The sequence below is a fragment of the Pseudomonas sp. CCNWLW23 genome, from assembly GCF_037095675.1.
Lineage (GTDB): Bacteria > Pseudomonadota > Gammaproteobacteria > Pseudomonadales > Pseudomonadaceae > Aquipseudomonas > Aquipseudomonas atacamensis.
This window is the reverse complement of sequence record NZ_JBAWKM010000001.1, coordinates 610940-667040: the sequence shown is the minus strand read 5'-3', so window position 1 is coordinate 667040 and position 56101 is coordinate 610940. Positions and strand designations below refer to the sequence as shown.

Below are 56101 nucleotides of genomic sequence, written 5' to 3'. Positions count from 1 at the left end.
GCACGGTCATGTAACACAGCCGCTCTTGCGGATCGGTATCCATGCCCTGACCACCCCCGAAGACTTCGAAGTCAAAGCGCACGGTGAGCTCATGACTACCGGGCGTCACCTGAAAAAAGCGTCCGTCGCGCAAGCGCTGTTTATCCAGGCGCTCGGCCATCAGCACTTTGCCGCCGGGGGTAGGCATGGCGAAGTCGACCCAGGCTTTGTCTGGATCGGCCGCCGGCAACGGGCTCTGACAACCGGCGAGCACACTGGCGGCCAGCAATGTCGTCAACTTGCGCATGATCGATATCCTTTGACGGGATTTGCAGCATAGCGCCGATCAACTGCTCTGACAGCCCGCCGGTGTGCCCTGGCCGACAACCTTGCGCTGTTCGTCATAAAGCTTGGCCCAAGGCCGGAAGCCGATGCTGCCCGCCTGCAGCTGATAGCGCTGGCCGGCGTTGAAGTCCTTGAATTTCACGCTCAACTGGCAATCGCGCCACAGCGGTTCGGCAGTCGGGCCGATGTTGGTGGCCTCGACCGGGAATTGATAGCGCACCTTCAGCTCATGGCTGCCGGGCTGCACTTCGAAATAACGTTTGTCGACAGCCTGTGTGGCATCGACTTGTACGGCTTGCAGCGCCGTGTCGTGTTGGCGAGCGTCAAGATCGATCCAGGCTTGCGAAGGGTCGGGGTCGGGCATTCCGAATCCGGCACAACCGGCCAGCGTCAGCAGGCCTCCTGTCAGCATCAACATGCGCATAGCGGTGCTCCTTGAGGCGGGATAGTCTTGGGGCAGACTTTCCGGGGAATTTCTTATTTTGATCAGGCCGTTTTCCAGCCTTGGGTTACTTGATCGCGTTTTTCCGATTTTGTTTCCGGGTGTGTTGTTTTTGTTGCTCAACGGTTGCACCAGCGTCAGCTATTACAGCCAGTTGGCCAGCGGCCAACTGCAATTGCTGCGCGCACGGGAGCCGGTCGAAAAAGTCATTGCCGACCCCAGCCGCGATGCCAAATTGCGCGCGCATCTGGCTCAATCACAAAAGGCCCGCATGTTCGCCAGCGAGCACCTGCATCTGCCGGACAACCAAAGCTATCGTCTGTACGCCGACATCGGCCGGCCGTTCGTGGTGTGGAACGTGTTCGCCACCGCAGAGTTTTCCCTGACGCCGCAGAATCACTGCTTCCCGATTGCCGGCTGCGTGGCCTATCGCGGCTACTACAGCCAGAGCGCCGCCCGTGGCGAAGCGGCGCTTCAGCGCTTGCAGGGCATGGACGTGTCGATCGGCGGGGTCGAGGCGTACTCGACGCTCGGCTGGTTCAATGACCCGATCCTCAATTCGATGATGGGCTGGGGCGACGAACGACTGGCCACGCTGATCTTTCATGAACTGGCGCACCAGAAGTTCTATGTGAAGGACGACACTGAATTCAACGAGTCTTTCGCCACCTTCGTCGAGCAGGAAGGCACGCGGCAATGGCGCGCGTTCCGCGGGCTGCCGGCGGAGTCGGATGCCAGGCTCAAGCAGCGTGACCAGTTCATCGGTCTGGTACTCGACACGCGCTCACGGCTGGAGACGCTGTATGCGCAGCCGCTGTCGGTTGAGCAGATGCGTGAGCGCAAAGCAGCTGAATTCGAGCGCTTGCGCCGGGAGTATCGGGTCATGCGCGACAGTCAGTGGGCCGGGGACAAACGCTATGACGCTTGGGTCAATGCGCCACTGAACAACGCGCGGTTGTTGCCGTTCGGGCTGTATGACCAGTGGGTGCCGGCGTTTGCGGCGCTGTTCAGGCAAATGGATGGGGATTGGCTGAGGTTTTATGCCGAGGTTGAGCGGTTGGGACGGTTGCCGGTTGATGAGCGTAAGGCGGCTTTGAGGGCCTTGGCAGTTCCTGAGTCCTCCAGCGGCTGACGGGCCTCATCGCTGGCAAGCCAGCTCCCACAGGGACAGCGGTGAGCCTGAAGAATCGCTAACCTGTGGGAGCTGGCTTGCCAGCGATAGCCATCTGCTCAGCGCTGCAAAAACGCCTGATGCAACTCGTCCAAAGTTTCAAAGTGATAAGCCGGCGCCTCGGCATTCAGTTCTTCAAAACTGCCGAACCCATAGCCCACCGCCGCTGCATCCAGGCCATTGCTGCGCGCGCCGATCAGGTCGTGCTTGCGATCGCCGATCATCAGGGTCTGCGCGGGGTCCAGGCGTTCTTCCTCAAGCAAGTGCGCAATCAGCTCAACCTTGTTGGTCCGCGTGCCGTCCAGTTCGCTGCCGTAGATCACTTTGAAGTGGCGGGCGAAGTCGAAGTGCCGGGCGATCTCGCGGGCGAACACCCACGGTTTGGAGGTGGCGATGTACAACTGCCGCCCCTGCCCGCTCAAGGTTTCCAGCAACGGCGTGACCCCGTCGAACACCCGATTCTCATAGAGGCCGGTGACCTTGAAGCGCTCGCGATAGAAATTCACCGCTTCCCAGGCCCTGGCCTCGTCGAAGTCGTAGAACTGCATGAACGCTTGCAGCAGCGGCGGGCCGATGAAGTGTTCCAGTTTGCTCAGGTCCGGTTCGTCGATGCCGAGATTGGCCAAGGCAAATTGAATTGAGCGGGTGATGCCCTCACGCGGGTCGGTCAGGGTGCCATCGAGGTCGAACAGTACGGTCTGGTAATGCATGGAAATTCCCGAGCAGGTGTAGGCGATTCAGAGCTGGTCGTAGCCTTCGGCCAGATGCAGGTCCTTGAGCTTGACGTAATTCGCCGCGCTGTAGGTGAAGAAGGCGTTTTCCTTGTCGGTCAGCGGGCGCACTTGCTTGACCGGGCTGCCGACATACAGAAAGCCACTCTGCAGGCGCTTGCCCGGCGGCACCAGGCTGCCGGCGCCGATGATCACATCGTCTTCCACCACGGCACCGTCCATGACGATGCTGCCCATGCCGATCAATACGCGGCTGCCCACGGTGCAGCCGTGCAGCATGACCTTGTGGGCGATGGTCACGTCGTCCCCGATCAGCAATGGAAAGCCGTCCGGGTTGAACGGGCCGGCGTGGGTGATGTGCAGCACACAGCCGTCCTGCACGCTGGTGCGCGCACCGATGCGGATGCGGTGCATGTCGCCACGGATCACCGTCAGCGGCCAGACCGAGCTGTCTGCGCCAATTTCGACGTCGCCGATCACCACCGCCGAACCGTCGACGAATGCGCCGTTGCTCAGGCGGGGGGTGTGATTCTGGTATTTGCGAAGGGACACGATTAGTTCTCTCTCTGTCGCCGATAGCTGCGGTGAGTGTCGATTGTAATTAAGATGGGCGCATGTTTCTTCCAGCCAAGGTGCCAACCGTGAGCGTGAACAACCCTCTTTTGCAGTCCTACGACCTGCCGCCGTTCTCCACGATCCGTGCCGAACACGTCCTGCCCGCCATCGAAACCATCCTCGCGGACAACCGCGCCGCCATCGCCGAAATTCTCAAGACCCAGGGCAAGAACCCGACCTGGGCCGGTCTGGTGCTGGCGATGGACGAACTCAATGATCGTCTCGGTGCGGCGTGGAGCCCGGTCAGCCATCTTAACGCCGTGTGCAACAGCGCCGAACTGCGTGAAGCCTACGAGTCGTGCCTGCCGGCCCTGAGCGCCTACTCCACCGAGATGGGCCAGAACCGCGAACTGTTCCAGGCGTATGAAGCGTTGGCCAACAGTCCGGAAGCTGCCAATTTTGACGTCGCGCAAAAAACCATCCTGGAACACGCCCTGCGCGATTTCCGTCTGTCGGGTATCGATCTGCCGGAAGCCGAGCAGAAACGTTACGCCGAAGTGCAGAGCAAACTGTCAGAGCTGGGCAGCCGCTTCTCCAACCAACTACTCGACGCCACCCAGGCGTGGACCAAGCACATCACCGACGAAGCCGCCCTCGCCGGTCTGACCGATTCGGCCAAGGCGCAGATGGCTGCCGCAGCCCAGGCCAAAGGCCTCGACGGCTGGCTGATCACCCTGGAATTCCCCAGCTACTACGCCGTGATGACCTATGCGCAGGACCGCGCACTGCGCGAAGAAGTCTACGCCGCCTACTGCACCCGTGCCTCGGACCAAGGCCCGAATGCTGGCCAGAACGACAACGGTCCGGTGATGGAAGAAATCCTCGAACTGCGTCAGGAAGTGGCCCGATTGCTGGGCTTCGCCAGTTTCGCCGAGCTGAGCCTGGCGACGAAAATGGCCGAATCCAGCGATCAGGTGCTGAGCTTCCTGCGCGATCTGGCCCAACGCAGCAAGCCGTTCGCCGCGCAGGATCTGCAACAGCTGCGCGCTTACGCCGCCGAACAGGGCTGCGCCGACCTGCAAAGCTGGGACAGTGGTTTCTACGGCGAAAAACTCCGCGAGCAGCGTTACAGCGTCGCTCAGGAAACCCTGCGAGCCTACTTCCCGATCGACAAAGTCCTCAGCGGCCTGTTCGCCATCGTCCAGCGTTTGTACGGCATCGAGATCGCCGAGCAGAAAGGCTTCGACACCTGGCATCCGGACGTCCGCCTGTTCGAGATCAAGGAAAACGGCCAGCACGTCGGCCGCTTCTTCTTCGACCTGTATGCCCGCGCCAACAAGCGTGGCGGCGCATGGATGGACGGCGCCCGCGACCGTCGTCGCACCGTCGACGGTGTGCTGCAAAGCCCAGTCGCCAATCTGGTGTGCAACTTCACCCCGGCCGACAGCGGCAAGCCTGCGCTGCTGACCCATGATGAAGTGACCACCCTGTTCCACGAGTTCGGCCACGGCCTGCATCACCTGCTGACCCGCGTCGAACACGCTGGCGTATCCGGCATCAATGGCGTGGCCTGGGACGCAGTCGAGCTGCCGAGCCAGTTCATGGAAAACTGGTGCTGGGAGCCGGAAGGCCTCGCGCTGATCTCCGGCCACTACGAGACCGGCGAGCCACTGCCGCAGGACCTGCTGGAAAAAATGCTCGCGGCGAAGAATTTCCAGTCCGGGCTGATGATGGTGCGTCAGCTGGAATTTTCGCTGTTCGACTTCGAACTGCACGCCACCCACGGCGATGGCCGCAGCGTGGCGCAAGTGCTCGAGGGCGTGCGTGACGAAGTGTCGGTGATGCGTCCACCGGCTTACAACCGCTTCCCCAACAGCTTTGCGCACATTTTCGCCGGCGGTTACGCAGCGGGTTACTACAGCTACAAGTGGGCTGAAGTGCTGTCCGCCGATGCCTTTTCGAAATTCGAGGAAGACGGCGTGCTTAACGCTGAAACCGGTCGGGCGTTCCGCGAGGCGATTCTGGCGCGCGGCGGCTCGCAGGCACCGATGGTGCTGTTCGTCGACTTCCGTGGCCGTGAGCCGTCGATCGACGCGCTGTTGCGCCACAGCGGCCTGAGTGAGGACGCGGCAGCATGAGCGACGGCCCTGTGATCACCAAGAAGCGCTTTATCGCCGGGGCGGTCTGCCCGGCGTGCAGCGAGCCGGACAAGTTGATGATGTGGAACGAAGACGGCGTGCCGCACCGCGAATGCGTGGCTTGCGGCTACTCCGACACCCTCAACGAGCAGGGCCTGTCGGTGCCCAAAGAACTGGGCACGCGGGTCAATACCAGTGCGCTGAAGCCTGCCGCCGACAAAAAGGTCCAGGCCGTGCAGTTCTTCCCCAACCCCAAGTTGAAGAAAAAGCCCGACGAGCAACAGTGACAACTACCGCCACCTGCCGATGATCGTCGTCAGGTGGCGGTAACTATCTACCACCTCGCCCCCGCGCTTCGTGATTAGGCTGGTCAATCCAGCCCTCTCTCACGGAAGACGCCATGCCTGACACCAACCCACTCCTGCAACAATGGCAGTTGCCGCCCTGGTCGGCGATACGCGCCGAACATCTGCTGCCGGCAGTCGAGCGCATCGTTGCCGACAACCTGCTGGTTATTGAAAACGTCATCGCCACTCAAGTCGATCATCCCAACTGGGACGACGTGGTCATTGCCATTGATGAAGCCGATGCACGCCTGAATGAAACCATGGCGATTATCGAATTCCTTTCGGTCAGACATGCCGATGATCCCGAGTGGTTGGCGCAGGAAGCGCTCAGCACCCACGCTGCACAGCATTACAAGGCTGCGAAGGCCGGCAATCGACAGTTGCTCCAGGTTTATCAACGATTGGCACAGAGCTCCATAGCCGCCAGCTTCAGTGATGCACGCAAAGCCTCGCTGGCGAAAATCCTGCGCAGGTTTCACCTGGCCGGCAGCGAATTGTCGAGTGCGCAGCGCACGGATCTGACGCGATTGAACGGCGAAATCGATCTGCTGGAAAAGCGCTTCATGAGCAATCTCAGATCGGTCAACGCTGCATGGAGCAAGGACATCGACGATGCAGCGCTGTTGGCAGGACTGCCGGCCGAAACGCAGGCGCATCTGGCCGCCAATGCCAAGAATGCCGGGCTGTCCGGGTGGCGGCTGACACTCGATCAGAACACTTACGATCAGGTCATGAAGCGGGCGCGGCACCGCGGTTTACGTGAAGAGTGTTTCAAAGCCTGGTGCACCCGCGCTTCGGATCAGGGGCCATACGCCGGCCGCTTCGACAACGGACCGGTGCTGCACAAGCTGCTGGCGGCGCGTCATGCCAAAGCCCGTCTGTTGGGTTTCGACAATTTCGCTCAACTGCGACTGCTCGACCGCATGGCCGTGGATACTGACCAGGTCCGCCGTTTTCTGCAGCAGCAGATCGCCCTCAACGCAGCGGCGCTTGCGCGCGAAACCGATGACCTGCAAGCCTCTGCACGCCAGTACGGTATTGATCAGATAGAAGCGTGGGATCACGACTTCCTCGCCGAGCAATTGCGCTTGAAACAGTTGGGCGGCGAGGAGCAGGACCTGCGCCTGTTTTTTCCGCTGGACGCCATACTGCAGAGCCTGTGCCGCTTCAGTGAGCACATGTTCGGCATCAGGATCAGCGAAAACATTCGCCTGGAGACTTTCAACGAAAACGTGCGCCTGTTCGAAGTCAGCGAGCATGAGCAAGCGGTCGGCTTCATCTACATCGACCCGTTCCACCGCGCCGCTGGCGCCGACTACGCCTGGACAGGTGTACTGCGCAACCGACGGATCAATGCGGAAGGCCGGCCATCACTGCCGATAGCCTCGCTTCAATGCAATTACACGGCCGCCGCCGACGGGCTGAATCTGCTGGCACATCAGGATCTGCGCGTGCTGCTGCACGAATTCGGCCATTGCCTGCATCACGTGCTGACACGTTCGCCGCACTACAACCTGTCCGGCATTTCGCATCTGAGCCGCGACGCTGCCGAGTTTGTCGGGCAGCTGTTCGAGAAATGGGCGCTATCCGGGCAATTCCTGCGCTGGCTGGGTACGCATCATCAGAGCGGTGAGCGCCTGTCGGAAACACAGGCGGACGCCGCGTTTTCCACCACCGACATCCAGCGCAGCCGAGAGACGGCGATGCTGCTGCTGAGCGCGCTGTTCGACTTCGAACTGCATTGCAGTCACGGCGACGGTCGCACTGTTCAACAAGTGATGGCGGATGTGCAAAGCGCATTCCCGGGCCTGCATATTCCAGCCTACTGCCGCTTCGCCAACAGCTGCGATTATCTGGTCACCGGTTACGAGGCTTCGCTTTACGCCTACAAATGGTCGGGTGTGCTGGCGAGCGAGGCATTCAAACGCTTCGAACGTGAAGGTCTGTTCAATGAACAGACGGGCCGGGACCTGCGCAAACACCTGCTGTCGGGAGACAGACAGTCACTCCCCGCCGCGCTGCAAGCGTTCTTGGGTAAACCGATCGACAGCGCGCTGTTTCCTGCGCCAGCCGATTGAGCTGATCAACGCTGGACGTGCGCCGAGTCGAACCAGCTCTTCATCGAACACATGGCGAATGCACTGGTGCTGCATTCGCCATTGATCAGGGCTTCGTGCAACCGATCGACATCAGCCTGCATCACGTAGCGCACGCTGTCGTGGAAATGCTGACTGTCACCAAAACCGCCCTCGGTCATTTCCTTGAGCGCCTGCTCTTTGCTCCAGCCCTGCACCACCACGCGGTACATCGCCGCCATCAGACCGGTGCGGTCAGAACCGTGCTTGCAGTGCATGAGCACCGGGCCGTCGGCTTCGGCGGACTGAATCGCGCGCAGAGCCTTGAGCACATCGCTGTCGTCGACGTGATTGGTGCGATACGGCAGTTGCACTTGCTTGATGCCCGGCGCGGAGAGCCAATCGCTATCAGCATCAGGCAGGAAGTTGATTACGGTGACGACATGCAGATCGTTCAATAGCGGCACCGCGCTGCGGCTGGGCAAGGCGCTGCGATACAGCGTCGGTGACATGCGGAACAGGTTGAACTGCGCCTCAACCGGCTGTGCCCACTCGGCCGGGCGAGATGCCGTGGCGTCGGCCGCCCGGGCGGCAATGCCATGCAACAGGGCAACAAGCGAAAAACATAACGCGGGGAAAAAGCGCACTCGAGACATGCTGGGCTGACCGTTTCGGCAATCTTCATGAGAGGAATTGCAGCTTCGCTATAAAGCGGTCAATACGCCGTGAGCCGGCCGTCAAAGAAACGTGAATCGGCGCCTCACCGGGCTTTTTTCCAGGAAAACGGTTTTTCTTGATGCTTAGCCTGCTACCATTTGTCACATGATGTTGCAGACGTGGCGCCCTTTTTCGGGACAGACCCTCGTCATCGCGACGCGAAATTCCTCGAGCTGCTCGCAGAAGCGGCTGACTTCTATGCCTGATGAGGTGCCCCCCATGTCTGATCAAGATCGAGACAACCCGCGGCGTGAGTTCTTGCGCAAATCCCTGACCCTGATTCCGGTGGTCACGCTTGCCGGTACCGGCCTGGGCAGCAGCGTGCTGCAAGCCGCACCTGAAAGCGCACCGGCGCCGGCCGCAGCAAAACCGGCCGCTGCTGGCGCCGGTGATTATCAGCCGAGCTTTTTCACCGCTGAAGAATGGGCATTCATCAATGCCGCCGTCGCCCAGTTGATCCCCAACGACGCGCAAGGTCCGGGCGCGCTTGAAGCCGGCGTACCGGAATACATCGACCGGCAGATGAACACGCCGTACGCCGCCGGTGCCCTGTGGTACATGCAAGGCCCATTCAATGCCGACGCTGCGCCGGAGATGGGCTGGCAGAGCAAACTGGTACCCAAAGACATCTATCGCCTCGGCATCGCCGCCACGGATCAGTGGGTAAAAGGTCTCAGCGGTAAAACATTTGCCGAGCAAGACAGCGCTACCCGAGACGATTTGCTCAAGCAACTCGAAGCCGGCAAGCCGCAGTTCGATGCGGTGCCGGCGAAGATTTTCTTCAATCTGCTGCTGCAAAACACCAAGGAAGGTTTCTTCTGCGACCCGATCCACGGTGGCAATAAAGGCATGGTCGGCTGGACGATGATCGGTTTCCCCGGCGCCCGCGCCGATTTCATGGATTGGGTGGAACGCAACGAGCAATACCCCTTCCCGGCAGTGTCGATTCGCGGCGAGAGGGCGTAAGCATGGCAACGGTAATGAAGAAGGTTGATGCAGTCATCGTCGGTTTCGGCTGGACGGGGGCGATCATGGCCAAGGAACTCACCGAGGCGGGCCTCAACGTGCTGGCGCTGGAGCGTGGGCCGATGCAGGACACTTACCCCGACGGCAACTATCCGCAGGTGATCGACGAACTCACCTACAGCGTGCGCAAGAAACTCTTTCAGGACATCTCCAAAGAGACGGTGACCATTCGCCACAGCGTCAACGACATCGCCCTGCCCAACCGCCAGTTGGGCGCGTTCCTGCCGGGGAATGGCGTCGGCGGCGCCGGTCTGCACTGGTCGGGCGTGCACTTTCGCGTCGACCCGATCGAGTTGCGCATGCGCAGCCACTATGAAGAACGCTACGGCAAAAGCTTCATCCCCAAGGACATGACCATCCAGGATTTCGGCGTCAGCTATGAAGAGCTGGAACCGTTTTTCGACTTCGCGGAAAAAGTCTTCGGCACCTCCGGCCAGGCCTGGACGGTGAAAGGTCAACTGGTCGGTCAGGGCAAGGGCGGCAACCCCTACGCGCCGGATCGTTCCAACCCGTTCCCGCTTGAAGCGCAGAAGAACACCGTATCCGCACAGCTGTTTGGTAAAGCGGCTACAGAAGTCGGTTACAAACCCTACAACCTGCCTTCGGCAAATACCTCTGGGCCGTACACCAATCCCTACGGCGCACAAATGGGGCCGTGCAATTTCTGCGGTTTCTGCAGCGGCTACGTCTGCTACATGTATTCCAAGGCCTCGCCGAACGTGAATATTCTGCCGGCGCTCAAGCCCTTGCCAAATTTCGAACTGCGGCCCAACTCCCATGTGCTGCGGGTCAATCTCGACAGCAGTAAGTCCAAAGCCACCGGCGTCACCTACATCGACGGCCAGGGCCGCGAGATCGAGCAGCCGGCGGATCTGGTGATCCTCGGCGCGTTCCAGCTGCACAACGTGCGTCTGATGCTGCTCTCCGGGATCGGCAAACCCTACGACCCGATCAGCGGCGAAGGCGTGGTCGGGCGTAACTTCGCCTACCAGAATATGGCGACCATCAAGGCCTTCTTCGACAAGGACACCCACACCAACAACTTCATCGGCGCTGGCGGCAACGGCGTGGCGGTGGACGATTTCAACGCCGATAACTTCGACCACGGCCCGCACGGCTTTGTCGGCGGTTCGCCGATGTGGGTCAACCAGGCTGGCAGTCGACCGATTGCCGGCACCTCGAACCCGCCGGGCACGCCGGCCTGGGGCAGCGCGTGGAAACGCGCAACCGCCGATTACTACACCCACCAGGTGTCGATGGACGCCCACGGCGCGCATCAATCCTACCGTGGCAACTACCTCGATCTCGATCCGGTGTACCGCGATGCCTACGGCCTGCCGCTGCTGCGCATGACCTTCGACTGGCAGGAAAACGACATCAAGATGAACCGCTTCATGGTCGAGAAAATGGGCAAGATCGCCCAAGCCATGGGCCCGAAAGCCATTGCGGTGATCGGCAAGCAGGTCGGCGACCACTTCAACACCGCCTCGTACCAGACCACCCACCTCAACGGTGGCGCAATCATGGGTACCGATCCGAAGACCAGCGCGCTGAACCGCTATTTGCAGAGCTGGGACGTGCACAACGTGTTCGTCCCGGGCGCCTCGGCGTTCCCGCAGGGCCTGGGCTACAACCCGACCGGGCTGGTGGCGGCGCTGACCTACTGGTCGGCAAAAGCGATTCGCGAGCAGTACCTGAAAAACCCCGGCCCGCTGGTGCAGGCTTAAGGAGCGATGACCATGAAAACTTTCGTTATCGCCACCCTCGCCCTGCTCGGCAGCACTGCAATTTATGCGGCCGATGTTGATCAAAATCTGATCAAGCAAGGTGAATACCTCGCCCGCGCCGGTGACTGCGTGGCCTGTCACACCGCCAAGGGCGGCAAGCCGTTCGCCGGCGGGCTGCCGATGGAAACACCGATCGGCACGATCTACTCGACCAACATCACCCCGGATAAAACCGGCTTGGGCGATTACAGCTTCGAGGACTTCGACCAGGCCGTGCGCCACGGTGTGGCCAAAAACGGCAGCACGTTGTACCCGGCGATGCCTTACCCGTCCTACGCGCGGGTCAACCAGGCCGACATGCAAGCGCTGTACGCCTACTTCATGCACGGCGTCGAACCGGTGGCGCAGGAGAACAAGGCCAGCGACATTCCGTGGCCGTTGAGCATGCGCTGGCCGCTGATGGGCTGGCGCTGGCTGTTCGCACCGAAGGTCGAGGATTACCAGGCCACATCGGCCGATCCGGTGATCGATCGTGGCGCATACCTGGTCGAAGGCCTCGGCCACTGCGGCGCCTGTCACACCCCGCGCGCCCTGACCATGCAGGAAAAATCCCTGAGCGCGGCGGACGGCAGCGAATTCCTCGCCGGCAGTGCGCCGCTGGAAGGCTGGATCGCCAAGAGCCTGCGCGGCGATCACAAGGATGGCCTCGGCAGCTGGAGCGAAGAACAACTGGTGCAGTTTCTCAAGACCGGGCGCAGTGATCGCAGCGCAGTATTCGGCGGCATGAGTGATGTGGTCACCCACAGCATGCAATACATGAGCGACGCCGACCTCACCGCGATTGCCCGCTATCTCAAATCACTGCCGGCCAATGACCCGGCGGATCAGCCGCATCAGTACGACCAGAAAGTAGCCAAAGCGCTGTGGAACGGTGACGACAGCCAACGCGGCGCGTCGGTGTACATCGACAACTGCGCGGCCTGCCACCGGACCGATGGCCATGGCTACACCCGGGTCTTCCCGGCGCTGGCGGGTAATCCGGTGCTGCAAACCGACGATCCGACCTCGCTCATCCACATCGTGCTCAAGGGCGGGACTTTGCCGGCAACGCACACCGCGCCATCGACCTTCACCATGCCCGGTTTCGCCTGGCGCCTGTCGGATCAGGAAGTCGCGGATGTGGTGAGCTTCATTCGTGGCAGCTGGGGCAACAAGGGTGCGCCGGTGAAAGCTGCCGATGTTGCCGAGTTGCGTACGGAGGATATGAAGCAGACCTCCGGTGACGATCTGGGCCAAGTGACGCAACACAACTGACCACTCGCCCGACGGCACTAGCCAGATGAGGATCGCCCCGATACTGTGCGCATATACAGTATCGGGGCGTTTTCATGTCTACTCCATTGCCACCTCGCGGTCGCGGCACCGCAACCAACCCGCACAACCGCTTTGCGCCGAGTCGTTCGGTGGCCGAGGACGATGGCTGGTATCAGGAAGTGCCAGAGACGCAAAACACCGAAGTGATTATCGAGAAGGCCAAATCGATCATCAGCCGCAACACCTCGCCGGATCTGCCCTTCGACCGTTCGGTAAATCCCTATCGCGGCTGCGAACACGGCTGCATCTATTGCTATGCACGGCCCAGCCACGCCTACTGGGACATGTCGCCGGGCCTGGATTTCGAAACCCGGCTGATAGCCAAGACCAATGCCGCCCAGGTCCTCGAGGAACAACTGAGCAAACCCGGCTATCAATGTGCGCCGATCAATCTTGGTTCCAACACCGACCCGTATCAGCCCATCGAGCGCGAATACAAAATCACCCGTCAGACCCTGGAAGTGCTGCTGCGCTACCGACATCCGGTGACCATCGTCACCAAAGGTTCGCTGATTCTGCGCGATCTCGATTTGCTCACGGAGCTGGCGCAGCAACGGCTGGTAACGGTGATGATCAGCCTGACCACGCTGGATGATGAACTCAAACGCATCCTCGAACCGCGCGCCGCTGCGCCCAAGGCACGCCTGCGCGCGATCCGGGTCATGCGTGAAGCAGGCATTCCGGTCGGCGTGCTGTGTTCGCCGATGATTCCGATGATCAATGACAGCGAAATCGAAAGCCTGCTCACCGAGGCCCACACCGCCGGTGCGCAAAGCGCCGCCTACATGATGCTGCGCCTGCCGCTGGAAGTCGCGCCGCTGTTTGAGGAGTGGTTGCAGGCGCACTATCCACAACGTGCCGCCCATGTGCTGAGCCTGATCCGCCAGAGTCGCGGCGGCGAACTCTACGACAGCCGTTTCGGTGCGCGGATGCGCGGCGAAGGACCGTTTGCCGACCTGCTCGCACAAAGATTTGCCAAGGCCATCAAAAAGCTTGGCCTGAACAAACGCGAGGGCTATAACCTCGACTGCTCGGCCTTCTGTCCGCCGGGTCGCCAGATGTCGTTGATTTAGCGACAATTGGCTTTGGGTTGACGGGTTGGAATCCTTCCGCCGAAACACTCCAGTCACGTTTTTTGTGACCTGGAACACACGTTCTAGAGCGTTTGATTCAGTTTCAGTTAAGTTTCGGCGGCTACCTTGTTCATCGAGTGACTGACGGGTCGGGATGACCCGGATGGTTTAAACAGCCACTGGCTTCATACCGGAATACCGGGGAAGACTCCCTGAATCCGCACAAGAGGATGAATCATGAGTGACAAGGATAAACAGTCGTTGGCTGCCTCGGCGCAAAGCCCTGAAGCACAATCCGCCGATGCAGCACTGCGACAGATCGTTGATGGCTTTTTACGCTTTCACCATGACGTTTTTCCGCAGCAGGAAGAACTGTTCAAGAAGCTCGCCACCGCTCAGGCGCCCAAGGCGATGTTCATCACCTGCGCCGACTCGCGCATCGTTCCCGAGCTGATCACCCAGAGCTCACCGGGCGATCTGTTCGTTACCCGTAACGTCGGCAACGTAGTGCCGCCCTACGGTCAGATGAACGGCGGCGTCTCCACCGCGATCGAATACGCGGTACTGGCGCTGGGCGTGCAACACATCATCATTTGCGGCCACTCCGATTGCGGCGCCATGCGCGCGGTACTCAACCCCGACAGCCTGGAAAAAATGCCGACGGTCAAAGCCTGGCTGCGCCACGCTGAAGTCGCGAAAACCATGGTGCACGACAACTGCAACTGCACCGACGAAAAAGACAGCATGCCGATCCTCACCGAGGAAAACGTCATCGCCCAACTGCAGCACTTGCGTACCCATCCTTCGGTAGCCTCGCGCATGGCGAACGGTCATCTGTTCATCCATGGCTGGGTCTACAACATCGAAACCAGCGAAATCAAAGCTTACGACGCGGACCAGGGTCGTTTCCTGCCTCTCGACGGCAGCCATCCGATTCCTGTGGCGACGCCCAAAGCGCGCTTCTAAATCTTCCCAACAATCTGTGTGGTATGACGCCGGCCGCTGATTCAGCGGCCCGGCCTCGCCACGCCTGAAGAAAACTTCGGGAGAATCGCCATGCGTGCGGCTCAATTGAAAGCTGTGTTGCCACGGGAGCTGCTCGCCTCCGTGGTTGTGTTTCTGGTCGCCCTGCCGCTGTGCATGGGCATCGCGATTGCCTCAGGGCTGCCGCCGGCCAAGGGTCTGATCACCGGCATCATCGGCGGTCTGGTAGTCGGTTGGCTGGCGGGCTCGCCGTTGCAGGTCAGCGGTCCGGCGGCGGGTCTGGCGGTGCTGGTTTTCGAGCTGGTGCGCCAGCATGGCGTCGAGATGCTCGGGCCGATCCTGCTGCTCGCCGGTTTTCTGCAACTGGTCGCCGGGCGGCTGAAGCTCGGCTGCTGGTTTCGCGTCACGGCGCCAGCGGTGGTCTACGGCATGCTCGCGGGCATTGGCGTGTTGATTGTGCTTTCGCAGATCCATGTGATGCTCGATGCCAAGCCGCAGCCTTCCGGGCTCGACAACCTCACGGCGTTTCCGGCGGCCGTAGCGCAAGCCTTGCCGTCGTTCGGCTGGCAGGCGGGTCTGCTCGGCTTGTCGACGATTGCGGTGATGTGGCTGTGGGAAAAATTCCGCCCGCATTCGCTGCGCTTCATTCCCGGCGCATTGCTCGGTGTGGGTCTGGCGACGGTGGCGAGCCTGATGCTGGCGTTGCAGGTCAAGCGCGTCGAGGTACCGGCGAACCTGGCCGAGGCGATCGATTGGCTCAAGCCAGCCGACCTGATGAATCTGGCTGACCCGACGCTGCTGATCGCCGCGTTCGCCGTGGCGTTTATCGCCAGTGCCGAAACCCTGTTGTCCGCGGCGGCGGTGGATCGCATGCACAGCGGCGTGCGTTCGGACTTCGACCGTGAACTGTCGGCGCAAGGTGTCGGCAACATGCTCTGCGGTCTGGTCGGCGCGCTGCCGATGACCGGGGTGATCGTGCGCAGTTCGGCCAACGTTCAGGCTGGTGCGACCACACGCTACTCGACGATTTTCCATGGCCTGTGGCTGCTGGCATTCGTGCTGTTGCTGTCGAGCGTGCTGCAAAGCATCCCGGTGGCAAGCCTGGCGGGGGTGCTGGTGTATACCGGCTTCAAACTGGTCGACCTGAAAGCTTTCCGTGGTCTGGGTCGGTACGGGCGGATGCCAATGTTCACCTACGCCGCGACGGCGCTGGCGATCATTTTTACTGACCTGCTCACCGGTGTGCTGATCGGTTTCGGCCTGACCATGTTGAAACTGGCATTCAAGGCTTCGCGCCTGAAAATCAGCCTGATCGACCTGCCGCAGGACGGCGAAATGGAATTGCGTCTGGTCGGCGCGGCGACGTTCCTCAAAGTACCCGCGCTGACTCAAGTGCTGGGCAGCATTCCCCACGGCACGACAGTGCATGTGCCGCTGAACAACCTGAGCTACATCGACCATTCGTGTCTCGAGTTGCTTGAGGAATGGGGCCGGGCGAATGCGGCGAAGGGGTCGAAGCTGTTGATCGAGTCGCGTGGGTTGAAGCGCAGGCTGGAAGGCCGGGTGCGGACCAATACCGGGATTGGTGCGGCGGGTTAGAAGTCGACCTCAAAACGCAAACCCTGTGGGAGCGAGCCTGCTCGCGAAAGCGGTGTATCAGCCAACAGAGATGTTGAATGATCGACCGCATTCGCGAGCAGGCTCGCTCCCACACTGGATTTATGACACAAGAAAATCAGGCAGCAGGCTGATCCAGCTCAAGCCCCACACCCAACCGGCGGCTCATGCACGGCCAGCGTTTCCACGCCGCGCCAGTGTCCGGGCTGCTGAGTTTTTCGCGATAGGCTTCTACCGACTCCAAAGCAAAACTCTCTTCGTTGAGCATCTCGTCGATCGCGTGATGCACCGCTTCATCCAGTTGGTTGGCAAATTCCTCACCGATCAATTGGTGAGCAATCAGGTTGGCGACCGTCATGTCCAAGGGGATCAATGGCTGGCCGAAATGCTTGATGTACAGGTCGTTGACCTCTTCGACAAAGCGGTGTGCCAGATAGGCCTCGTCGAGCAGGCTGTCCAGGCCGACGTGTCCGGCCATGATCGCCGGCGGCTGGAGGAAATACTGCTCGGCGATTTTCAGCACCGGTTTGATCTGCGATTCGATTCCCGCTTCCCTGGCGACTTCATTGGCTGCATCCAGCAGGTCCGGTACTTCATCGATGTAGGCGGCGACAAAACGCGTCAGCACGCCCTGGGCGTCGGCTTCCGGCAACTGGATCGCCGGGTGCAGGTGAGGCAGCTTGCTTTCCAGCTGACGGGTCAGCAGGCCGGTGTCTTTTTCGTGCTGTTGGGCTTTTTGGATCTGCTCGCGCAATGCGGCGGTGTTCATGAAAACTCCAGGAAACAAGGCAATGAAATAGGGAAGACATAACTTAGCTGGCTTACGAAAAACGCTAAGACGCATTTGTCATAATTATTTCATCCTTGATGCAGCTGCGTTATATCCATTCGCCACCACTCGTCTGCATCCTTCTCCATTCGGGCACTTGAACGCAAGCGCCGGGTGTTTCAGCTCATTTACGTGCCCGGGTTGCAATTCCCGGGCGCTGTCTATACTCGCCAATGAATGGAGTTAGCTGATGACGCCCGACTGCACCCGCAGCAAGGCCCGGCGATTCAAGTTCGTGGTCTGATGCAGCCGCTCCCTTGCCGCAGGCGATACGCCGGCGGGATAACAAGAACGATAAGGGGAACCCGCAATGATGCGACATCCACATGTCTGGATGGGACTCCTGTTGTGGTCGATTTTCAGCCCGGCCAACGCGGCATGGACTGTGAATATGGCGCCTGGAGCGACTGAAATCAGTCACGCAGTATTCGACCTGCACATGACCATTTTCTGGATCTGTGTGGTGATCGGGATCATCGTCTTCGGCGCCATGTTCTGGTCGATGATGGTGCACCGCCGCTCTACTGGCCAGGTCGCGGCCAAATTCCACGAAAGCACCGGCGTCGAGATCATGTGGACCATCGTGCCGCTGCTGATCCTGGTGGCCATGGCCGTGCCGGCCACCGCGACGCTGATCAAGATGTACGACACCAGCGAGCCGGACATCGATATCCAGATCACCGGTTATCAGTGGAAGTGGCACTACAAATACCTGGGCCAGGACGTCGAGTTCTTCAGCAACCTGGCCACCCCCGCCGAGCAGATCCACAACAAGGAAGCCAAGGGCGAGCATTACTTGCTCGAAGTCGACAAGCCGCTGGTGCTGCCGATCGGCGCCAAGGTGCGCTTTCTGGTGACCTCGGCTGACGTCATTCACTCATGGTGGGTGCCGGCGTTTGCGGTCAAGCGCGATGCGATTCCCGGGTTCGTCAATGAGGCCTGGACGCGCATCGACAAGCCCGGTCTCTACCGTGGCCAGTGCGCCGAATTGTGCGGCAAGGATCACGGCTTCATGCCGATCGTGGTCGAGGTCAAGGAACAGGCCGACTACGAAAAATGGCTCGCCGAGCGCAAGGCCGAGGCCGCGCAGCTCAAAGAACTGACCAGCAAGGAATGGACCCTCGACGAACTCAAGGAGCGCGGCGACAAGGTTTACCACACCACTTGCGTGGCCTGTCACCAGGCTGAAGGCCAGGGCCTGCCGCCGATGTTCCCGGCGCTCAAGGGCTCGAAAATCGCCACCGGGCCGATCAAGGATCACCTGAGCATCGTCTACCACGGCAAACCCGGCACCGCCATGGCGGCGTTCGGCAAACAGCTGTCAGAAGTCGATATCGCAGCGGTCGTGACTTACGAACGTAACGCCTGGGGCAACAACAAGGGCGACATGGTCACGCCAAAAGAAGTGCTGGAGCTGAAACAGGCGGAAAGCAAATGAGCCGGTCAATTGCGTATTCAGTGAACCGGTCGGGGCAGCGCGCTCCGGCCCGCCCCGTCCACTTTCGTGAAGGAGACCGGCCATGAGCGCTGTCATCGATGACCACGGTCACGCCGACCACGCCCACGGCCCCGCCAAAGGCCTGATGCGCTGGGTGCTGACCACCAACCACAAGGACATCGGCACGCTGTACCTGTGGTTTGCCTTCTGCATGTTCCTGCTCGGCGGCTCGTTCGCCATGGTCATTCGCGCCGAGCTGTTCCAGCCCGGCCTGCAGATCGTGCAGCCGGAATTCTTCAACCAGATGACCACCATGCACGGTCTGGTCATGGTGTTCGGCGCGGTGATGCCGGCATTCGTCGGCCTCGCCAACTGGATGATTCCGCTGATGGTCGGCGCGCCGGACATGGCCCTGCCACGGATGAACAACTTCAGCTTCTGGCTGTTGCCGGCGGCGTTTCTGCTGCTGGTCTCGACGCTGTTCACCCCGGGTGGCGGGCCAAATTTCGGCTGGACCTTTTATGCGCCGCTGTCGACGACCTACGCGCCGGAAAGCGTGACGTTCTTCATCTTCGCCATCCACTTGATGGGCATCAGTTCGATCATGGGCGCGATCAACGTAGTCGCGACCATCCTCAACCTGCGCGCGCCCGGCATGACCCTGATGAAAATGCCACTGTTCGTCTGGACCTGGCTGATCACCGCGTTTCTGCTGATCGCAGTGATGCCGGTGCTGGCCGGCTGCGTGACGATGATGCTCATGGATATTCACTTCGGCACCAGTTTCTTCAGTGCTGCCGGCGGCGGTGACCCGGTGCTGTTCCAGCATGTATTCTGGTTCTTCGGCCACCCCGAGGTGTACATCATGATCCTGCCGGCGTTCGGCGCGGTCAGCCAGATCATCCCGACCTTCGCGCGCAAGCCGCTGTTCGGCTACACCTCGATGGTCTATGCCACGGCGAGCATCGCGTTCCTGTCGTTCATCGTCTGGGCGCACCACATGTTCGTGGTCGGCATCCCGCTGGTGGGCGAGCTGTTCTTCATGTACGCGACCATGCTGATCGCCGTGCCTACGGGTGTGAAAGTGTTCAACTGGGCGAGCACCATGTGGCAAGGCTCGATGACCTTCGAGACACCGATGCTGTTTGCCGTGGCGTTCGTCATCCTGTTCTCGATTGGCGGTTTCTCCGGGCTGATGCTGGCGATCGCCCCAGCGGACTTCCAGTATCAGGACACCTACTTTGTCGTCGCGCATTTCCACTATGTGCTGGTACCGGGGGCGATCTTCGGCATCTTCGCCTCGGCTTATTACTGGCTGCCGAAGTGGACCGGGCACATGTACGACGAAACCCTCGGCAAGCTGCACTTCTGGCTGTCGTTCGTCGGCATGAACCTGACCTTCTTCCCGATGCACTTCGTCGGTCTTGCGGGAATGCCGCGACGGATTCCGGACTACAACCTGCAGTTCGCCGATTTCAACATGGTCTCGTCGATCGGCGCATTCATGTTCGGCGCCACGCAGATCTTCTTCCTGTTCATCGTCATCAAGACCATCCGTGGCGGCGCACCGGCCCCGGCGAAACCGTGGGACGGTGCCGAAGGGCTGGAGTGGAGCGTGCCGTCGCCAGCGCCGTATCACACCTTCACCACGCCGCCGGAAGTGAAATGAACACCTGCTGTTTTTTGCAATGTGTGCAGAGGCACAGATCCCCAGTGGATGCTCACAGATCTCCTGTGGATGTACACAGATCCCCTCTCCACAAAAGCTTCACCGGCCACCAGGGAACACGAGGAAACATGAATCATGGCTGACTCGATCTCGCTGAAGAAACTCGTCACCCGCCTGCTGCTGGTGGTGGTGGCGATGTTTGTCTTCGGTTTTGCCTTGGTGCCGATCTACGACGTGATGTGCAAAGCCTTCGGCATCAACGGCAAGACCGGCAGCCAGTACTCAGGCGAGCAAGTGGTCGACACCTCCCGCCAGGTGCGCGTGCAGTTTCTCTCGACCAACACCGCCGACATGCCGTGGGACTTTTACCCGAAACACGACGAGCTGACCGCCAACCCCGGCGCGGTCAACGAAATGGTGTTCATCGCGCGCAATCCCACCGACAAACCGATGAGCGCGCAAGCGGTGCCGAGCATCGCGCCGAGCAACGCGGCGGCGTTTTTCCACAAGACCGAATGCTTTTGTTTTACCCAGCAGGTGCTGCAGCCCGGTGAACAGATCGAAATGCCGGTGCGTTTCATCGTTGACCGCGACATGCCCAAGGAAGTGAAGCACCTGACGCTGTCCTACACGCTGTTCGATATCACCGCCCGACATCCGCCGGTGGCTGTTAACACTGGCGGTTGAGCGTGGCCGATAAGGAGAACAATAAATGGCAACTCATGAGCATTATTACGTCCCGGCCCAGAGCAAATGGCCGATCATCGCCACGCTCGGGATGTTCGTCACCGTGTACGGCCTCGCCACCTGGTTCAACGATCTCAAGGCCGCACGCCCGGATTCCCACGGCCCACTGATCTTTTTCGTCGGTGGCCTGCTGCTGGCGTACATGCTGTTCGGCTGGTTCGGTGCGGTGATCAAGGAAAGTCGCGCGGGGCTGTACAGCCCACAGCTGGACCGCTCGTTCCGCTGGGGCATGAGCTGGTTCATCTTTTCCGAGGTGATGTTCTTCGTCGCCTTCTTCGGCGCACTGTTCTATATCCGCGTCGTGTCGGCACCGGGGCTGGCCGGCGAAGGCAGCAAGGGCCTGTCGGAAATGCTCTGGCCGAACTTCGAATATGTCTGGCCGTTGCTGAACAACCCCGACCCGAAACTGTTCCCACCGCCCAAGGATGTCATCAGCCCTTGGGGCCTGCCGCTGCTCAACACGATCCTGCTGGTCAGCTCCAGCGTGACCATCACCATCGCCCACCATGCGCTGAAGAAAGGCCATCGCGGCGCACTGAAACTGTGGCTGGCGATTACCGTACTGCTGGGCATCGCGTTCCTCGGCTTCCAGGCCGAGGAATACATTCACGCCTACCAAGAGCTGGGGCTGACCCTCGGCTCGGGCATCTACGGCGCGACGTTCTTCATGCTTACCGGCTTCCACGGCGCCCACGTGACCATCGGCACGATCATCCTGTTCGTGATGCTGATGCGCATCATGAAAGGCCATTTCGACAACGAGCACCAGTTCGGTTTCGAAGCGGCGAGCTGGTATTGGCACTTCGTCGACGTGGTCTGGATCGGCTTGTTCTTCTTCGTTTACGTCCTCTGACTGCTGGCGCTACCAAGGCGCATGGGACACCAACTGGCCGCTGTAGAAACCCCAGGCCATCAGGCCGACGGTGACCACGGCCAGTGCCACCCGAACACTCAAGGCGATGACCAGCCGATTGGAGCTGCTGTCGTCCTTGACCAGGAAAAACAGGCCGCTGAACAGGCTGACGACCGTGGCAATCAGCATCAGGACGATCGCTGCTTTGAACATGGCAAGACTCCGGGGGACAGGCGATGCACTTGAGTATAGCGATCGCGATGACTGACTTTATGGCGCGCCCATGAAGCGCTTTCGCCCGGGCGTGATTCCTACTGTCGTGGTGGCGCTGTTGCTGCCGCTGATGGTTGCACTGGGCTTCTGGCAACTGGGCCGGGGGGCGGAGAAAACCGCGCTGCTGGCCAGTTATGCCGAACGTCGCGTGGCCGAACCGCTGGCCAGCAGTGAACTGCTCGCCAGCGCCGACCCGGCTTACCGCCGCGTGCGCCTGCACGGCCAGTTCGACCCCGCCCATACCCTGTTGCTCGACAACCGCCAGCGTGGCGGCAAGGTCGGCGTCGAATTGCTGCAACCGTTTCAGGATCAACGCAGCGGTCTGTGGCTGCTGGTCAATCGCGGCTGGCTGCCATGGCCCGATCGACGCGTGCCACCGCAATTCACGACACCGGCCGAGGCGCTGACGCTCGACGCCTGGGTCTATGTCGCCCCCGGCGCAACGTTCCAGTTGCACGCCGATCCGGTCAGCCATGTCTGGCCGCAAACCATTACCGCCGTCGAGCCGGGCAAATTGTGGCAAACCCTGGAGCGCGACGGCTTCGCCTACGAATTACGCGCCGAACCCGGCCCGGCCAGCTACCAGACCGATTGGCCGGTAGTCGCGATGGGCCCGGAAAAACACCTCGGCTACGCCGTGCAATGGTTCGCCATGGCCACGGCGTTGCTCGGGCTCTACCTCTATTTCGGCTGGCACCACGCAAAGGAGAAACGCCATGGGAAGCGCCATGAATCCACCCAGCATGTCTGAGGCCAAACCCGTTCCGAGCCGCCGGCGCGGGCGCATTCAATTGTTGCTGATCGTGCTTGGCGTGGTCGGGCCGATGCTGCTCGCCACCGGCATGTACAAATTGCAGTTCTGGGTGCCGGAAGGACGCAGCTACCACGGCGAGCTGATCGGCAACGGCCAGACCCGCGCCGACCTCGGCGTGCAGGCCGATGAGCAGCGCTGGCAGATTCTGGTCACGGCGCCGAAGGATTGTGCCGTCGATTGCCAGCAACTGGTTTATCTGGCGCGGCAGATCCAGATCAGCCTCGGCCGCGAAGCCGGGCGCGCCAGCCACGCCCTCGCCGCCGCGCAACCACTGAGCGCTGATTACGCCGCAAAACTCGACCGTGAATATCCGCAGTTGCAGCGCTATCCGCTGGATGCCGGGGTGTTCGCCAGGACCACCGGCGATAAAGCTGTGCCGCAGCTGTGGATCGTCGACCCGCACGGCAATCTGGTGCTGCGTTACGAGCCGAATGTGAAGGGCAAGGATCTGCTTAACGACCTGCGGCATCTGCTGAAACTGTCGAACATCGGATGAGGGCATCGTCATGGCCAAACCTGGATTTCGCCTCGCGCTGTTTGCCACCCTGCTGGCGCTGATTGTCGTGCTGCTCGGCGCCTACACCCGCCTGACCCACGCCGGCCTCGGCTGCCCGGACTGGCCAGGCTGCTACGGCTTTATCAGCGTGCCGAAAAGCGAGGCGCAACTGGCCCATGCCGAACTGCATTTCCCTGACGCGCCAGTGGAGGCGCACAAGGGCTGGAACGAGATGATCCACCGCTACTTCGCCGGCACCCTCGGCTTGCTGATTTCAGTTTTGGCCGGGCGCGCCTGGGTCAACCGGCGCCATCCGGGCCAGCCGGTGAAACTGCCGCTGTTTCTGCTGGCGGTGGTCATCGCCCAAGCGGCGTTCGGTATGTGGACGGTGACGCTCAAGCTTTGGCCGCAAGTGGTCACCGGGCATTTGCTCGGCGGCTTTGCCACGTTGAGTCTGCTGTTCCTGCTGACGCTGAGGTTGTCCGGCGTGCTGCCGGCGCTGACCGTACCCAAGCGCCTGCAATACTGGGCGACGGCGGGCCTGCTGCTGGTGATCGGCCAGATCGCCTTGGGCGGCTGGGTCAGTTCCAACTACGCAGCGGTGGCCTGCATCGACTTCCCCACCTGCCACGGCCAATGGCTGCCGCCGGCGGACTTCGCCAACGGTTTCCACCTGACCCAGCACATCGGCCCGAATTATCTCGGCGGACAACTCGATAGCGATGCGCGCACGGCGATTCATCTGACCCACCGCATCGGCGCTCTGCTGGTGACGGTCGTGCTGCTCGGTCTGGCGTGGCAGTTGAAAGCGGTAGGCATGACCCGATTGGCCGGATTGCTGCTGATCGCCCTTGCCGCGCAGATCACCCTCGGCATCAGCAACGTACTGTTTCATCTACCGCTGCCAGTGGCCGTCGCCCATAACGCTGGCGGTGCGGCGCTGTTGCTGACTCTGGTGCTGGTCAACTATCACGCGCGCACCAGCCTGTTGCGGGTGAACCAACCGGTGCTGGCGCGCTGGCGCTTGAGTGCGCACAAACCTGTCGTCGCGCCCATCGCATTGAAAGGAGAAACGCCATGGCGAGTCTGATCGGCGAGCGTGCAGCGCAAGCGCTGTGGCGCGATTATCTGGAGCTGACCAAACCGAAAGTCGTGGTGCTGATGCTGATCACCTCGCTGGTCGGCATGTTCCTCGCTACCCGCGCCGGCGTGCCGTGGACAGTGCTGGTGTTTGGCAATCTGGGCATTGCCTTGTGCGCCGGCGGTGCGGCGGCGGTCAATCATGTGGTCGATCGGCGCATTGATGCGGTAATGGCGCGCACGCACAAACGGCCGCTGGCCGAAGGCCGGGTTTCACCTGTGGCGGCGCTGACCTTCGCCCTGGTGCTGGCATTGCTCGGCCAGGCGCTGCTGCTGACCTTCACCAATCAGCTGACCGCTTGGCTGACTCTCGCCTCGCTGCTCGGTTACGCGGTGGTCTACACCGGTTTCCTCAAACGCGCGACGCCGCAGAACATCGTCATCGGCGGCCTCGCCGGTGCCGCGCCACCGCTGCTGGGCTGGACTGCCGCCACCGGCCATGTCAGCGCCGAACCGCTGTTGCTGGTGCTGATCATCTTCGCTTGGACCCCGCCGCACTTCTGGGCACTGGCGATTCATCGCAAGGAGGAATACGCCAAGGCCGACATTCCGATGCTGCCGGTGACCCATGGCGAGCACTACACCAAAGTGCACATTCTGCTGTACACCTTTGCGTTGCTGGCAGTGAGCCTCTTGCCCTACGTGATTCACATGAGCGGCGTGCTGTATCTGGTCTGTGCGCTGGCGTTGGGCGCGAGGTTTCTGCAATGGGCCGTGGTGCTGTACCGTGGCACTCGGCCGCACGCGGCGATCAACACCTTCAAGTACTCTATTTATTACTTGTTCCTGTTGTTCATCGCCCTGCTCGTAGACCACTACTTACTGTTGAACCTATGACCCGAACCCAGAAAACCGTCTTCATCCTCGTCGCCGTGATCGCGCTGATCCTCGGGCTTACCGTGAATAAAGTGCTGAACGGCAAAGGCCAGGGCGACCCGACTGCGCTGATCGACGCCGGGATCATCCTGCTGCCGCAGAGCCGCAACCTGCCGGACGTGACCATGACCGATCAGGACGGCAAACCGGTTGCCATCGATGAGCTGAAAGGCAAGTGGAGTCTGTTGTTCTTCGGCTACACCTTCTGCCCGGACATCTGCCCGACCACCCTGGCGCGACTGCGGCAGATCAAGAGTGAATTGCCGAAAGAGGCTGTGGATAAATTGCAGATCGTGCTGGTCAGCGTTGACCCCAACCGCGACACGCCGAAGCAGTTGAAGCAGTACCTGGGCTATTTCGATCCGCAGTTCATAGGCCTGACGCCTTCATCTATCGAGGAACTGCAGAAGGTGGCGAACGCGGTGAGCATTCCGTTCATTCCCGCCGATACCAGCAAGCCGAATTACACCGTGGATCACAGCGGCAATCTCGCCGTGATCGGCCCGGACGGCACGCAGCGCGGGTTTATTCGCGCGCCGTTGAACAATGCCAAGCTGGTGGCGCAGTTGCCGGCGATGCTTGAGCGCAAGTGACAGTTCAAAAGCTAAAAAGCCCCTCACCCTAACCCTCTCCCAGAGGGAGAGGGGACTGACCGAGGTGTTTATTCGAATTGCGCCGACCTGCAATTGTGAGTCGATCTCAGGCTCGAAAAGCTTGAAGGTCGGCCCCCTCTCCCTCGGGAGAGGGCTGGGGTGAGGGGAAGCTTCAAGGCAGGTCGCAAGCCAGGCACCAGACACAAAAAAGGGGACGCCATTGGCGTCCCCTTTTTCATTGCAGCAACCTGAATCAGAACGCCGGCAACACCGCGCCTTTGTACTTCTCGGTAATGAACTGCTTCACTTCCGGGCTGTGCAGCGCAGCCGCCAGTTTCTTCATCGCGTCGCTGTCCTTGTTGTCCGCGCGGGACACGAGGATGTTCACGTACGGCGAGTCGTTGCCTTCGATCACCAGCGCATCCTTGGACGGATCAAGCTTGGCTTCCAGCGCGTAGTTGGTGTTGATCAGCGCCAGATCAACCTGAGTCAGCACGCGCGGGATGGTCGCGGCTTCCAGTTCACGGATCTTCAGGTCTTTCGGATTCTCGGCGATGTCTTTGACGGTCGACAGGATGTTTTTCGAATCCTTGAGCTTGATCACGCCAGCCTTGTCCAGCAGCAACAGCGCACGGCCGCCGTTGGTGGCGTCGTTCGGGATCACCACGTTGGCACCACCGGGCAGGTCCTTCAGATCCTTGAGCTTGCTCGAATAAGCACCCAGCGGCTCCAGGTGCACGCCGGTCACGGCGACGAGGCTGGTGCCCTTGGCCTTGTTGAACTCATCGAGGTACGGCTGGTGCTGGAAGAAGTTGGCGTCCAGACGCTTTTCAGCGACCTGTACGTTCGGCTGAATGTAGTCGGTGAAGACCTTGACCTTCAGATCCACGCCTTCCTTGGCCAGGGCCGGTTTGACGAATTCGAGGATTTCCGCGTGCGGCACCGGGGTGGCGGCAACGGTCAGGGTCTCGGCGTGGGCCGAAAACGCCGCAACAGCGGCGAAAGCAGCGATCAGTTTTTTCATTCAGCTAACTCCTTGTGAGGGCGCCCGCCAGCGAATGGCCCGCGCCTCTTGATTAAAAAACCGCTTATTTGCGCGAGAAATGCACGACCAGACGGTCGCCAACCATTTGCAGCACTTGCACCAGAATCAACAGCAGCACCACGGTGACGATCATCACGTCAGTCTGGAAACGCTGGTAGCCGAAACGGATCGCCAGGTCGCCCAGACCACCGGCGCCGACCACACCGGCCATCGCCGTGTAGGACACCAGTGTAATCGCTGTCACCGTAATCGCTGCGAAGATGCCCGGACGGGCTTCCGGCAGCAAGGCGTTCATGATGATCTGCCGCGTGGTCGCGCCCATCGACTGGGTCGCTTCGATGATGCCGCGATCGACTTCGCGCAGCGCGGTTTCCACCAGACGCGCGAAGAACGGCGTGGCGCCCACCACCAGCGGCGGGATCGCCCCGGCCACACCCAGCGAGGTGCCGGTGATCAGCACGGTGAACGGGATCATCACGATCAGCAGAATGATGAACGGCAGCGAACGCAAGATGTTCACCACCAGCGACAGCACGGCGTAGAGGCCACGGTTCTCCAGCAACTGACGCGGGCTGCAGAGAAACAGCAGCACGCCCAGCGGCAGACCGAGCAGCACCGTGAACAACAGCGAACCGCCGAGCATCAGCATGGTGTCGCCAGTCGCCAGCCAGATTTCATACCAGTCGATATTGGCGAAGAAACTCATTAGGTCGGCCATTAGCGCAACACCTCCATGTGAACGTCAGCGGCGGTGAAGCGGGCAAACGCCGCTTCCATGTCGCCACCGGTGACAGCGAGGGTCAGTTGCCCGTACGGAATGTCTTTGATGCGGTCGATGCGACCGGCAAGGATGCTGTAGTCGACGCCGGTTTCCCGCGCGACGGTGCCGAGCAACGGCGCGTAGGTCGCCTCGCCCTGAAAGGTCAGACGCACGATGCGCCCGGGCACATGGGCGAAGTCGTCACGCTGCTCGCTCTCGTCGATCTGCTCGCTTTCCTGGACGAAACGCTTGGTGGTCGGGTGCTGCGGATGCAGGAACACATCGGCCACCGGACCCTGCTCGACGATCACGCCAGCGTCCATCACCGCGACCTGATCGCAGACGCGACGGATCACGTCCATCTCGTGGGTGATCAGGACGATGGTCAGTTTCAGTTCGCGGTTGATTTCGGCCAGCAGTTGCAGGACCGATGCCGTGGTCTGCGGGTCGAGGGCGCTGGTGGCCTCGTCGCACAGCAGAATTTTCGGCTTGGTCGCCAGCGCACGGGCAATGCCGACGCGTTGCTTCTGACCGCCGGACAATTGCGCCGGGTACTTTTTCGCGTGGTCGGACAGACCGACCCGCGCCAGCAGCTCGGCCACGCGATGGTTGATTTCGCTGCTCGACAACTCACCGGCCAGGGTCAGCGGCAGGGCCACGTTGTCGGCGACGGTCTTGGAGGCGAGCAGGTTGAAGTGCTGGAAGATCATCCCGACCTGCTGGCGGAAACGGCGCAGGCCGTTGGCGTCCAGTGCGGTGACTTCTTCGCCGTCGACGATGATCTTGCCGCCACTGGAATCTTCCAGACGATTGATCAGACGCAGCAGGGTACTTTTGCCCGCACCGGAATGGCCAATCAGGCCGAACACCTGGCCGTTCTCGATGGCGAGACTGGTCGGGTGCAGCGCGGGAATATCCTTACCGGCAACGCGGTAAGTCTTGTGGACGTTTTGAAACTCGATCACGTAGCGAACCTTGTGGGGCGCGTTGGAAAAGGATCAGCGGTTAGCCGGGCGCGCATTTTAGCCTGTCCGTATAGAGGTTCTTAGCATTTATTTCGCAATTAACCTTCAATTTGGCAATAACGCGATCAAAGGTCAGATAAACGGAACGGCTGAAACGCTCATCAGTCACTAAGTAAGCGACTTGAAACCCTGGGTGCCGTGCCCGGGAATCACTCAAGGGTCTGCGGAAGGCATCCGGGGCCAAACGAGGAGTTTACGTCTGATGAGCATCAAAAAGCCTGCACCCGATAAAAGCGAGATGGCCGGAACCGACACCCCGGATCGCGCCAACACCAACGCCAAGCTCGACAGCCTGGAAGAATTCCGTTCGGACGCCACCGGTCAGGCACTGCGCACCAATCAGGGCGTGAAGATCGCCGACAACCAGAACACCCTCAAAGCCGGGCCGCGCGGGCCTTCGCTGCTGGAAGATTTCATCATGCGTGAAAAAATCACGCACTTTGACCATGAGCGGATTCCGGAGCGCATCGTCCATGCTCGCGGCACTGGCGCGCACGGTTTCTTTCAGACCTACGAGAACCATGCAGCGCTGACCAAGGCCGGCTTCCTGCAGGATCCGGGCAAGAAAACCCCAGTGTTCGTGCGCTTTTCCACGGTGCAGGGGCCACGGGGTTCCGGCGATACCGTGCGTGACGTGCGCGGCTTTGCGGTGAAATTCTTTACCGATGAAGGCAACTTCGACCTGGTCGGCAACAACATGCCGGTGTTCTTCATTCAGGACGCGATCAAGTTCCCGGACTTCGTCCACGCGGTGAAACCCGAGCCGCACAACGAAATTCCCACCGGCGGCTCGGCTCACGATACGTTCTGGGACTTCGTCTCGCTGGTGCCGGAATCGGCGCACATGGTCATCTGGGCGATGTCCGACCGGGCCATCCCGAAAAGCCTGCGCAGCATGCAGGGCTTCGGTGTGCACACCTTCCGCCTGATCAACGCTGAGGGCAAATCACGCTTCGTCAAATTCCACTGGCGCCCTACCGCCGGCACCTGCTCGCTGGTGTGGGACGAGGCGCAGAAGCTCGCCGGTAAAGACACCGACTACCATCGTCGCGACCTGTGGGAAGCGATCGAAATGGGCGACTACCCGGAATGGGAGCTGGGCGTGCAGATCGTCGAAGAAGAGAACGAACACGACTTCGACTTCGACATCCTCGACCCGACCAAGATCATCCCCGAAGAAATCGTTCCGATTACGCCGCTGGGCAAAATGACCCTGAACCGCAACCCGGACAACTTCTTCGCGGAAACCGAGCAGGTCGCTTTCTGCCCTGGCCACATCGTGCCAGGCATCGACTTCTCCAATGACCCGCTGCTGCAAGGTCGGCTGTTTTCCTACACCGACACGCAGATCAGCCGACTCGGCGGGCCGAACTTCCATGAGCTGCCGATCAACCGTCCGGTGGCGCCGTTCCACAACGGCCAGCGCGATGCACAACACCGCACCACCATCGACAAGGGCCGCGCTTCTTACGAGCCAAACTCGATCGACGGCGGCTGGCCGAAAGAAACCCCGCCGGCGGCACAGGACGGTGGTTTCGAGAGCTACCCGGAGCGCATCGACGCAGCGAAGATCCGTCAGCGCAGCGAATCGTTCAGCGATCACTTCTCCCAGGCCCGCTTGTTCTTCAACAGCATGAGCGAGCACGAGAAAGAGCACATCATCGCTGCCTACAGCTTCGAGCTGGGCAAGGTCGAGCGTGAGTTCATCCGTGCCCGTGAAGTGAACGAAATCCTCGCCAATATCGACCTGACCCTGGCCAAACGCGTGGCGGAAAACCTCGGCTTGCCGGCGCCAGCCAAAGGCACGGTCGAAGTGCGCAAGACCTCGCTGGAGCAATCGCCAGCGCTGAGCCAGGCCAACCTGCTGCCGGGCAATATCAAGACGCGCAAGGTGGCGATTCTCGCGGCCAACGGAGTTGATGCTGCGGCCATCGATGCGATGAAGAAAGCGCTGGAAGCCGAAGGCGCTCACGCAAAACTGCTCGGCCCGACCTCGGCGCCAGTGACAGCCGCTGACGGCAAGGCATTGCCGGTGGATGCGTCGATGGAAGGCATGCCGTCGATCGCTTTCGACGCGGTATTCGTGCCGGGTGGCGCGGCGTCGATTACTGCGTTGAGCGGTGATGGAGTGGCGTTGCATTACCTGCTGGAAGCGTACAAGCACCTGAAGGCGATCGCGCTGCACGGCGAGGCCAAGCAATTGCAGGACTTGCTGAAGCTCGATGCGGATGCGGGGCTGTTGCAGGGCGCGGATGTGGGCGCGTTGACCAAGCCGTTCTTCGCCGCGATCGGCGAGCATCGGGTCTGGGCGCGGGAGCCTAAGGCCAAGGCGATTCCAGCGTAAAAGCAAAAGATCGCAGCCTTCGGCAGCTCCTACAGGATGTACTCAATCCCATGTAGGAGCTGCCGGAGGCTGCGATCTTTTTATGGCTTGCGCGGGCTTAAAACCATCTGCGCCGGCACTGTGCGCAGGATCTGCTTGTCGATCTGCAAATCAAAATCTGGATCGAGCTTCTTGACTCGCTTGCTCAGCAACGTCGCCAGCCAGGGATAATCCGCGGTGCGCGGCGCCTGAATGCTGACGGCGCATTCGTAATTCACCACATCGGCGGCGATCGCATCGAGTTGTCGTTGCAGCTTGTGAATATCGCCGATGTTCAACGCAACGGTGGTGCTTTCGGCGGTCGGGTCGATGACCTTGGCTTTCGGCCTGGCTTCGGCAGCCAGCAGTGCGGCCTCAGCCTTTTCCAGCTCGGCCTTGCGCGCTTCGGTGATCGCGCCGTTGACGCCGCCGGTCAGCGCGGGCGCTTTGGGCATCAGGGCGCGAGCACGGCTCAATGCAGTGGCTGCAGCGTTGACATCGCCTTTTTGCAGGACGATCTGGCTGCGGCGCAGGTACGCCTCGGCCAGCTGCCGCTGGTATTGCTCCAGGGATTGATCATTGGGGGTTGCGGCCTGCAACGCGGCCAACTGGTCTTCGGCGGTGGCCAGTTCGCTGCTGGCGAGGCTTTGCTCCAGCTGTGCGATGGCCGTAGCCCGCGCATCCGGGACTTCAGCCACCGGCGGCGTGCTTTGGCAGGCGCCCAGCAGCACTGAAAATGCGACAAGGAGCAGATAACGGGAGGCGAACGGCTTCATTCCTGCGACTCTCTAATTGCGCAAAAAGCGGCCAAGTCTACACCCCACGACGGGGCAGAACAAAACTCAACAGAAACAGCGCGGCTGCCGTCACCACGATCGACGGCCCCGCCGGGGTGTCCTTGAACCACGACAACGCCAGCCCGCCGCACACCGCGAGCATGCCCAGCAGGCTCGCGCCCAGCGCCATCTGCTCCGGCGAACGGGCGTGACGCTGTGCCGCAGCCGCCGGGATGATCAGCAGCGAAGTGATCAGCAGCACCCCGACGATTTTCATCGCCACGGCGATCACCACTGCGATCAACAGCATCAGCGCCAAGCGCAAACCCGCAACCGGCAAGCCTTCGACCCGCGCCAATTCTTCGTGCACGGTGACCGCCAGCAGCGGTCGCCACAGCGTCACCAGCACCACCAGCACCGCCGCAGTGCCGCCGAGAATCCACGCCAGGTCGCTCGGACTGATCGCCAGCAAATCGCCGAACAGATAGGCCATGAGGTCGATCCGCACTTCATGCATGAAGCTTAGTACCACCAGGCCGAGAGAGAGCGTGCTCGGTGCAAGAATTCCCAACAGCGTGTCGGACGCCAGCGGCTGGCGCTGTTGCAGCGTCACCAAGAGCACCGCCAGCAGCAGGCAACCGACCGTTACCGCCACCGTCGGGCTGACGTCCAGCAGAAAGCCCAGCGCCACGCCCAGCAGTGCGGCGTGGGACAGCGTATCGCCGAAATAGGCCATGCGCCGCCACACCACAAACGAGCCGAGCGGTCCGGCCACCAGCGCCAGGGCCAGACCTGCAAGCAGGGCATACAAAAGAAAATCAGCCATGCTTGCAGCCGTCTCCATGAACATGAGGTTGCCCGCCGAGCGGGCCTTTGACCACCGAACCGTGCAGGTCGTGGGCGTGGTCGTGATGGTGGTGATAGATCGCCAGACTCGGCGCGTTCTTGCCGAACAGTTCGACGAATGCCGGATCGCCGCTGACCTGCTCGGGGTGCCCGGAGCAGCAGACGTGGCGGTTGAGGCAGACCACCTGATCGGTGGTGCTCATCACCAGATGCAAATCGTGGGACACCATCAGCACGCCGCAACCGTGGCGGTCGCGCAGCCGGGTGATCAGGCTGTACAGCTCGGCCTGCCCGGCCACGTCGACGCCCTGCACCGGCTCATCGAGCACCAGCAGCTCAGGCTCACGCAGCAGTGCCCGAGCCAGCAGCACGCGCTGCATTTCGCCGCCGGAAACGCTCTGCACCGGGCTGTCGATCACGTGTTCGGCGCCGACCTCCTTCAGTGCGGCCAGGGCACGCGAACGATCGACGCCAGGCACCAGGCGCAGGAAGCGCAGCACTGACAGCGGCAGGGTCGGGTCGACATGCAGCTTCTGCGGCATGTAGCCGACGCGCAGCTTCGGTTTGCGCCAGACGCTACCACTGTTCGGCTTCAACAGCCCGAGCACGGCGCGTACCAGCGTGGTCTTGCCGGCACCGTTGGGGCCGATCAGGGTGACGATCTGCCCCGGCTCGACGCTCAGCTCGATGTTGTCCAGCACGGTCTGCCCGGCAAACGTGACGGCGACCTGCTCCAGACGGATCAGCGCGTTGCTCATCAGGCCCCCTGGCAACCGGCGCACAGACCAACCACTTCGACCGTCTGCGCTTCGACGATAAAACCGACGTCTTTGGCGCTGCTGATGATCGCGTCGCTGATCACTTTTTGCTCAAGTTCGATGGCGGCGTGGCACTCGCGGCAGATCAGGAACTGGCCCTGATGCGCGTGTTCAGGATGCACGCAGCCAACGAAGGCGTTGAGCGACGAGATGCGATGGACCAGGCCGTTTTCCAGCAGGAAATCCAGTGCGCGGTACACGGTAGGCGGCGCGGCGCGGCGGCCGTCCTGCTCGCTGAGCACCGCGAGGATGTCGTAGGCACCCAGCGGCTTGTGGCTCTGCCAGACCAGTTCCAGCACACGGCGGCGCAGGGCGGTCAGACGCAAACCTTTCTGCGCGCACAAGGTATCGGCCTCGGACAAAGCGCTGTGCACGCAATGGGAGTGGTCGTGGGGACGGCTGGCAATCGGGGTAATAGGCATGAGCGGCGACGAGATTTGCTGGAGACGTTATTATGTTACCCGTTCTCGCTTCCTTGAGTGGTCATCGTGTCCCGACTTTTTTCTGTTTTTGTGGCTTTTGTTGCCAGTTTTCTGCTGATCGGTACGGCTCAGGCCGAGGTCAAAGTGCTCACCAGTATTAAACCGTTGCAGCTGATTGCCGCTGCCGTGCAGGACGGCGTGGCGATTCCCGAGGTGCTGCTGCCGCCGGGTGCCTCCCCACACAATTACGCCCTGCGCCCATCCGACGTACGGAAGGTGCAGTCGGTCGATCTGCTTTACTGGATCGGCCCGGACATGGAAGGTTTCCTGCCGCGCGTACTCGGCGGTCGCAGCCTGCCGAGCGTCGCTGTGCAGGATCTGCCTGGCCTCAACCTGAGGCATTTCGGCGCGGACAACCATTCCCATGCCGAAGAAGCCGACGAGCATGATCACGATCATCGCCCCGGCTCGCTGGATGCACATTTGTGGCTGTCACCGGTCAATGCGCGGGTGATCGCCGACAAAATGGCTGCCGACCTCAGCGCCGCCGACCCGGCCAATGCCCAGCGTTATCAGAGCAATGCCAAAGCCTTCGATGCACGTCTGGATGCGCTGGATCAGCGTTTGAAGAAGCGCCTGGCCAATGTCGAAGGCAAGCCGTACTTCGTCTTCCACGAAGCCTTCGATTATTTCGAAGACGCTTATGGGCTGAAGCACGCCGGGGTGTTCGCGGTGGCCGCCGAAGTACAACCCGGCGCCCAGCACGTCGCGGCGATGCGCAAGCGTTTGCAGGAAGTGGGCAAGACCTGTGTGTTCAGCGAGCCGCCATTGCGTCCACGTCTGGCGGAAACGCTGGTGGCCGGTTTGCCAGTGAAACTGGCCGAGCTGGATGCGCTGGGTGGTTATACGCCGGCGACCGCTCAGGGATATGAGCAGGTGTTGGAAAAGTTGGGCAATGATTTGGCGGGATGCCTGGAATCGTTGTAACAACACAAAACCTGTGGGAGCGAGCCTGCTCGCGAAAGCGGTGGGTCAGTCAGCAAAAATGCTGAACGGGCCGCCGCCTTCGCGAGCAGGCTCGCTTCCACAGGTTCATGTTTGCTTGGCGAATCTACTCAGAGGGCGAAGGGCAATGGTGTATTGACCTTCTGCCGCTGCGCCAGGCGCTGCTCGAATTCCTGCGGATCGTGAATCAACACATCCTGCCCGGCGAACTGCTCGGCGGCGATCAAGCGTGACAGCCAGAACCGCACACAGGCCACACGCAGCATCGTTGGCCAGAGCTCAGCCTCCGCCGCCGTGAACGGGCGCAGCGCCGCATAGGCACCGAGAAACGCACGCGCACGCGGGCCATCGATCACGCCCTCCTCGTCAGAACACCAGTCATTCAAGGCAATTGCCACGTCGTACAGCATCGGCCCCGAGCAGGCGTTGTAGAAGTCGATCAGCCCGGTCAGGTGGGTGCCTTCGAACATGGCGTTGTCGCGGAACAGGTCGGCGTGAATGTTCGCCCGAGGCAGCGCGAGGATCTTGTCTTTGCGCTCGGTGATCTCACCCAGCGCCTTTTGCAGCAAGGCACGCGGCTCATCGCTCAGGTGCGAGAGAAATTCAGTGCCCTCCTCCAGCATCCAGTCCAGACCGCGATCGGTCTTGCGCTTGATCATGCGCTCGCCCTGGGTCGCCAGGTGCAGATGCGCCTGCAACTCGCCGACCTGGGCGCAATGCTGGGCGTTGGCGACTTTGATGTGCTTGCCCGACAGGCGCGGTTGCAGCAGCGCCGGTTTGCCTTTGAGTTCACGCAGGGCCAAGCCGTCGGTGGTGCGCAGGGCGTAAGGCACCGGCAGTTCGGCTTCGTGCAGCACGTCGAGCAGGTCGATGAAGAACGGCATCTCTTGCACCGGGCCGCGCTCGACCAGGGTCAGGACAAACTCGCCCTGCTCCAGACTGATGAAGAAATTGGTGTTTTCGCTGCCGGCGGCGATCCCCTGGAAATCAAGCAGACGGCCGAGCCCGTAAGGGGCGAGAAAGGTTTCCAGCTCGGGCCGAGCCAGGGGAGTGAACACAGACATGTCTTAACTGCCAGTACGGGCGCCGCAACGGCGGCGCCGGGTGAATTAAAAACCTACTTCCATTCGAATATCTTCCATGACGGGATCAGCATATCCGGCTGATCCGAACGGATGAAATTGGCATCCGTCCCGTCGGCGCGCACCAGAAAGTACGGCGGCGCGCCCTTTGGCGTGACTTTGATCGCATAGAGGAAACCGTTCTGGCGGTACTCCTCAATGGTCTTGTCGCCCTCCGTGCGAATGGTGACCTCGGGGTCGCCGCCCGGCGCATCATCCGCCGCGATCGCGGCCAGTGGTGAGACAGCGATCAACCCGACCAGCAGCAAGCGATTTAACGTACGCATGATAACCTTGTCCCTTTGTCGTCAACGGTCCCGCTATTCTAGCCCCGGACCCGCCGAAAAGGTTGATCCTGCTCATGAGCCAAGCCCCCCTCGTCCTGGTGGACGGTTCGTCTTACCTGTACCGCGCCTTTCATGCACTGCCACCACTGACCACTTCCAAAGGCCTGCCGACCGGTGCGGTCAAAGGCGTGCTGAACATGCTCAAGAGTCTGCGCAAGCAGTACCCGGACAGCCCCTTCGCCGTAGTGTTCGACGCCAAGGGCGGGACATTTCGCGATGAGATGTACGCCGAATACAAGGCCAACCGGCCAAGCATGCCCGATGACATGCGCGTGCAGATCGAGCCGCTGCACCAGAGCGTGATCGCCCTCGGCTTCCCGCTCCTGTGCGTCGACGGCGTCGAGGCCGACGATGTGATCGGCACCCTCGCCCGCAGCAGCGCGGCCGCCGATCGCCCGGTGATCATCTCCACCGGTGACAAGGATATGGCGCAACTGGTCGATGGCCACATTACCTTGGTCAACACCATGTCCGGTAGCTCGATGGATGTGGAGGGCGTTAAGGAGAAATTTGGCGTCGCACCGGAGCAGATCATCGATTATCTGGCGCTGATGGGCGATTCGTCCGACAACATCCCGGGCGTGCCGGGCATCGGCCCGAAGACGGCGTCCGGCCTGCTGGTCGGCGTCAACGGCGGCCTGACCGAGCTGTACGCCAACCTCGATATCGTGCCGACCCTGCCGATCCGTGGCGCAAAAAACTTGCCGGCCAAGCTCGAAGAGCACCGGGAGATGGCTTTCCTGTCCTATCAACTGGCGACCATCAAGGTCGACGTGCCACTGGATATCGGCCTCGATGATCTGCAGATGGGCCAGGAGGATCCGGCCAAACTCTACGAGCTGTACACCCTGCTGGAATTCAAGAGCTGGCTCAATGATCTGGATCGCGATGCCAAACGCCTGGAACTGAGCGCGGCGGCCGAACCTGCGCCCGCACATGATCTGTTCAGCGCCCCGCAAGCCGAGGCACCTGCTGCCCCTGCCGAAGCCGCCTACGAAACCATCCTCGATCAGGCTCGCTTCGACGTCTGGCTGGAAAAACTGCGCAACGCCAGGCTGATCGCCTTCGACACTGAGACCACCGGCATCGACGCGCAGCGAGCGCAACTGGTCGGCCTGTCGTTCGCCGTACAGGCCAACGAAGCTGCGTACATCCCGCTGACCCACTCCTACATCGGCGTGCCGGAGCAGCTGGATCGCGACACCGTGCTGCGCGCACTCAAGCCGATTCTGGAAGACCCGAACAAACTCAAGGTCGGCCAGCACGCCAAGTTCGACATGAACATTCTGGCCAACTGCGCCATTGGCGGCGATCAGAGTGAAGGCATCAGCGTGCGCGGCATCGCCTTCGACACGATGCTCGAGTCCTACGTGCTCAACTCCACCGCGACCCGCCACGACATGGACAGCCTCGCGCAAAAGTATCTCGACCACACCACGGTGAGCTTCCAGGACATCGCCGGCAAAGGTGCCAAGCAACTGACCTTCGACCAGATCGCCCTGGAACAGGCCGGGCCGTACGCCGCTGAAGACGCCGACATCACCCTGCGCCTGCATCAGACCCTGTTCGACAAGCTCAGCGCGATTCCGAGTCTGGCCAGCGTGCTGACCGACATCGAAATCCCGCTGGTACCGGTGCTGGCGCGCATCGAACGCCAGGGCGCGTTCGTCGATGCCGAGTTGCTGGGCATTCAGAGCATTGAGCTTGGCAACAAAATGGTCGCGCTGGAGCGTGAAGCCTTCGAAATCGCCGGGGAAGAATTCAACCTCGGCTCGCCGAAGCAGCTGGGCGTGATTCTTTATGAAAAGCTCGGCCTGCCGGTGCTGAAGAAAACCGCCAAAGGCCAGCCGTCCACCGCTGAAGAAGTGTTGGCGAAACTCGCCGAAGACGATCACCGCTTGCCGAAGGTGCTGATGGAGCACCGCTCGATGAGCAAGCTGAAAAGCACCTACACCGATCGCCTGCCGGAGCAGATCAACCCGCGCACCGGTCGCATCCACACCTCGTATCACCAGGCTGTGGCTTCGACCGGGCGCCTGTCCTCCAGTGACCCGAACCTGCAGAACATTCCGGTGCGCACCGCCGAAGGCCGACGCATTCGTCAGGCGTTCGTCGCACCCAAAGGCTACAAACTGCTGGCGGCGGACTATTCGCAGATCGAACTGCGGATCATGGCGCACCTGTCCCGTGACGAAGGCCTGATGAACGCCTTCCGCAACAATCTCGACGTGCACACTGCAACCGCTGCCGAAGTATTCAAGGTCGAGCTTGATCAAGTGACCTCGGACCAGCGCCGCAGCGCCAAGGCGATCAACTTCGGTCTGATCTACGGCATGGGCGCGCAGAAGCTCGGCAAGGACATCGGCGTCGACACCAAGACCGCCAAGGCCTACATCGATACTTACTTCGCTCGTTATCCAGGCGTTCGCGAATACATGGAGCGCACTCGCGCGCAGGCGGCGGATCAGGGTTACGTCGAAACTTTCTTCGGTCGTCGCCTGTACTTGCCGGAGATCAACTCGAACAAGCCGCAGGAACGCGCCGCTGCAGAACGCACAGCGATCAACGCGCCGATGCAGGGCACGGCAGCGGACATCATCAAGAAAGCCATGGTGGCTGTGGATAACTGGCTGACCGCGTCGGGTCTGGACGCGCGGGTCATCCTGCAAGTGCACGACGAACTGGTGCTGGAGGTTCGCGAGGATCTGGTCGAGCAGGTCAGCGCCGAGATTCGTACGCACATGAGCGAAGCGGCGAAACTGGATGTGCCGCTGCTGGTGGAAGTTGGCGTGGGCAACAACTGGGATGAGGCGCACTGAATATTGGCAGAGTTGCCGCGACGCGCCGTCGCGGCAAGCCCCGGGAACCGGCTTAGACCGATAAATGCTTGAGGCTATTCCAAAGCTTTTTGAAAAAAATCTGAACTAATCTGTTGATCGAACACTCAGAGGTACTGAATGGCTGGTGAAGCCCTTCGATGCTCCTATGTTGTGTTAAGTGTTGGCAGATATCTGAACCCCGCCCTAGCGGTTCGGAACTTGAACCCCGGAATTTCTCCCTCCCCAATGAAATCCGGGGCTTTTTTTGCCCAAAAATCGGCTGAAGCGCGGCCATGCTGCGTTAAAAGCATCGCTAAAAAAGCTCATTCAGGTCCCCTAAACTCCGCTTTTTAGCGTTACTCTCGCCTTGCCTGACAGCACCACAGTCAGTTTTGAAATTGTCTTACTCGGCTGCCGCCTCGGCGCCTTTGTCTGCCAGTTCCATCCAGTTGGCCAATACAGTGTAGGCCTCTTCCAGGCCCATGCGTTTTGGGGCGGAGAACAACTGGATGGTGATCGAGTCGCCCCAGCCTTTGCGGATTTCCGACTGTACTTTCAACAAGGTGTTCTTGGCTGCGCCGTAGGTGAGCTTGTCGGCCTTGGTCAGCAGGATGTGCATCGGCATGCCGGCGGCGACGGCCCAGTCGAGCATCAGCAGGTCGAAGTCGGTCATCGGATGGCGGATGTCCATCATCAGAATCAGACCTTTCAAACTCTCCCGACCACCGAGGTAAGCCTCGAGGTGGCGCTGCCAGTGTTGCTTGAGCGGGATCGGTACTTTTGCATAACCGTACCCCGGCAGGTCGACCAGACGGCGATCTTCGTCTAGCTTGAAGAAGTTCAACAGCTGTGTGCGACCCGGAGTTTTCGAGGTGCGCGCCAGGCTGGCGTGGGTCAGGGTGTTCAGCGCGCTGGATTTGCCAGCGTTGGAACGACCGGCAAACGCCACTTCGAAGCCTTCGTCGTCTGGGCATTGATCGACTTTGGCGGCACTGAGCATGAACGTGGACTGTTGGCACAGGCCGAGGATGGGATTCTTGAGTTGCATGGGATTTCCGATGTGGGCGGCGCCGGGATTGGGCGCGGAACGCGGTGTCGCTTCCGTTTCAGTGACGCCAGTATATAATGCCGCAGATTTTGTGTGTGCTTTGTCCCAGCGAAGGATGAAGTTCACGAGAGCGACAGACTTTGATTGCGCATTAGAACGCAGAACGCTCTCAACCCTGAAAAGGTCGTTTTATGACGAAATGGCTGCTGGCTGCCGGAGTCTTGATGCCGCTTTACAGCGCACAGGCTACACAGGATCCGGAAGCTGTGTACAACCGTGTTTGTGGTGCCTGTCATTCCGGCCAACTACCCATGGCGCCCGCAAGAGGCGATCAGGAAGCTTGGACGCCGAGGTTGGCGAAAGGTATGGGGACGCTGGTGCAACACGTGACCCAGGGTTTCAAGGCGATGCCGCCGCGTGGTTTGTGCATGGACTGCAGTGCCGAGGATTACCAGGCCATCATCCTTTGGATGAGCGAGAGTAAGCCCGGTCCATAACTTAACCCTTAGCCGTAGTTGGATTAGCTGATGAACAAATTGATCGTGAGTCTGCTGTTGACCGTGGGAATTTCAGGTGTCGCCCATGCTGCCGGCGATGCCGCAGCAGGCCAGGCCAAAGCTGCCGTGTGCGGAGCCTGCCATGGCCCGGACGGCAACAGCATGGCGCCAAACTTTCCGAAACTGGCAGGTCAAGGGGAACGCTACCTCGACAAGCAATTGCACGACATCAAGTCGGGCAAGCGCGTGGTGCTGGAAATGACCGGGCTGCTGACCAACCTGAATGACCAGGATCTGGCCGACATCGCTGCGTACTTCGCCAGCCAGAAAGGCAGCGTCGGCGCCGCCGATCCGAAGATCGTCGCTCGCGGTGAAGCGCTGTTCCGTGGCGGCAATCTGGAAAAAGGTCTGCCAGCCTGCACCGGCTGCCACTCGCCGAACGGCTCCGGCAATGCCGCCGCAGGCTTCCCCCATCTGGGTGGCCAGCACGCGCAATACATCGCCAAGCAACTGACCGATTTCCGCAAGGAAGACGGCGGTCGCGCCAACGACGGCGACGCAATGACCATGCGCACCATCGCACGCAAGCTGAGCGACGAAGACATCGCTGCGGTTTCCAGCTACATCCAGGGCCTGCACTGAGGCCCTGAATCGAGGGCTGAACGAGGCGCGCAACGCCCGCCACGTTAACGCTCGATTAATCCTTCGCAGCAAGTATAAAAAGGGTGGCTTTGGCCGCCCTTTTTTGTGGCCGCTGCCGTTACACTACAGCACTCATGCCCGCCAGGATCTGTGTCGAAACAGGTCGAGCGAGGCGACCCAAATTGTTCAGGAGTAAAGCATGCGTAATCTGATCATCAGCGCCGCCCTCGTCGCTGCCAGCCTGTTCGGCGTCACTGCCCAGGCCGCTGAAGCCCCTGCCGCCCCTTACGTCGAACTGGCCAACCCGGTGCCGGTGGCAAAGCCTGGCAAAATCGAAGTGGTCGAGCTGTTCTGGTACGGCTGCCCGCATTGCTACGCTTTTGAGCCAGTGATCAATCCATGGGTTGAAAAACTGCCGTCCGACGTCAACTTCGTGCGCATTCCCGCCATGTTCGGCGGCCCATGGGATGCTCACGGCCAGATGTTCCTGACTCTGGAAGCCATGGGTGTCGAGCATCAGGTGCACAACGCCGTGTTCAACGCGATCCAGAAAGAACACAAGAAGCTCACCGACAAGAACGACATGGCTGACTTCCTCGCCACTCAAGGCGTGGACAAGGACAAGTTCCTCGCCACTTTCGACTCGTTCGCTATCAAAGGCCAGATCGTCAAGGCCCGTGAGCTGGCGAAGAAGTACGAAATCACTGGCGTGCCAACCATGATCGTCAATGGTAAATACCGCTTCGACATCGGCTCTGCCGGTGGTGCCGAGCAAGCATTGAAGCTGGCTGACGATCTGGTCGCCAAAGAGCGAGCGGCGAACAAGGCTGCTGCCAACTAAGCGCGGCATTCGCCATGCGCCGCTGGAAGTCCGAACGCATCGTTGGTCTGCATGATCCGCAGGTCAACGAACATCACCTGGCGTCTACGGGCCTGCCCGCAGACCAGCGTCTGCGCTTGCTCAGCTTTAACATTCAGGTCGGCATCAGCACCGAGCGCTATCGGCATTACCTGACCCGCAGCTGGCAGCATCTGCTGCCGCACACCGGGCGTTCCGGCAATCTGCAAAAGATCGGTGACCTGCTCGGCGACTTCGATCTGGTCGCCCTGCAGGAAGCCGATGGCGGCAGCCTGCGCTCAGGCTACGTCAATCAGGTCGAACATCTGGCCCACCTCGGCGCCTTTCCCTACTGGTATCAACAACTCAATCGCAACCTCGGTCGACTGGCCCAGCACAGCAATGGCGTGCTCAGTCGCCTGAAGCCGTGGGCGATCGAGGATCACCCGCTGCCCGGCCCGAAAGGTCGCGGCGCGATCCTGCTGCGCTTCGGCGAAGGTCCGGAGGCACTGGTGGTGGTGATGATGCACCTGGCCCTCGGCGCGCGGACGCGCAGCCTGCAACTGGCCTACATTCGTGATTTGATCAGCGGGTACAAGCATCAGGTGCTGATGGGCGACATGAATACCCATGCCAGCGACCTGCTCGAACACTCGCCGTTACGCGATCTCGGCCTGCTGGCCCCGCAGGTGGAAGCGACCTTCCCCAGCTGGCGCCCACAGCGTTGCCTTGATCATATTCTGCTCAGCCCGACCCTGACCTTGGAAAAGGTCGAGGTGCTGGCCCAGCCCATTTCCGATCACCTGCCGGTCGCGGTGGAAATTCGTCTGCCGGGTTCGCTCACGGCCGACGCATTGCCCGCGTTGAGCCCTGCCCCTCGCGGAACCTGTGAATGAGCGACGACGCCCAGCGCTGGAAAGAGAAGTACCTCAAGAGCATCGAACAGCAGGACAAGCTCGAACGCCGCTGGGCCGCGCGACTCGACCTGCTGCGGCGCGGTCTGGTGCGCAGCACGCTGGCGGCCGAGGGCACCGACAAGGTCGTCGATCAGTGCATGAAAGAAATGCGCGAAGTGGTGCGCACCGATGACATGGACGCCGGCCTCGCCGCCCTGCTGCCGCGTCTGGAAAAAGCCGTGCTCGACTCCGAGCAGCGTCGTGAAACGCGCATTGATCAGGTCAGCACCGCGCTCACCGCGCTGGTCACCCAGTTGCAGGCCCTGCCATTGCCGCGCGAAGTCGCGCAACCGCTGAAGAAATTTGCCAAACAACTGGACAGCCGCGTCGGTCAGGCGCGGGAAATGCCACTGCTGCTGAGCGAACTCAGTGGCTTGCAGGGCAAGGCCTTGAGTCAGTTGGAAACGCCTGCCGAGCCGGGTCGGCCGGGGTTGTTGCAGCGTTTGTTTGGTAGTCGCGACAGTGAAGAAGCCGTTGCACCGGCGGCCGACATACCAGCAACACCAGTGCCGCAGCCGGTCGAAGCCCGACAATCTGAACCGGAGCCTGTGCAATCGGCTCCGGTGGCCGACGCTGAGCCAGCGATCGCAGCGCCCGAGACCGTCATCGAGGCGTCCGCCCAGACGCCGCCTGATGAGCCGCAAGTCGTTGCGTTCGCTGCGCCTGTGGTCGCCGTTGAAGCCGAGCCAGTGCAGGTTGAACCAGCCCCTGACACCGAGATGACCGTCGCTGCGCCAGCAACCGAGGCGTTCAACCCCGATGAACTGATCCACCCCGGCGATCCGTCGCCGCTGATCCTCGATAGCCTGCCCCTGCCCGAACCGATTGCTCAGGCCTTGGCCGCCATCGACCCGGAGCAGTCGGAACACGACATCCTCTTCGCCCTGCCGGATTCTCCGGAGCCGTCCTACAGCTCCGTAGCCAGACATATCGAAGACACGCTGATCGGCCTGCTCGACGACCTGACCCTGCCCGAGCGCCACCGGCCGCAAGCCGAAGCCATGCGCGAGCGGCTCAAACACGGGCTGAACTGGTACGAACTGCTGCCGATCCTCGACGATCTCGCAACCTTGATGCTGGCGATTACCGACAGCGGTCAGCACGAATTCGAAGCCTATCTGCAACAACTCAACGAACGCCTCGAAGCGTTTCAGAGCAACCTGCAAGCGGCCAGCGAAGGGCATGCCGACAACAGCTCGGCGGCGCGGGCCATGGACACGCAGATTCGCGAGCAGGTCGACGGCTTGCAGAGCAGCGTCCAGCAAGCGGCGGACCTCGATGACCTCAAGCATGTGCTGGAGAATCACCTGGAAGGCCTGCTGGGAACGATGGACCAGCACCAGAAACAGCGCGACGCCCGCGAACAGGAAGTCGCTGCCAGATTGAAGAGCCTGTCGGAGCGAGTGGCGCATATGGAGCAGGAAGCCATGGGCTTCCGTGAACACCTTGAAGAGCAGCGGCAGAAAGCCCTGATCGATCCGTTGACCGGCCTGCCCAACCGCGCGGCGTGGAGCGAACGCCTTGAGCATGAAATCCAGCAATGGCAGCAGCACGGCAACACCCTCAGCGTGGCCATGCTCGACCTCGATCACTTCAAGCGGATCAACGACAGCTATGGCCATCTGGCCGGCGACAAAGTGCTGAAGATCATCGCTACGGTATTGCGCAAACGCCTGCGCGGCTCGGATTTCATCGCCCGTTTCGGCGGTGAGGAGTTCGTGCTATTGCTGCCGGCGACGCCACCAGCGGTGGGCGCGAAACTGCTGGAAACCCTGCGCGCGGCGATCGAAGCCTGCCCGTTTCATTTCAAGGGCGAGCGAGTGACTATCACCATTTCCATGGGACTCGCGTCATTTCGGGTCGGAGAACACAGCGATCTGGTGCTGAAAAGAGCCGATCAGGCGCTGTACCGAGCAAAAAACGCCGGGCGCAACCGAGTCGAGCTCGGCTAAGGCAATTGTTCCATTTTGTTTAAATCCGCCCGCTGGCGGACTCTGAGCAAATCCGTACGTTACACTGTTGCATTATCGTTTTCAGCGTATCGTCCTTTGCCATGAAATTCCTCGCCCTTGTTGCCTCGCTGTTCGTCCTCGCCGGTTGCGCCAGCGGCCCGCGCTACGACACCAGCCACCCTTCGGCCAATTACGACAGCCGCATCCAGTTCGTTGTGGTGCATTACACCTCGGCGTCGCTTGAGCGTTCGCTGCAATTGCTGACCCATGGCGACGTCAGTAGCCATTACCTGATCGGCGATGACAAGAACGCCACCGTGTACAAGCTGATGGACGAAAACCAGCGCGCCTGGCACGCCGGCGAAAGTCAGTGGCAGGGCCGTACCTGGCTGAACTCCAGTTCCATCGGCATCGAAATCGTCAATCCCGGCTACAAGGACACCTCGACAGGGCGCCTGTGGTATCCGTACAGCGAAGCGCAGATCGAATCGTTGATCACCCTGCTCAAGGACATCAGCAAACGCAACGGCATCAGCCCGCGGCACATCATCGGTCACAGCGACATCGCGCCGTTGCGCAAGCTTGATCCGGGGCCACTGTTCCCCTGGAAACGTCTCGCCGCCGAAGGCCTTGGCCTGTGGCCGAACGAGCAAGCGGTGGCGCGTCAGCAGGCTATTTTTAACAGCAACCCGTTGCCGGAGATCGGCTGGTTCCAGGCGCAACTCGCGCGTCTGGGTTACGACACACCGCAGACCGGCGAGCTGGACGTCGCCACGCGGCATGTCCTCGCCGCGTTCCAGATGCATTACCGCCCTGCCCGCTTCGACGGCACCCCGGATGCACAAACCGCGGCACTTCTTTTGGTCCTCAATCAGACAAAATAATGACGCCCGCCCGACGGTCAGGGCGAAATCGCAATCAGCAGCTATAACTCATGGTAATTCTTCGGAAAATCCCTGATGGCTGCGACCCGAGAGACGCTGCGTAGCTGGTTTTATCGCCCTGTTTTTTTGGCGATGATCGCGGCTGTCCTCAGCGCCAGCCTGCTGATCGCCGGCGGTATGTTCGCGGCGATGCGCCAGCTGGAAATGCGCGAGAGCCAGGAAATGAACGCCCAAGGCGAGCGTTTCCTCGCGCGCCTCGAACAATTGTTCGGCCAGTTGCGCGAAAGTCTCGACGACCTTGAAGCCCAGCCCTTGCGCGGCTGCGACGAAGAAATGATCGCGACTTTGCAGCAAGTCACCTTCAACTACCGCTTCGTCTACGAAGCCGCATATATGGACGCTTCGCGGTTCTGTTCCAACCGTCCGCGCCAGGAAGGTCTGTCGTTGGTGCGCGCGCCGGACATTCAGGGCCCGACCTACAGCTATTGGCTGAACACCACCACCGAACCCGATGAAAACCGCGCGGCGCTGATGCTCGGTCGCGGCAACTTTCGTGTCGCTACCTCGCGCGGGCATTTGACCGACATGGTCGATCTGTCGCCCGGCAGCAGCCTGCTGGTGGTACTCGATCACGGCACTCGCGCGATTCCGGTGCTCGGCGCCGCACAGACCTGGCCACCGACCGAACCCTGGCCACCGAAGAGCCCTAATGCGCTGCAAGTCACGCAAACGCGGCTGATCTATCGCATGCCCACCGACAACCCGGAATATCAATTGGTGCTGATTACGCCGCGCACGGGCATGCACGTCCCGGCGGTGTGGTGGTGGCTGTTGCCGGTGTGCCTGATCGCCGGCGCCGTCGTCGGCTTTCTGACCTTGCTATTGGTGCGTCAGCGCCAGTCGCTGGATGCCGAGCTGCACGGGGCGATCCGCCGGGGTGAGTTGCAGGTGCTGTATCAGCCGATCTTCGATCTCGACAGCCGCAACTGCGTCGGCGCCGAAGCGCTGCTGCGCTGGCGGCGCCCGGACGGCACGCTGACCAGCCCCGACCTGTTCATTCCCATGGCGGAGAACACCGGGCAGATCCGGCAGATGACCGACTTCGTCTTGCAGCGTCTGCTCGAACAACTGGGCCAGTTACTGCGCGCCAACCCGCAGCTGTATATCTCGGTGAACCTCGCAGCCTGCGATGTCATGGTGCCGCGCATCGGCCAGGTCATGGCGCGGCTGCTCGCGCTGCACCGTGTCGCCGCGCGGCAGATAGCCTTCGAAGTCACCGAGCGCGGCCTGATTGATGTGGTGGTGGCGCGGGAAAACCTGCAAGCCTTGCGCGACGTCGGCCATCAGGTGCTGATCGATGATTTCGGCACCGGCTATTGCAGCCTCGCCTATCTGCAGACCTTGCCGGTGGACTGTTTGAAAATCGACAAGGCGTTTATCGATGCGCTGGGCCATGACGCGGCGAGCAGCGGCGTCGCTCCGCACATCATTCACATGGCGCAGGCGCTGGATCTGAAAGTGATTGCCGAAGGCATTGAGCTGGAATCCCAAGCCGCACTGCTCAGCAGTGAGGGAGTCAAGTTCGGTCAGGGCTGGCTGTTCGCCCACGCACTGAGCGCCGTGCAGTTCATCGAACTGATCACCCGTGGACGACGCCTGGCCGGACGGCGTATGGACGATGAAGCCTAAACCGCCAGCGCCATGTAGAACTGGGTGCCTTGCCCCGGCCGCGAATAAACGCCCATGCGCCCGCCGTGCAACTGGACGATTTCCTTGCACAGTGCCAGGCCGAGCCCGGCGCCACCCTTCTTGCGCCCGACCTGCACAAACGGCTCGAAAATCCGCCCCTGCTGGCCGTAGGCGATGCCTTCACCATTGTCTTCGACGCTGATGATGACCCGCTCGCCATGGCGGCGTGCCTGCAAACGGATCTGCCCGTCGCGGGCGGTGTGCCGCAGGGCGTTGTCGATCAAGTTGTCGAGGACGCGATCAAGTTGCGCCTGATCAGCCTGCAACCTCGGCAGCGGCCCTTGAATCTCGACGTTCAGCGCAACACCTTTGGCCGCAGCCACGTCGGCAAAGCGCAGCTGCGCCTGCTCCAGCAGGTCCTCAATGGAACATGGCGCCAGAGTGAGTTTCTGTAGGCCGTTCTGGTAGCGCGAGAAATTCAGCAAGTCGTTGATCAACTGCATCAGGCGCTGCATTTCTTCGTTGACCGTATCCAGCAGGTCGGCTTCGCGCGATTCCGCCGGGAACTTGGCCCGCTCGCGAAACAGCCCGAATGCCATGTGCATGCCGGTGACCGGCGTGCGCAGTTCATGGGAAGCGCGCAAAACAAACTCACTGCGCACGCGCTCGAACGCGCGTTGCTCGGTGACGTCGTGCAGCACCATCACTGCACCGAGAATATGCCCCTGGGTATGACTGACCGGCGTCAGGCTGTAGGTCAGCAGGCGCGATTCGCCATCGACTTCGATGCTCAGATCTTCCGGCGCGCGCTCCAGCGTGCCGCCGCGCAGGACCAGTTGCAGTTGCGCATCCAGCTCCGGGCGCCCGAGTGCGGTGCCCAAGCCTTGGCCGAGCCGGTCGTCTTCCCAGCCCAACTGGCGCTGAGCCACAGGATTCAGGTGTTCGAGCTGGCCCTGGCGGTCGATCATCAACAAACCGTCGTCGATACTGTCGAGCACCGCTTGCAAACGCTGCTGACCGGCCAACAGTTCGTCGACATTCATCGCCTGGTGTTCGCGCAACGCCTCGGCCATCAGGCCGAAGCGTCGCGACAGCAGGTTGACTTCCATGGCCGTGGAAATCGGCAGGGTCACGTCATAGTTGCCCTGGCCGATGTTGTCGGCAGCCTTGGCCAGCGCTTCGATCGGTGCGCCGAAACGTCGGGCGATGCCCTGGGCGGTGACGAAACCGATGATCAGCACCGCCAGCCCGACCAGGCCAAGCAGCCCGGCAATCAGCAAGGCCCGTTCGCGGGCAGCGTGCTGGACGGCATTGATGGTTTCCAGTGCGTGTTTGTGCTCAGCAATCAGGCCATTACGCAGAATGTTGAAGCGCTCGCGGAAATCCGCGCTGGTACTCGCGTTCTTCGCCGCTTCGGCGGTCACGTCGAATGAGGCGAGGAAGTTCAGGTAGTCGGCCTTGGCCTGGCGGAAACCGTAAGGCTGGTCATCGCCCTCCGGCTGCTGGGCGATGCCTTGGTCGAGCAACTCGAAGTAGTGCTGTTTGGACGCTTCGAACGCAACGGGATCGGGTTTTTCGGCGAGCATGATGATCAATTGATCACCGAGGGTCTGGCGCAGCTTGAGGCCCAGATCCAGGGTGACGAAGTTGCTGCGCACCAGCGCTTCCTGTGACCCGGCCATCTGCATCACGCTGACCAGCCCGAGCAAGAGCCCGAGCAAGGCCACGGTGATCAACGCAGAAATGCTCAGGAACAGGCGCGTGCGCAGCTTGATCGCCAGTTTCATCGCGCAGTGCTCACAGGTTGTACTGCTTGCGTTTGCGATACAGGGTCGAGGCGTCGATGCCGAGGGTTTTCGCCGCTTGGTCCAGGGTACCGGCGGTGGCCAGCACCGCGCCGATGTGCGCTTTCTCCAGCTCGTCCAGGCTCAGCGCCGCGCCGACCCGTGGCGCGTTGTTGGCCGGTTGTTCGGCCATGCCCAGGTGGCTGATTTCCACGCGTTCCTGCGGGCAGATGATGCTGGCCCGCTCGACCACGTTGCGCAGTTCGCGAATATTGCCCGGCCAGCGATAACCGAGCAGCGCTTCGCGCGCCTCATCGCTGAAGCCGCGCGCTGGGCGTGCGTACTCTTTGACGAAGCGTGCGAGGAAGCGATCGGCGAGGGTCAGGATGTCTTCGGCGCGCTCGCGCAATGGCGGCAGATGCAGGGTGATGACGTTGAGACGATAGAGCAGGTCTTCGCGGAAACGTCCGTCGCGGACCATGTCTTCGAGGTTGAGGTTGGTGGCGGCGAGGATGCGCACATCGGCGCGGCGAGTGACCGGGTCGCCGACCCGCTCGTACTCCTTGTCCTGAATGAAGCGCAGCAACTTGGGTTGCAAAGTCAGAGGAAAGTCGCCGATCTCGTCGAGAAACAGCGTGCCGCCATCAGCCTGATTAACACGCCCCAAGGTGCTTTCACTGGCACCGGTAAACGCGCCACGACTATGGCCGAACAGCTCGCTTTCCATCAACTCGGCAGTCAGCGACGGGCAGTTGATGGTGACGCAGGATTTCTTCTCGCGCTTGCTCCAGCCGTGGATCGCACGGGCCAGTTCACCTTTACCCGTACCGGACTCGCCAAGGATAAGAATGTTGGCGTCGGTGCTTGCGACCTGCCGTGCGGTTTCCAGCACGACTTTCATCGCCGGGCTGTGGGAATCCAGACCGTCTTTCGGTTTGCGGATCTCGCCTTCCAGCGCTTCGAGCCGCGCGGAGAGCTGGCGCACTTCCAGCTGCTTGGCAGTGGCCAGGCGCAGTTGATCAGGGCTGCACGGCTTGACCAGATAATCGGCGGCGCCAGCCTGAATGGCATCAACCGCGGTGTCGACCGCCGAGTGGGCGGTGACGATCACTACGCGCATCCACGGCGCCTGAATGCGCATCTGCGCGAGGACGTCGAGACCGTTGTCCTCGCCCAGGCGCAAATCAAGGAAGCACAGATCGAAGACCTGACGTTGCAGCAAAGCATCGGCCTGGGCTGCGCTATTGGCGGTGGCTACCGTATAGCCTTCGTCTTCGAGGCAATAACGAAACGTACGCAGGATGGCGGATTCATCGTCCACCAGCAGAATGCGGCCTTGTTGCTCAGTGGCAGATTCCATTTTTCCTACGCTCCATAGTGATTAGTCTTGGGTTAGTCCCGGAAAAATCGGGCAAGTTGCATGGTTGATTCTGAACGATACCAGCCATAGGAGGGTAGCTCTCTACTGCCATAACGGCCAATTCATTGATTTCGTTGAGTTTTAAAACATTCTGCGTTTTGCAGGGCAGATCCTGCGTCCTCTTCTGACATCTGCGTACCGGTAGCAATTCCATATCATCGAAATTTCCCACGAAATAATCGTGCATTGCGCACGACCGCAGAAGAGCCATCGTGCAGGATGCGTCTTAGGAAATTTATCAACCACGTATAACTCATTGTTTTTATTGGTTTTTTCACAGATGAAAAAACTGGCATGCAGGCTGCAATACCTCACTCAGCCCGGGCAGAACCGCACTGCCCCAACCGAACAAGCGTGAGGAACACAGGATGACTCGCCCAATCGCCGCCCAAGTACGTATTTCGCCACTGCAGATCCAGCAAGGTCTGTTCGGTGTACTGGCGTTGCTGATCACCCTGATCGTCTGCCAGCAGTACATGAGCTGGGAAAACAGCCGCAAACCCGAGCCACTGATTTCGATGCAGCACAGCACTCAAACGCACTTCAGTGCCGTGAGCAGCAGCCAGGTTGAAAACGCTTCGATGCACATGATCGATGTCGACCAGGCGCAACCGCTGGATCAATTGCCACGGGAAGAGCGCTGGGTTTTCTAAGCCTTTGAACACATTCAGGCGCGTAGCGCCGGAAACCGGAAACACCCCTAAATAGAGAAGTAAGGAGAATCACCATGTTGAGCTGGGCAATTACATTCTTGATCATTGCCATCATCGCCGCCGTTCTGGGCTTCGGTGGTATCGCGGGCACCGCCACGGGTATCGCCAAGATTCTCTTTGTCGTGTTCCTGGTGATGTTCATCGCTTCCTTCTTCTTTGGCCGTCGCGGCCGAGGTTAACGATGATCGGTCTCAAGACATTGGCCGCCGCCCTGCTTCTGGGCGGCAGTGCCATGGCCATGGCGGCCAATGACGGCCAGACCCGGGTCAACGAACTGCTCGCCTCCGACGCGCAGTATCGTGAAACCTGGGAAGGCGTGATCAAAAAGGAAGAGCGCGTACCGGAATGGGTGATCAACCTGTCCGGCACCTCCGAACAACAGATGCATGCCGTTACGGAAGATGGCGATCAGTATCTGGTCGGTCCGCTATGCGAGAGTCAGGACAAGTGTCTGAATCACCGTTTGATCGTGGCCTTCAGCTTCGACAAGGATGACGCCTACGCCATGCTGGTCGATGTGCCGGAAGGTCTGCCGCAGGACAAGTCGCCGACGCGACACGCGACTTATCGCTTCTTCGGCAAACCTGATCAGGGCATGCAGGATCTGCTGATGGAAACCCTGAAGAAAGATCCGAAGTGGTACTGACGCAGGACGCGCAACGGTTTCGAACACGAAAGCAGCGCCCCGCTGCTTTCCATTGCACCGCCCGATGAGGGTCGGTGCATGACCAGGGGGCCGGGACGTTCTGACTGATACAGGGTCGGAGTGACCTACGGGTACAGGGAGTACCTGCGCAAGGGCCGGGTCAGGGTGAAAGCTGCGCCGCAGGTTCGTCGACCCGGTGGTCTGACGAATCTGCGCTGGGCTTTGAATCAGCTAAAACATTGATCCAGCACGGCAAATTCCTTTTTTCAATCGACGACACTGCGAGGAAAACATTTCGCGGTGTTTCCTGGCGACCGTATATCGACAAAGATCGCGCTCGTTCCGTGTGACTTCTAGTCTTGCGATTCAGACTTTTTCCGGAAATTTCCGCCGGTTTTGCCTGTGCAAAATTTAACCAGCCTACGCTGTAACGGCCGGTTCACGGCACTTATGCTGGCACAAATGTCACAATCGAACCGCTTGGGACGCCAGTTTCAAATGAAAAAGCTCATGCCGATTAGGCATAGGGTAGGCGTTTACGGCATTAGACGGCGCCACCTTGCATCGGAATAGTTGCGCCTTTTTTCGCCTGCCGAAGAGCCGTAAACACGCGCTTCGGGGCACCTTATACGGAGGCAGATGCACAGACTTTTCCGCTGATGAGCGTTCCAGTTCCTGCATGTGCCTGAGTCAAACGCAAGTAAGGGTAAAGATAATGAAGAAGGCAAAAATCAGCCTCGCCTGGCAGATCCTCATCGGTCTGATTCTGGGGATTGCAATTGGTGCGTTGCTCAACCACTTCAGTGCCGAAAAGGCCTGGTGGATCAGCAACGTCCTGCAACCGGCAGGCGATATCTTTATCCGTCTGATCAAGATGATCGTGATCCCGATCGTCATTTCCTCGCTGATCGTCGGCATCGCTGGCGTCGGCGACGCCAAGAAACTCGGGCGTATCGGCCTGAAGACAATCATCTATTTCGAGATCGTCACCACCATCGCCATCGTTGTCGGTCTGGTGCTGGCCAACGTGTTCCATCCGGGCACCGGCATCGACATGAGCACCCTGGGCACGGTCGACATTTCGAAGTACCAGGCGACCGCCGCCGAAGTGCAGCATGAACATGCATTCATCGAAACCATCCTCAACCTGATCCCGTCGAACATCTTCGCGGCCATGGCTCGCGGCGAAATGCTGCCGATCATCTTCTTCTCCGTACTGTTCGGGCTCGGCCTGTCGAGCCTGCAGTCGGACCTGCGCGAGCCGCTGGTGAAGATGTTCCAGGGCGTTTCGGAAAGCATGTTCAAGGTCACCCACATGATCATGAACTACGCCCCGATCGGCGTGTTCGCACTGATCGCGGTGACCGTGGCCAACTTCGGCTTCGCCTCGCTGCTGCCGCTGGCGAAACTGGTGATCCTGGTTTACGTCGCCATCGCCTTCTTCGCCTTCGTCGTGCTGGGCCTGATCGCCAAGCTGTTCGGCTTCTCGGTGCTCAAGCTGATGCGCATCTTCAAGGATGAGCTGGTACTGGCCTACTCCACAGCCTCCTCGGAAACCGTGCTGCCACGGGTGATCGAGAAGATGGAAGCCTACGGCGCGCCGAAAGCCATCTGCAGCTTTGTGGTACCGACCGGTTACTCGTTCAACCTCGACGGCTCGACCCTGTACCAGTCGATTGCGGCGATCTTCATTGCCCAGCTGTATGGCATCGACCTGTCGATCAGCCAGCAACTGCTGCTGGTGTTGACGCTGATGGTCACCTCCAAAGGTATCGCCGGCGTACCGGGCGTGTCTTTCGTGGTGCTGCTGGCCACTTTGGGCAGCGTTGGCATCCCGCTGGAAGGTCTGGCGTTCATCGCCGGTGTCGACCGCATCATGGACATGGCGCGTACCGCACTGAACGTGATCGGTAACGCCCTGGCGGTGCTGGTTATCGCGCGCTGGGAAGGCATGTACGACGACGCCAAGGGCGAGCGCTACTGGAACTCCCTGCCGCACTGGCGCAGCAAGGAAAAACTGCCGGCTGGCGAAATTTCCAAGAACTGATGCAAAACCCTGTGGGAGCGAGCCTGCTCGCGAAGACGGTGTATCAATCTACAGAGATGTTGAATGTGCCGGCCTCTTCGCGAGCAGGCTCGCTCCCACAGTGATTGATGCAAGCCCCACCAACAAACCCCGGAGCAATCCGGGGTTTGTCGTTTCTGGCGACCCCGCTATCATTCGCCGCATTCTTCGGGGGATTTGACTGATGCTTAATGGCCTGTGGCTTGGCTTCTTCATCGTTGCAGCCGTGTCGGCGCTGGCGCAGTGGCTGATCGGCGGCAACGCTGGGATCTTCGCGGCGATGGTGGAAAGCATTTTCGCCATGGCCAAGCTGTCGGTCGAAGTCATGGTGCTGCTATTCGGCACCCTCACCCTGTGGCTGGGCTTTCTGCGCATCGCCGAGAAAGCCGGAATCGTCGAGTGGCTGGCCAAGGTCCTCGGCCCGCTGTTTCTGCGGCTGATGCCGGAAGTCCCGGCCGGTCACCCTGCCCTCGGCCTGATCACGCTGAACTTTGCCGCCAACGGTCTGGGCCTGGACAACGCCGCCACACCCATCGGCCTGAAAGCCATGAAAGCGCTGCAGGAGCTCAATCCCAGCGCCACCATCGCCAGCAACGCGCAGATCCTGTTTCTGGTGCTCAACGCCTCGTCGCTGACCCTGCTGCCCGTGACCATCTTCATGTACCGCGCCCAGCAAGGCGCGCCGGATCCGACGCTGGTGTTCCTGCCGATTCTGCTGGCGACCAGTTGCTCGACCATTGTCGGTTTTCTCTCCGTAGCTTTCATGCAACGCCTGCGCGTCTGGGACCCGGTGGTCCTCGCCTATCTGCTGCCCGGCGCGCTGATTCTTGGCGGCTTCATGGCCCTGCTTGGTACGCTTTCTGCGACAGCACTTGCGGGATTGTCGTCGATCCTCGGCAATCTCACGCTGTTCGGCTTGATCATGCTGTTTCTGCTGATCGGCGCGCTGCGCAAGGTCAAGGTGTACGAGGCGTTCGTCGAAGGCGCGAAAGAAGGCTTCGATGTGGCGAAGAATCTCTTGCCGTATCTGGTCGCGATGCTCTGTGCGGTTGGCGTGTTGCGCGCTTCTGGTGCGCTGGATTTCGGCCTGGACGGCATTCGGCATCTGATCGAGTGGGCCGGCTGGGACACGCGCTTCGTCGATGCGCTGCCGACGGCGATGGTCAAACCGTTCTCCGGCAGCGCCGCACGGGCGATGCTCATCGAGACCATGCAGACTTCCGGCGTCGACAGCTTCCCGGCGCTGGTCGCGGCGACGGTGCAGGGCAGTACCGAAACCACGTTCTATGTGCTGGCGGTGTACTTCGGCGCGGTGGGCATTCAGCGCGCACGGCACGCGGTGGGGTGTGCGTTGCTGGCGGAGTTTGCCGGAGTGGTGGGCGCTATCGGGGTCTGCTACTGGTTCTTCGGCTGAGCAAAATCCCCATGTGGGAGCGAGCCTGCTCGCGAAGTCGGAGTGTCAGTCAACGCTTAAGTGACTGATACACCGCTTTCGCGAGCAGGCTCGCTCCCACAGGAGCTGTGGTGTGTCAGCGGGGTTGCGGGGCGAGTTTCTGGCCTTGCTCCACGGCCCAGGCCACAACCTTGGCCGT

At 60.9% G+C, this 56101-nt stretch carries 53 protein-coding genes (1 of these 53 only partly in view); 34 read left to right on the top strand and 19 right to left on the bottom strand.

The window, feature by feature from the left end:
- Positions 1-286: the 5' portion of a PA0061/PA0062 family lipoprotein gene (locus V8J63_RS03015; protein WP_016772310.1), read on the bottom strand. It extends 134 nt beyond the left edge of the window; 286 of the gene's 420 nt are visible here — the first part of the coding sequence; its start codon is at positions 284-286; its stop codon lies beyond the left edge, outside the window.
- 39 nt (positions 287-325) lie between these two features.
- Positions 326-748 (bottom strand): PA0061/PA0062 family lipoprotein, encoded by a 423-nt coding sequence (locus V8J63_RS03010; RefSeq protein WP_016772311.1) that lies wholly within the window; start codon positions 746-748, stop codon positions 326-328.
- 58 nt (positions 749-806) lie between these two features.
- Here V8J63_RS03010 and V8J63_RS03005 point away from each other — a divergent pair, with 58 nt between their 5' ends.
- The gene (locus tag V8J63_RS03005; RefSeq protein ID WP_130903247.1) at positions 807-1898 is read left to right on the top strand and encodes an aminopeptidase; all 1092 of its coding nucleotides are present in this window, start codon (positions 807-809) and stop codon (positions 1896-1898) included.
- A 98-nt stretch (positions 1899-1996) separates the two neighbouring features.
- Here V8J63_RS03005 and V8J63_RS03000 read toward each other — a convergent pair whose 3' ends face one another.
- Both V8J63_RS03000 and V8J63_RS02995 read right to left on the bottom strand, forming a co-directional pair.
- Positions 1997-2647, bottom strand: a complete 651-nt coding sequence (locus V8J63_RS03000) for an HAD family hydrolase (protein WP_016772313.1) — start codon at positions 2645-2647, stop codon at positions 1997-1999.
- Between the two features lie 27 nt (positions 2648-2674).
- Positions 2675-3220, bottom strand: a complete 546-nt coding sequence (locus tag V8J63_RS02995) for a gamma carbonic anhydrase family protein (RefSeq protein WP_016772314.1) — start codon at positions 3218-3220, stop codon at positions 2675-2677.
- A gap of 89 nt (positions 3221-3309) precedes the next feature.
- Here V8J63_RS02995 and prlC point away from each other — a divergent pair, with 89 nt between their 5' ends.
- From prlC to V8J63_RS02980, 3 genes are all read left to right on the top strand, one after another.
- Positions 3310-5361 carry an oligopeptidase A gene (gene prlC / locus V8J63_RS02990; protein ID WP_130903246.1) on the top strand — a complete coding sequence of 684 codons (2052 nt, stop codon included), beginning with the start codon at positions 3310-3312 and terminating at the stop codon, positions 5359-5361.
- Positions 5358-5648 (top strand): YheV family putative zinc ribbon protein, encoded by a 291-nt coding sequence (locus V8J63_RS02985; protein ID WP_016772316.1) that lies wholly within the window; start codon positions 5358-5360, stop codon positions 5646-5648. Before prlC ends, V8J63_RS02985 begins: the two co-directional genes overlap by 4 nt.
- A gap of 113 nt (positions 5649-5761) precedes the next feature.
- Positions 5762-7786, top strand: coding sequence for a M3 family metallopeptidase (locus V8J63_RS02980; RefSeq protein ID WP_130903245.1), 2025 nt, complete (start codon positions 5762-5764; stop codon positions 7784-7786).
- Positions 7787-7791: 5 nt separating this feature from the next.
- Here the strand turns inward: V8J63_RS02980 and V8J63_RS02975 are convergent, their stop codons facing one another.
- Positions 7792-8439, bottom strand: a complete 648-nt coding sequence (locus tag V8J63_RS02975) for a phosphatase domain-containing protein (protein WP_073470771.1) — start codon at positions 8437-8439, stop codon at positions 7792-7794.
- Positions 8440-8719: 280 nt separating this feature from the next.
- On the opposite strand from V8J63_RS02975, the gene V8J63_RS02970 reads away from it, so the two are divergent.
- From V8J63_RS02970 to V8J63_RS02945, 6 genes are all read left to right on the top strand, one after another.
- On the top strand, positions 8720-9466 hold the full coding sequence (locus V8J63_RS02970; protein ID WP_076564860.1) for a gluconate 2-dehydrogenase subunit 3 family protein: 747 nt from the start codon (positions 8720-8722) through the stop codon (positions 9464-9466).
- Positions 9467-9468: 2 nt separating this feature from the next.
- Positions 9469-11253, top strand: coding sequence for a GMC family oxidoreductase (locus V8J63_RS02965; protein ID WP_073470773.1), 1785 nt, complete (start codon positions 9469-9471; stop codon positions 11251-11253).
- A gap of 12 nt (positions 11254-11265) precedes the next feature.
- Positions 11266-12567: a c-type cytochrome gene (locus V8J63_RS02960; RefSeq protein WP_024015016.1), complete on the top strand. Its 1302-nt coding sequence runs from the start codon at positions 11266-11268 to the stop codon at positions 12565-12567.
- A 74-nt stretch (positions 12568-12641) separates the two neighbouring features.
- The gene (locus V8J63_RS02955) at positions 12642-13700 is read left to right on the top strand and encodes a PA0069 family radical SAM protein (protein WP_130903244.1); all 1059 of its coding nucleotides are present in this window, start codon (positions 12642-12644) and stop codon (positions 13698-13700) included.
- A gap of 237 nt (positions 13701-13937) precedes the next feature.
- A complete protein-coding gene (locus V8J63_RS02950) occupies positions 13938-14666 on the top strand; it encodes a carbonic anhydrase (RefSeq protein WP_016772323.1) in 729 nt (242 codons plus the stop codon).
- Positions 14667-14756: 90 nt separating this feature from the next.
- A complete protein-coding gene (locus V8J63_RS02945; RefSeq protein WP_016772324.1) occupies positions 14757-16283 on the top strand; it encodes a SulP family inorganic anion transporter in 1527 nt (508 codons plus the stop codon).
- A 136-nt stretch (positions 16284-16419) separates the two neighbouring features.
- On the opposite strand, the gene V8J63_RS02940 is transcribed toward V8J63_RS02945, so the two are convergent.
- Positions 16420-17070 (bottom strand): hypothetical protein, encoded by a 651-nt coding sequence (locus V8J63_RS02940; RefSeq protein ID WP_024015006.1) that lies wholly within the window; start codon positions 17068-17070, stop codon positions 16420-16422.
- Between the two features lie 370 nt (positions 17071-17440).
- Here V8J63_RS02940 and coxB point away from each other — a divergent pair, with 370 nt between their 5' ends.
- The 4 genes from coxB (at position 17441) to V8J63_RS02920 (ending at position 21837) form a co-directional block, all read left to right on the top strand.
- Positions 17441-18568, top strand: a complete 1128-nt coding sequence (coxB, locus tag V8J63_RS02935; protein WP_016772326.1) for a cytochrome c oxidase subunit II — start codon at positions 17441-17443, stop codon at positions 18566-18568.
- 82 nt (positions 18569-18650) lie between these two features.
- On the top strand, positions 18651-20237 hold the full coding sequence (gene ctaD, locus V8J63_RS02930; RefSeq protein WP_016772327.1) for a cytochrome c oxidase subunit I: 1587 nt from the start codon (positions 18651-18653) through the stop codon (positions 20235-20237).
- A gap of 135 nt (positions 20238-20372) precedes the next feature.
- Positions 20373-20924 carry a cytochrome c oxidase assembly protein gene (locus V8J63_RS02925; RefSeq protein ID WP_071173968.1) on the top strand — a complete coding sequence of 184 codons (552 nt, stop codon included), beginning with the start codon at positions 20373-20375 and terminating at the stop codon, positions 20922-20924.
- Positions 20925-20949: 25 nt separating this feature from the next.
- A complete protein-coding gene (locus tag V8J63_RS02920) occupies positions 20950-21837 on the top strand; it encodes a cytochrome c oxidase subunit 3 (RefSeq protein WP_016772329.1) in 888 nt (295 codons plus the stop codon).
- 9 nt (positions 21838-21846) lie between these two features.
- Here the strand turns inward: V8J63_RS02920 and V8J63_RS02915 are convergent, their stop codons facing one another.
- Positions 21847-22050 carry a twin transmembrane helix small protein gene (locus tag V8J63_RS02915; protein ID WP_016772330.1) on the bottom strand — a complete coding sequence of 68 codons (204 nt, stop codon included), beginning with the start codon at positions 22048-22050 and terminating at the stop codon, positions 21847-21849.
- Positions 22051-22120: 70 nt separating this feature from the next.
- On the opposite strand from V8J63_RS02915, the gene V8J63_RS02910 reads away from it, so the two are divergent.
- The 5 genes from V8J63_RS02910 to V8J63_RS02890 are packed head-to-tail and all read left to right on the top strand — an operon-like array spanning position 22121 to position 26029.
- Entirely contained in the window at positions 22121-22861 is a 741-nt protein-coding gene (locus V8J63_RS02910; protein WP_125927301.1) for an SURF1 family protein, read from the top strand.
- Positions 22827-23420: a hypothetical protein gene (locus tag V8J63_RS02905; protein ID WP_056791251.1), complete on the top strand. Its 594-nt coding sequence runs from the start codon at positions 22827-22829 to the stop codon at positions 23418-23420. Before V8J63_RS02910 ends, V8J63_RS02905 begins: the two co-directional genes overlap by 35 nt.
- 10 nt (positions 23421-23430) lie before the next feature.
- Positions 23431-24510, top strand: coding sequence for a COX15/CtaA family protein (locus V8J63_RS02900; RefSeq protein WP_125927302.1), 1080 nt, complete (start codon positions 23431-23433; stop codon positions 24508-24510).
- Positions 24498-25397: a heme o synthase gene (gene cyoE, locus V8J63_RS02895; protein ID WP_125927303.1), complete on the top strand. Its 900-nt coding sequence runs from the start codon at positions 24498-24500 to the stop codon at positions 25395-25397. The genes V8J63_RS02900 and cyoE overlap by 13 nt, the downstream gene beginning before the upstream one ends.
- Complete coding sequence (locus tag V8J63_RS02890) at positions 25394-26029, top strand: SCO family protein (RefSeq protein WP_336463541.1); 636 nt, start codon at positions 25394-25396, stop codon at positions 26027-26029. Before cyoE ends, V8J63_RS02890 begins: the two co-directional genes overlap by 4 nt.
- A 253-nt stretch (positions 26030-26282) precedes the next feature.
- Here the strand turns inward: V8J63_RS02890 and V8J63_RS02885 are convergent, their stop codons facing one another.
- From V8J63_RS02885 to V8J63_RS02875, 3 genes are all read right to left on the bottom strand, one after another.
- Complete coding sequence (locus V8J63_RS02885) at positions 26283-27053, bottom strand: MetQ/NlpA family ABC transporter substrate-binding protein (RefSeq protein ID WP_016772336.1); 771 nt, start codon at positions 27051-27053, stop codon at positions 26283-26285.
- 64 nt (positions 27054-27117) lie between these two features.
- Positions 27118-27792 carry a methionine ABC transporter permease gene (locus V8J63_RS02880; RefSeq protein ID WP_016772337.1) on the bottom strand — a complete coding sequence of 225 codons (675 nt, stop codon included), beginning with the start codon at positions 27790-27792 and terminating at the stop codon, positions 27118-27120.
- Positions 27792-28799, bottom strand: coding sequence for a methionine ABC transporter ATP-binding protein (locus V8J63_RS02875; RefSeq protein WP_073470783.1), 1008 nt, complete (start codon positions 28797-28799; stop codon positions 27792-27794). Before V8J63_RS02875 ends, V8J63_RS02880 begins: the two co-directional genes overlap by 1 nt.
- Before the next feature lie 262 nt (positions 28800-29061).
- Between V8J63_RS02875 and katE the strand changes: the two genes are divergently transcribed.
- The gene (katE, locus tag V8J63_RS02870; protein WP_125927304.1) at positions 29062-31203 is read left to right on the top strand and encodes a catalase HPII; all 2142 of its coding nucleotides are present in this window, start codon (positions 29062-29064) and stop codon (positions 31201-31203) included.
- An 80-nt stretch (positions 31204-31283) separates the two neighbouring features.
- Here katE and V8J63_RS02865 read toward each other — a convergent pair whose 3' ends face one another.
- From V8J63_RS02865 to V8J63_RS02850, 4 genes are read right to left on the bottom strand one after another with little or no spacing between them, the layout of a single operon-like run.
- Positions 31284-31997 carry a PA5502 family lipoprotein gene (locus V8J63_RS02865; protein ID WP_024014992.1) on the bottom strand — a complete coding sequence of 238 codons (714 nt, stop codon included), beginning with the start codon at positions 31995-31997 and terminating at the stop codon, positions 31284-31286.
- A gap of 37 nt (positions 31998-32034) precedes the next feature.
- Complete coding sequence (gene znuB, locus V8J63_RS02860) at positions 32035-32823, bottom strand: zinc ABC transporter permease subunit ZnuB (RefSeq protein ID WP_336463540.1); 789 nt, start codon at positions 32821-32823, stop codon at positions 32035-32037.
- On the bottom strand, positions 32816-33601 hold the full coding sequence (gene znuC / locus V8J63_RS02855; protein ID WP_024014991.1) for a zinc ABC transporter ATP-binding protein ZnuC: 786 nt from the start codon (positions 33599-33601) through the stop codon (positions 32816-32818). The genes znuB and znuC overlap by 8 nt, the downstream gene beginning before the upstream one ends.
- Positions 33601-34083 carry a Fur family transcriptional regulator gene (locus V8J63_RS02850; RefSeq protein ID WP_024014990.1) on the bottom strand — a complete coding sequence of 161 codons (483 nt, stop codon included), beginning with the start codon at positions 34081-34083 and terminating at the stop codon, positions 33601-33603. Before V8J63_RS02850 ends, znuC begins: the two co-directional genes overlap by 1 nt.
- Positions 34084-34149: 66 nt before the next feature.
- On the opposite strand from V8J63_RS02850, the gene V8J63_RS02845 reads away from it, so the two are divergent.
- Positions 34150-35070, top strand: coding sequence for a zinc ABC transporter substrate-binding protein (locus V8J63_RS02845; RefSeq protein ID WP_130888810.1), 921 nt, complete (start codon positions 34150-34152; stop codon positions 35068-35070).
- A gap of 128 nt (positions 35071-35198) precedes the next feature.
- Here V8J63_RS02845 and V8J63_RS02840 read toward each other — a convergent pair whose 3' ends face one another.
- Together V8J63_RS02840 and V8J63_RS02835 are read right to left on the bottom strand one after the other, a co-directional pair.
- On the bottom strand, positions 35199-36152 hold the full coding sequence (locus V8J63_RS02840) for a homoserine kinase (protein WP_336353075.1): 954 nt from the start codon (positions 36150-36152) through the stop codon (positions 35199-35201).
- Between the two features lie 53 nt (positions 36153-36205).
- Positions 36206-36496 (bottom strand): DUF2782 domain-containing protein, encoded by a 291-nt coding sequence (locus V8J63_RS02835; protein ID WP_071173956.1) that lies wholly within the window; start codon positions 36494-36496, stop codon positions 36206-36208.
- Positions 36497-36570: 74 nt separating this feature from the next.
- Between V8J63_RS02835 and polA the strand changes: the two genes are divergently transcribed.
- The gene (gene polA / locus V8J63_RS02830) at positions 36571-39375 is read left to right on the top strand and encodes a DNA polymerase I (RefSeq protein ID WP_336463539.1); all 2805 of its coding nucleotides are present in this window, start codon (positions 36571-36573) and stop codon (positions 39373-39375) included.
- 403 nt (positions 39376-39778) lie between these two features.
- Here polA and yihA read toward each other — a convergent pair whose 3' ends face one another.
- A complete protein-coding gene (gene yihA, locus V8J63_RS02825; protein WP_110644670.1) occupies positions 39779-40423 on the bottom strand; it encodes a ribosome biogenesis GTP-binding protein YihA/YsxC in 645 nt (214 codons plus the stop codon).
- 191 nt (positions 40424-40614) lie between these two features.
- Between yihA and V8J63_RS02820 the strand changes: the two genes are divergently transcribed.
- The 7 genes from V8J63_RS02820 to V8J63_RS02790 all read left to right on the top strand — a co-directional run bounded on the left by V8J63_RS02820 (position 40615) and on the right by V8J63_RS02790 (position 47881).
- On the top strand, positions 40615-40920 hold the full coding sequence (locus V8J63_RS02820; RefSeq protein ID WP_016772347.1) for a c-type cytochrome: 306 nt from the start codon (positions 40615-40617) through the stop codon (positions 40918-40920).
- 30 nt (positions 40921-40950) lie between these two features.
- Positions 40951-41562 carry a c-type cytochrome gene (locus V8J63_RS02815; protein ID WP_016772348.1) on the top strand — a complete coding sequence of 204 codons (612 nt, stop codon included), beginning with the start codon at positions 40951-40953 and terminating at the stop codon, positions 41560-41562.
- 199 nt (positions 41563-41761) lie between these two features.
- On the top strand, positions 41762-42403 hold the full coding sequence (locus V8J63_RS02810; protein ID WP_016772349.1) for a thiol:disulfide interchange protein DsbA/DsbL: 642 nt from the start codon (positions 41762-41764) through the stop codon (positions 42401-42403).
- Between the two features lie 14 nt (positions 42404-42417).
- Positions 42418-43296 carry an endonuclease/exonuclease/phosphatase family protein gene (locus V8J63_RS02805; RefSeq protein ID WP_024014985.1) on the top strand — a complete coding sequence of 293 codons (879 nt, stop codon included), beginning with the start codon at positions 42418-42420 and terminating at the stop codon, positions 43294-43296.
- Positions 43293-45308 carry a diguanylate cyclase gene (locus tag V8J63_RS02800; RefSeq protein WP_336463538.1) on the top strand — a complete coding sequence of 672 codons (2016 nt, stop codon included), beginning with the start codon at positions 43293-43295 and terminating at the stop codon, positions 45306-45308. Before V8J63_RS02805 ends, V8J63_RS02800 begins: the two co-directional genes overlap by 4 nt.
- Positions 45309-45409: 101 nt before the next feature.
- The gene (locus V8J63_RS02795) at positions 45410-46192 is read left to right on the top strand and encodes an N-acetylmuramoyl-L-alanine amidase (protein WP_130888806.1); all 783 of its coding nucleotides are present in this window, start codon (positions 45410-45412) and stop codon (positions 46190-46192) included.
- A 75-nt stretch (positions 46193-46267) separates the two neighbouring features.
- Complete coding sequence (locus tag V8J63_RS02790; RefSeq protein ID WP_336463537.1) at positions 46268-47881, top strand: EAL domain-containing protein; 1614 nt, start codon at positions 46268-46270, stop codon at positions 47879-47881.
- Here V8J63_RS02790 and V8J63_RS02785 read toward each other — a convergent pair.
- Both V8J63_RS02785 and algB read right to left on the bottom strand, forming a co-directional pair.
- Positions 47878-49668: an ATP-binding protein gene (locus tag V8J63_RS02785; protein ID WP_071173949.1), complete on the bottom strand. Its 1791-nt coding sequence runs from the start codon at positions 49666-49668 to the stop codon at positions 47878-47880. The two genes, V8J63_RS02790 and V8J63_RS02785, sit on opposite strands and share 4 nt — an antisense overlap.
- Positions 49669-49678: 10 nt before the next feature.
- The gene (algB, locus tag V8J63_RS02780; RefSeq protein ID WP_024014980.1) at positions 49679-51025 is read right to left on the bottom strand and encodes a sigma-54-dependent response regulator transcription factor AlgB; all 1347 of its coding nucleotides are present in this window, start codon (positions 51023-51025) and stop codon (positions 49679-49681) included.
- 428 nt (positions 51026-51453) lie between these two features.
- Between algB and V8J63_RS02775 the strand changes: the two genes are divergently transcribed.
- The 5 genes from V8J63_RS02775 to V8J63_RS02755 all read left to right on the top strand — a co-directional run bounded on the left by V8J63_RS02775 (position 51454) and on the right by V8J63_RS02755 (position 55923).
- Complete coding sequence (locus V8J63_RS02775) at positions 51454-51738, top strand: hypothetical protein (RefSeq protein WP_016772355.1); 285 nt, start codon at positions 51454-51456, stop codon at positions 51736-51738.
- A gap of 74 nt (positions 51739-51812) precedes the next feature.
- Positions 51813-51977 (top strand): DUF1328 domain-containing protein, encoded by a 165-nt coding sequence (locus V8J63_RS02770; protein WP_003177151.1) that lies wholly within the window; start codon positions 51813-51815, stop codon positions 51975-51977.
- 2 nt (positions 51978-51979) lie between these two features.
- Positions 51980-52444 carry an inhibitor of vertebrate lysozyme family protein gene (locus tag V8J63_RS02765; RefSeq protein WP_016772356.1) on the top strand — a complete coding sequence of 155 codons (465 nt, stop codon included), beginning with the start codon at positions 51980-51982 and terminating at the stop codon, positions 52442-52444.
- 715 nt (positions 52445-53159) lie between these two features.
- Entirely contained in the window at positions 53160-54491 is a 1332-nt protein-coding gene (gene gltP, locus V8J63_RS02760) for a glutamate/aspartate:proton symporter GltP (protein ID WP_024014978.1), read from the top strand.
- Between the two features lie 202 nt (positions 54492-54693).
- Positions 54694-55923, top strand: a complete 1230-nt coding sequence (locus V8J63_RS02755; RefSeq protein WP_336463536.1) for a nucleoside recognition domain-containing protein — start codon at positions 54694-54696, stop codon at positions 55921-55923.
- The last annotated feature ends 178 nt before the right edge of the window (positions 55924-56101 follow it).

What these genes read in the sequence shown, in the direction of transcription:
- V8J63_RS03010 (WP_016772311.1), bottom strand. Translation starts at nt 748, where the DNA reads ATGCGCATGTTGATGCTGACAGGAGGCCTGCTGACGCTGGCCGGTTGT.
- V8J63_RS03000 (WP_016772313.1), bottom strand. Translation starts at nt 2,647, where the DNA reads ATGCATTACCAGACCGTACTGTTCGACCTCGATGGCACCCTGACCGAC.
- V8J63_RS02985 (WP_016772316.1), top strand. Translation starts at nt 5,358, where the DNA reads ATGAGCGACGGCCCTGTGATCACCAAGAAGCGCTTTATCGCCGGGGCG.
- V8J63_RS02980 (WP_130903245.1), top strand. Translation starts at nt 5,762, where the DNA reads ATGCCTGACACCAACCCACTCCTGCAACAATGGCAGTTGCCGCCCTGG.
- V8J63_RS02975 (WP_073470771.1), bottom strand. Translation starts at nt 8,439, where the DNA reads ATGTCTCGAGTGCGCTTTTTCCCCGCGTTATGTTTTTCGCTTGTTGCC.
- V8J63_RS02970 (WP_076564860.1), top strand. Translation starts at nt 8,720, where the DNA reads ATGTCTGATCAAGATCGAGACAACCCGCGGCGTGAGTTCTTGCGCAAA.
- V8J63_RS02965 (WP_073470773.1), top strand. Translation starts at nt 9,469, where the DNA reads ATGGCAACGGTAATGAAGAAGGTTGATGCAGTCATCGTCGGTTTCGGC.
- V8J63_RS02960 (WP_024015016.1), top strand. Translation starts at nt 11,266, where the DNA reads ATGAAAACTTTCGTTATCGCCACCCTCGCCCTGCTCGGCAGCACTGCA.
- V8J63_RS02955 (WP_130903244.1), top strand. Translation starts at nt 12,642, where the DNA reads ATGTCTACTCCATTGCCACCTCGCGGTCGCGGCACCGCAACCAACCCG.
- V8J63_RS02950 (WP_016772323.1), top strand. Translation starts at nt 13,938, where the DNA reads ATGAGTGACAAGGATAAACAGTCGTTGGCTGCCTCGGCGCAAAGCCCT.
- V8J63_RS02945 (WP_016772324.1), top strand. Translation starts at nt 14,757, where the DNA reads ATGCGTGCGGCTCAATTGAAAGCTGTGTTGCCACGGGAGCTGCTCGCC.
- V8J63_RS02940 (WP_024015006.1), bottom strand. Translation starts at nt 17,070, where the DNA reads ATGAACACCGCCGCATTGCGCGAGCAGATCCAAAAAGCCCAACAGCAC.
- coxB (WP_016772326.1), top strand. Translation starts at nt 17,441, where the DNA reads ATGATGCGACATCCACATGTCTGGATGGGACTCCTGTTGTGGTCGATT.
- ctaD (WP_016772327.1), top strand. Translation starts at nt 18,651, where the DNA reads ATGAGCGCTGTCATCGATGACCACGGTCACGCCGACCACGCCCACGGC.
- V8J63_RS02925 (WP_071173968.1), top strand. Translation starts at nt 20,373, where the DNA reads ATGGCTGACTCGATCTCGCTGAAGAAACTCGTCACCCGCCTGCTGCTG.
- V8J63_RS02920 (WP_016772329.1), top strand. Translation starts at nt 20,950, where the DNA reads ATGGCAACTCATGAGCATTATTACGTCCCGGCCCAGAGCAAATGGCCG.
- V8J63_RS02915 (WP_016772330.1), bottom strand. Translation starts at nt 22,050, where the DNA reads ATGTTCAAAGCAGCGATCGTCCTGATGCTGATTGCCACGGTCGTCAGC.
- V8J63_RS02910 (WP_125927301.1), top strand. Translation starts at nt 22,121, where the DNA reads ATGAAGCGCTTTCGCCCGGGCGTGATTCCTACTGTCGTGGTGGCGCTG.
- V8J63_RS02905 (WP_056791251.1), top strand. Translation starts at nt 22,827, where the DNA reads ATGGGAAGCGCCATGAATCCACCCAGCATGTCTGAGGCCAAACCCGTT.
- V8J63_RS02900 (WP_125927302.1), top strand. Translation starts at nt 23,431, where the DNA reads ATGGCCAAACCTGGATTTCGCCTCGCGCTGTTTGCCACCCTGCTGGCG.
- cyoE (WP_125927303.1), top strand. Translation starts at nt 24,498, where the DNA reads ATGGCGAGTCTGATCGGCGAGCGTGCAGCGCAAGCGCTGTGGCGCGAT.
- V8J63_RS02890 (WP_336463541.1), top strand. Translation starts at nt 25,394, where the DNA reads ATGACCCGAACCCAGAAAACCGTCTTCATCCTCGTCGCCGTGATCGCG.
- V8J63_RS02885 (WP_016772336.1), bottom strand. Translation starts at nt 27,053, where the DNA reads ATGAAAAAACTGATCGCTGCTTTCGCCGCTGTTGCGGCGTTTTCGGCC.
- V8J63_RS02880 (WP_016772337.1), bottom strand. Translation starts at nt 27,792, where the DNA reads ATGGCCGACCTAATGAGTTTCTTCGCCAATATCGACTGGTATGAAATC.
- katE (WP_125927304.1), top strand. Translation starts at nt 29,062, where the DNA reads ATGAGCATCAAAAAGCCTGCACCCGATAAAAGCGAGATGGCCGGAACC.
- V8J63_RS02865 (WP_024014992.1), bottom strand. Translation starts at nt 31,997, where the DNA reads ATGAAGCCGTTCGCCTCCCGTTATCTGCTCCTTGTCGCATTTTCAGTG.
- znuB (WP_336463540.1), bottom strand. Translation starts at nt 32,823, where the DNA reads ATGGCTGATTTTCTTTTGTATGCCCTGCTTGCAGGTCTGGCCCTGGCG.
- znuC (WP_024014991.1), bottom strand. Translation starts at nt 33,601, where the DNA reads ATGAGCAACGCGCTGATCCGTCTGGAGCAGGTCGCCGTCACGTTTGCC.
- V8J63_RS02850 (WP_024014990.1), bottom strand. Translation starts at nt 34,083, where the DNA reads ATGCCTATTACCCCGATTGCCAGCCGTCCCCACGACCACTCCCATTGC.
- V8J63_RS02840 (WP_336353075.1), bottom strand. Translation starts at nt 36,152, where the DNA reads ATGTCTGTGTTCACTCCCCTGGCTCGGCCCGAGCTGGAAACCTTTCTC.
- V8J63_RS02835 (WP_071173956.1), bottom strand. Translation starts at nt 36,496, where the DNA reads ATGCGTACGTTAAATCGCTTGCTGCTGGTCGGGTTGATCGCTGTCTCA.
- polA (WP_336463539.1), top strand. Translation starts at nt 36,571, where the DNA reads ATGAGCCAAGCCCCCCTCGTCCTGGTGGACGGTTCGTCTTACCTGTAC.
- yihA (WP_110644670.1), bottom strand. Translation starts at nt 40,423, where the DNA reads ATGCAACTCAAGAATCCCATCCTCGGCCTGTGCCAACAGTCCACGTTC.
- V8J63_RS02820 (WP_016772347.1), top strand. Translation starts at nt 40,615, where the DNA reads ATGACGAAATGGCTGCTGGCTGCCGGAGTCTTGATGCCGCTTTACAGC.
- V8J63_RS02815 (WP_016772348.1), top strand. Translation starts at nt 40,951, where the DNA reads ATGAACAAATTGATCGTGAGTCTGCTGTTGACCGTGGGAATTTCAGGT.
- V8J63_RS02810 (WP_016772349.1), top strand. Translation starts at nt 41,762, where the DNA reads ATGCGTAATCTGATCATCAGCGCCGCCCTCGTCGCTGCCAGCCTGTTC.
- V8J63_RS02805 (WP_024014985.1), top strand. Translation starts at nt 42,418, where the DNA reads ATGCGCCGCTGGAAGTCCGAACGCATCGTTGGTCTGCATGATCCGCAG.
- V8J63_RS02800 (WP_336463538.1), top strand. Translation starts at nt 43,293, where the DNA reads ATGAGCGACGACGCCCAGCGCTGGAAAGAGAAGTACCTCAAGAGCATC.
- V8J63_RS02795 (WP_130888806.1), top strand. Translation starts at nt 45,410, where the DNA reads ATGAAATTCCTCGCCCTTGTTGCCTCGCTGTTCGTCCTCGCCGGTTGC.
- V8J63_RS02790 (WP_336463537.1), top strand. Translation starts at nt 46,268, where the DNA reads ATGGCTGCGACCCGAGAGACGCTGCGTAGCTGGTTTTATCGCCCTGTT.
- V8J63_RS02785 (WP_071173949.1), bottom strand. Translation starts at nt 49,668, where the DNA reads ATGAAACTGGCGATCAAGCTGCGCACGCGCCTGTTCCTGAGCATTTCT.
- algB (WP_024014980.1), bottom strand. Translation starts at nt 51,025, where the DNA reads ATGGAATCTGCCACTGAGCAACAAGGCCGCATTCTGCTGGTGGACGAT.
- V8J63_RS02775 (WP_016772355.1), top strand. Translation starts at nt 51,454, where the DNA reads ATGACTCGCCCAATCGCCGCCCAAGTACGTATTTCGCCACTGCAGATC.
- V8J63_RS02770 (WP_003177151.1), top strand. Translation starts at nt 51,813, where the DNA reads ATGTTGAGCTGGGCAATTACATTCTTGATCATTGCCATCATCGCCGCC.
- V8J63_RS02765 (WP_016772356.1), top strand. Translation starts at nt 51,980, where the DNA reads ATGATCGGTCTCAAGACATTGGCCGCCGCCCTGCTTCTGGGCGGCAGT.
- gltP (WP_024014978.1), top strand. Translation starts at nt 53,160, where the DNA reads ATGAAGAAGGCAAAAATCAGCCTCGCCTGGCAGATCCTCATCGGTCTG.
- V8J63_RS02755 (WP_336463536.1), top strand. Translation starts at nt 54,694, where the DNA reads ATGCTTAATGGCCTGTGGCTTGGCTTCTTCATCGTTGCAGCCGTGTCG.